The 56,222-nt window shown below is 62.4% G+C and carries 52 protein-coding genes and 4 tRNA genes (2 of these 56 cut by a window edge); 42 read left to right on the top strand and 14 right to left on the bottom strand.

Going from position 1 to position 56,222, the window contains the following annotated elements:
* Positions 1–487 carry the 5' portion of a retropepsin-like aspartic peptidase RloA gene (gene rloA / locus UCMB321_RS08875; RefSeq protein ID WP_040065457.1) on the bottom strand. The gene continues 53 nt to the left of window position 1, outside the view, so the window shows 487 of its 540 coding nt (coding positions 1–487); it begins with the start codon at positions 485–487; the stop codon falls past the left edge of the window.
* A 306-nt stretch (positions 488–793) separates the two neighbouring features.
* Between rloA and UCMB321_RS08870 the strand changes: the two genes are divergently transcribed.
* From UCMB321_RS08870 to prpD, 6 genes are all read left to right on the top strand, one after another.
* Positions 794–1,516: a GntR family transcriptional regulator gene (locus tag UCMB321_RS08870; RefSeq protein WP_040065455.1), complete on the top strand. Its 723-nt coding sequence runs from the start codon at positions 794–796 to the stop codon at positions 1,514–1,516.
* Positions 1,513–2,412 carry a methylisocitrate lyase gene (prpB, locus tag UCMB321_RS08865; protein ID WP_040065454.1) on the top strand — a complete coding sequence of 300 codons (900 nt, stop codon included), beginning with the start codon at positions 1,513–1,515 and terminating at the stop codon, positions 2,410–2,412. The genes UCMB321_RS08870 and prpB overlap by 4 nt, the downstream gene beginning before the upstream one ends.
* Before the next feature lie 56 nt (positions 2,413–2,468).
* On the top strand, positions 2,469–3,596 hold the full coding sequence (gene prpC, locus UCMB321_RS08860) for a bifunctional 2-methylcitrate synthase/citrate synthase (protein ID WP_040065453.1): 1,128 nt from the start codon (positions 2,469–2,471) through the stop codon (positions 3,594–3,596).
* A gap of 141 nt (positions 3,597–3,737) precedes the next feature.
* Positions 3,738–6,332: a Fe/S-dependent 2-methylisocitrate dehydratase AcnD gene (gene acnD / locus UCMB321_RS08855; RefSeq protein WP_040065552.1), complete on the top strand. Its 2,595-nt coding sequence runs from the start codon at positions 3,738–3,740 to the stop codon at positions 6,330–6,332.
* Positions 6,333–6,382: 50 nt separating this feature from the next.
* Positions 6,383–7,567 carry a 2-methylaconitate cis-trans isomerase PrpF gene (gene prpF / locus UCMB321_RS08850; protein WP_040065452.1) on the top strand — a complete coding sequence of 395 codons (1,185 nt, stop codon included), beginning with the start codon at positions 6,383–6,385 and terminating at the stop codon, positions 7,565–7,567.
* Positions 7,568–7,574: 7 nt separating this feature from the next.
* Positions 7,575–9,059 (top strand): 2-methylcitrate dehydratase, encoded by a 1,485-nt coding sequence (prpD, locus tag UCMB321_RS08845; RefSeq protein WP_040065451.1) that lies wholly within the window; start codon positions 7,575–7,577, stop codon positions 9,057–9,059.
* 159 nt (positions 9,060–9,218) lie between these two features.
* On the opposite strand, the gene ppsR is transcribed toward prpD, so the two are convergent.
* A complete protein-coding gene (gene ppsR, locus UCMB321_RS08840) occupies positions 9,219–10,037 on the bottom strand; it encodes a posphoenolpyruvate synthetase regulatory kinase/phosphorylase PpsR (RefSeq protein WP_040065450.1) in 819 nt (272 codons plus the stop codon).
* Positions 10,038–10,213: 176 nt separating this feature from the next.
* On the opposite strand from ppsR, the gene ppsA reads away from it, so the two are divergent.
* The 13 genes from ppsA (at position 10,214) to UCMB321_RS08775 (ending at position 21,985) form a co-directional block, all read left to right on the top strand.
* Positions 10,214–12,589: a phosphoenolpyruvate synthase gene (ppsA, locus tag UCMB321_RS08835; RefSeq protein WP_040065449.1), complete on the top strand. Its 2,376-nt coding sequence runs from the start codon at positions 10,214–10,216 to the stop codon at positions 12,587–12,589.
* Between the two features lie 204 nt (positions 12,590–12,793).
* Positions 12,794–13,783, top strand: coding sequence for an alpha/beta fold hydrolase (locus tag UCMB321_RS08830; RefSeq protein WP_040065448.1), 990 nt, complete (start codon positions 12,794–12,796; stop codon positions 13,781–13,783).
* A 155-nt stretch (positions 13,784–13,938) separates the two neighbouring features.
* Positions 13,939–14,430: a ribonuclease E activity regulator RraA gene (gene rraA, locus UCMB321_RS08825; RefSeq protein WP_040065447.1), complete on the top strand. Its 492-nt coding sequence runs from the start codon at positions 13,939–13,941 to the stop codon at positions 14,428–14,430.
* 25 nt (positions 14,431–14,455) lie between these two features.
* On the top strand, positions 14,456–15,451 hold the full coding sequence (locus tag UCMB321_RS08820; RefSeq protein WP_040065446.1) for a zinc transporter ZntB: 996 nt from the start codon (positions 14,456–14,458) through the stop codon (positions 15,449–15,451).
* 58 nt (positions 15,452–15,509) lie between these two features.
* Complete coding sequence (locus UCMB321_RS08815; RefSeq protein WP_209437147.1) at positions 15,510–15,761, top strand: CrfX protein; 252 nt, start codon at positions 15,510–15,512, stop codon at positions 15,759–15,761.
* Positions 15,762–15,763: 2 nt separating this feature from the next.
* On the top strand, positions 15,764–16,588 hold the full coding sequence (locus UCMB321_RS08810; RefSeq protein ID WP_040065444.1) for a mechanosensitive ion channel family protein: 825 nt from the start codon (positions 15,764–15,766) through the stop codon (positions 16,586–16,588).
* 93 nt (positions 16,589–16,681) lie between these two features.
* On the top strand, positions 16,682–17,272 hold the full coding sequence (gene sigX / locus UCMB321_RS08805) for an RNA polymerase sigma factor SigX (RefSeq protein WP_157015878.1): 591 nt from the start codon (positions 16,682–16,684) through the stop codon (positions 17,270–17,272).
* Positions 17,273–17,379: 107 nt separating this feature from the next.
* Positions 17,380–18,360, top strand: coding sequence for an OmpA family protein (locus tag UCMB321_RS08800; protein ID WP_040065442.1), 981 nt, complete (start codon positions 17,380–17,382; stop codon positions 18,358–18,360).
* A gap of 122 nt (positions 18,361–18,482) precedes the next feature.
* Positions 18,483–19,292 carry a helix-turn-helix domain-containing protein gene (locus tag UCMB321_RS08795; RefSeq protein WP_084614851.1) on the top strand — a complete coding sequence of 270 codons (810 nt, stop codon included), beginning with the start codon at positions 18,483–18,485 and terminating at the stop codon, positions 19,290–19,292.
* 44 nt (positions 19,293–19,336) lie between these two features.
* Complete coding sequence (locus UCMB321_RS08790; RefSeq protein ID WP_052451107.1) at positions 19,337–19,756, top strand: SycD/LcrH family type III secretion system chaperone; 420 nt, start codon at positions 19,337–19,339, stop codon at positions 19,754–19,756.
* Positions 19,757–19,787: 31 nt separating this feature from the next.
* On the top strand, positions 19,788–20,081 hold the full coding sequence (locus UCMB321_RS08785; RefSeq protein ID WP_040065441.1) for an acyl carrier protein: 294 nt from the start codon (positions 19,788–19,790) through the stop codon (positions 20,079–20,081).
* Positions 20,082–20,368: 287 nt separating this feature from the next.
* Positions 20,369–20,875 (top strand): winged helix-turn-helix domain-containing protein, encoded by a 507-nt coding sequence (locus UCMB321_RS29450; RefSeq protein WP_245220754.1) that lies wholly within the window; start codon positions 20,369–20,371, stop codon positions 20,873–20,875.
* 87 nt (positions 20,876–20,962) lie between these two features.
* Positions 20,963–21,985: a quinone-dependent dihydroorotate dehydrogenase gene (locus UCMB321_RS08775; protein ID WP_040065440.1), complete on the top strand. Its 1,023-nt coding sequence runs from the start codon at positions 20,963–20,965 to the stop codon at positions 21,983–21,985.
* A 111-nt stretch (positions 21,986–22,096) separates the two neighbouring features.
* Here the strand turns inward: UCMB321_RS08775 and rmf are convergent, their stop codons facing one another.
* Entirely contained in the window at positions 22,097–22,312 is a 216-nt protein-coding gene (gene rmf / locus UCMB321_RS29915) for a ribosome modulation factor (protein WP_002553055.1), read from the bottom strand.
* A gap of 588 nt (positions 22,313–22,900) precedes the next feature.
* On the opposite strand from rmf, the gene rlmKL reads away from it, so the two are divergent.
* Positions 22,901–25,168, top strand: coding sequence for a bifunctional 23S rRNA (guanine(2069)-N(7))-methyltransferase RlmK/23S rRNA (guanine(2445)-N(2))-methyltransferase RlmL (gene rlmKL / locus UCMB321_RS08770; protein ID WP_040065439.1), 2,268 nt, complete (start codon positions 22,901–22,903; stop codon positions 25,166–25,168).
* Between the two features lie 38 nt (positions 25,169–25,206).
* Here the strand turns inward: rlmKL and dacB are convergent, their stop codons facing one another.
* Positions 25,207–26,661 carry a D-alanyl-D-alanine carboxypeptidase/D-alanyl-D-alanine endopeptidase gene (gene dacB / locus UCMB321_RS08765; RefSeq protein ID WP_040065438.1) on the bottom strand — a complete coding sequence of 485 codons (1,455 nt, stop codon included), beginning with the start codon at positions 26,659–26,661 and terminating at the stop codon, positions 25,207–25,209.
* 231 nt (positions 26,662–26,892) lie between these two features.
* On the opposite strand from dacB, the gene UCMB321_RS08760 reads away from it, so the two are divergent.
* Complete coding sequence (locus tag UCMB321_RS08760; RefSeq protein ID WP_040065437.1) at positions 26,893–27,237, top strand: YggL family protein; 345 nt, start codon at positions 26,893–26,895, stop codon at positions 27,235–27,237.
* A 67-nt stretch (positions 27,238–27,304) separates the two neighbouring features.
* Here the strand turns inward: UCMB321_RS08760 and UCMB321_RS08755 are convergent, their stop codons facing one another.
* Complete coding sequence (locus UCMB321_RS08755; RefSeq protein ID WP_040065436.1) at positions 27,305–28,057, bottom strand: hypothetical protein; 753 nt, start codon at positions 28,055–28,057, stop codon at positions 27,305–27,307.
* 345 nt (positions 28,058–28,402) lie between these two features.
* Between UCMB321_RS08755 and UCMB321_RS08750 the strand changes: the two genes are divergently transcribed.
* From UCMB321_RS08750 to UCMB321_RS08735, 4 genes are all read left to right on the top strand, one after another.
* A tRNA-Glu gene (locus UCMB321_RS08750) sits at positions 28,403–28,478 on the top strand.
* 2 nt (positions 28,479–28,480) lie between these two features.
* Positions 28,481–28,556, top strand: a tRNA-Gly gene (locus UCMB321_RS08745).
* Positions 28,557–28,661: 105 nt separating this feature from the next.
* Positions 28,662–28,737 (top strand) — tRNA-Glu (locus UCMB321_RS08740).
* 3 nt (positions 28,738–28,740) lie between these two features.
* Positions 28,741–28,816, top strand: a tRNA-Gly gene (locus UCMB321_RS08735).
* 65 nt (positions 28,817–28,881) lie between these two features.
* On the opposite strand, the gene UCMB321_RS08730 is transcribed toward UCMB321_RS08735, so the two are convergent.
* The gene (locus UCMB321_RS08730) at positions 28,882–29,520 is read right to left on the bottom strand and encodes a LysE family translocator (protein ID WP_040065435.1); all 639 of its coding nucleotides are present in this window, start codon (positions 29,518–29,520) and stop codon (positions 28,882–28,884) included.
* 31 nt (positions 29,521–29,551) lie between these two features.
* On the bottom strand, positions 29,552–30,178 hold the full coding sequence (locus tag UCMB321_RS08725; RefSeq protein WP_040065433.1) for a serine-tRNA(Ala) deacylase AlaX: 627 nt from the start codon (positions 30,176–30,178) through the stop codon (positions 29,552–29,554).
* Between the two features lie 90 nt (positions 30,179–30,268).
* Between UCMB321_RS08725 and UCMB321_RS08720 the strand changes: the two genes are divergently transcribed.
* On the top strand, positions 30,269–31,204 hold the full coding sequence (locus UCMB321_RS08720; RefSeq protein WP_040065431.1) for a LysR family transcriptional regulator: 936 nt from the start codon (positions 30,269–30,271) through the stop codon (positions 31,202–31,204).
* Between the two features lie 27 nt (positions 31,205–31,231).
* Here UCMB321_RS08720 and UCMB321_RS08715 read toward each other — a convergent pair whose 3' ends face one another.
* Together UCMB321_RS08715 and UCMB321_RS08710 are read right to left on the bottom strand one after the other, a co-directional pair.
* Positions 31,232–31,639: a PA2817 family protein gene (locus UCMB321_RS08715; protein ID WP_040065430.1), complete on the bottom strand. Its 408-nt coding sequence runs from the start codon at positions 31,637–31,639 to the stop codon at positions 31,232–31,234.
* Positions 31,640–31,717: 78 nt separating this feature from the next.
* Positions 31,718–34,165, bottom strand: a complete 2,448-nt coding sequence (locus UCMB321_RS08710; protein WP_040065429.1) for an acyl-CoA dehydrogenase — start codon at positions 34,163–34,165, stop codon at positions 31,718–31,720.
* A 153-nt stretch (positions 34,166–34,318) separates the two neighbouring features.
* Between UCMB321_RS08710 and UCMB321_RS08705 the strand changes: the two genes are divergently transcribed.
* From UCMB321_RS08705 to UCMB321_RS08695, 3 genes are all read left to right on the top strand, one after another.
* Positions 34,319–34,942 carry a glutathione S-transferase family protein gene (locus UCMB321_RS08705; RefSeq protein ID WP_040065428.1) on the top strand — a complete coding sequence of 208 codons (624 nt, stop codon included), beginning with the start codon at positions 34,319–34,321 and terminating at the stop codon, positions 34,940–34,942.
* Between the two features lie 133 nt (positions 34,943–35,075).
* Positions 35,076–36,008 (top strand): ABC transporter ATP-binding protein, encoded by a 933-nt coding sequence (locus UCMB321_RS08700; RefSeq protein ID WP_040065427.1) that lies wholly within the window; start codon positions 35,076–35,078, stop codon positions 36,006–36,008.
* Positions 36,005–36,784 carry an ABC transporter permease gene (locus UCMB321_RS08695; protein WP_040065426.1) on the top strand — a complete coding sequence of 260 codons (780 nt, stop codon included), beginning with the start codon at positions 36,005–36,007 and terminating at the stop codon, positions 36,782–36,784. The genes UCMB321_RS08700 and UCMB321_RS08695 overlap by 4 nt, the downstream gene beginning before the upstream one ends.
* Before the next feature lie 6 nt (positions 36,785–36,790).
* Here the strand turns inward: UCMB321_RS08695 and UCMB321_RS08690 are convergent, their stop codons facing one another.
* A complete protein-coding gene (locus UCMB321_RS08690; RefSeq protein WP_040065425.1) occupies positions 36,791–37,312 on the bottom strand; it encodes a DUF2062 domain-containing protein in 522 nt (173 codons plus the stop codon).
* A gap of 136 nt (positions 37,313–37,448) precedes the next feature.
* Here UCMB321_RS08690 and UCMB321_RS08685 point away from each other — a divergent pair, with 136 nt between their 5' ends.
* From UCMB321_RS08685 to UCMB321_RS08640, 10 genes are all read left to right on the top strand, one after another.
* Positions 37,449–39,665, top strand: a complete 2,217-nt coding sequence (locus tag UCMB321_RS08685; RefSeq protein ID WP_040065424.1) for a DNA internalization-related competence protein ComEC/Rec2 — start codon at positions 37,449–37,451, stop codon at positions 39,663–39,665.
* 116 nt (positions 39,666–39,781) lie between these two features.
* Positions 39,782–40,417: a MotA/TolQ/ExbB proton channel family protein gene (locus tag UCMB321_RS08680; protein ID WP_040065423.1), complete on the top strand. Its 636-nt coding sequence runs from the start codon at positions 39,782–39,784 to the stop codon at positions 40,415–40,417.
* Complete coding sequence (locus tag UCMB321_RS08675) at positions 40,414–40,842, top strand: ExbD/TolR family protein (protein WP_040065422.1); 429 nt, start codon at positions 40,414–40,416, stop codon at positions 40,840–40,842. The genes UCMB321_RS08680 and UCMB321_RS08675 overlap by 4 nt, the downstream gene beginning before the upstream one ends.
* Entirely contained in the window at positions 40,842–41,852 is a 1,011-nt protein-coding gene (gene lpxK, locus UCMB321_RS08670; RefSeq protein WP_040065421.1) for a tetraacyldisaccharide 4'-kinase, read from the top strand. The genes UCMB321_RS08675 and lpxK overlap by 1 nt, the downstream gene beginning before the upstream one ends.
* A gap of 25 nt (positions 41,853–41,877) precedes the next feature.
* Positions 41,878–42,063, top strand: coding sequence for a Trm112 family protein (locus UCMB321_RS08665; protein ID WP_007931663.1), 186 nt, complete (start codon positions 41,878–41,880; stop codon positions 42,061–42,063).
* Positions 42,060–42,824 carry a 3-deoxy-manno-octulosonate cytidylyltransferase gene (gene kdsB, locus UCMB321_RS08660; RefSeq protein WP_040065420.1) on the top strand — a complete coding sequence of 255 codons (765 nt, stop codon included), beginning with the start codon at positions 42,060–42,062 and terminating at the stop codon, positions 42,822–42,824. The genes UCMB321_RS08665 and kdsB overlap by 4 nt, the downstream gene beginning before the upstream one ends.
* Complete coding sequence (locus UCMB321_RS08655; RefSeq protein ID WP_040065419.1) at positions 42,824–43,288, top strand: low molecular weight protein-tyrosine-phosphatase; 465 nt, start codon at positions 42,824–42,826, stop codon at positions 43,286–43,288. Before kdsB ends, UCMB321_RS08655 begins: the two co-directional genes overlap by 1 nt.
* Entirely contained in the window at positions 43,285–44,304 is a 1,020-nt protein-coding gene (gene murB / locus UCMB321_RS08650) for a UDP-N-acetylmuramate dehydrogenase (RefSeq protein ID WP_040065418.1), read from the top strand. Before UCMB321_RS08655 ends, murB begins: the two co-directional genes overlap by 4 nt.
* Before the next feature lie 287 nt (positions 44,305–44,591).
* Positions 44,592–45,578: an XdhC family protein gene (locus UCMB321_RS08645; RefSeq protein WP_040065542.1), complete on the top strand. Its 987-nt coding sequence runs from the start codon at positions 44,592–44,594 to the stop codon at positions 45,576–45,578.
* On the top strand, positions 45,571–46,176 hold the full coding sequence (locus UCMB321_RS08640; protein WP_040065417.1) for a nucleotidyltransferase family protein: 606 nt from the start codon (positions 45,571–45,573) through the stop codon (positions 46,174–46,176). Before UCMB321_RS08645 ends, UCMB321_RS08640 begins: the two co-directional genes overlap by 8 nt.
* Positions 46,177–46,193: 17 nt before the next feature.
* Here the strand turns inward: UCMB321_RS08640 and UCMB321_RS08635 are convergent, their stop codons facing one another.
* From UCMB321_RS08635 to rne, 3 genes are all read right to left on the bottom strand, one after another.
* A complete protein-coding gene (locus UCMB321_RS08635) occupies positions 46,194–46,607 on the bottom strand; it encodes a hypothetical protein (protein ID WP_052451105.1) in 414 nt (137 codons plus the stop codon).
* Positions 46,608–46,611: 4 nt separating this feature from the next.
* Entirely contained in the window at positions 46,612–48,717 is a 2,106-nt protein-coding gene (locus UCMB321_RS08630) for a lysozyme family protein (RefSeq protein ID WP_040065537.1), read from the bottom strand.
* 215 nt (positions 48,718–48,932) lie between these two features.
* Positions 48,933–52,247 (bottom strand): ribonuclease E, encoded by a 3,315-nt coding sequence (rne, locus tag UCMB321_RS08625; RefSeq protein WP_209437146.1) that lies wholly within the window; start codon positions 52,245–52,247, stop codon positions 48,933–48,935.
* Positions 52,248–52,959: 712 nt separating this feature from the next.
* On the opposite strand from rne, the gene rluC reads away from it, so the two are divergent.
* From rluC to UCMB321_RS08610, 3 genes are read left to right on the top strand one after another with little or no spacing between them, the layout of a single operon-like run.
* Positions 52,960–53,916, top strand: a complete 957-nt coding sequence (rluC, locus tag UCMB321_RS08620) for a 23S rRNA pseudouridine(955/2504/2580) synthase RluC (protein ID WP_040065410.1) — start codon at positions 52,960–52,962, stop codon at positions 53,914–53,916.
* Positions 53,906–54,568, top strand: coding sequence for an HAD-IA family hydrolase (locus UCMB321_RS08615; protein WP_040065408.1), 663 nt, complete (start codon positions 53,906–53,908; stop codon positions 54,566–54,568). The genes rluC and UCMB321_RS08615 overlap by 11 nt, the downstream gene beginning before the upstream one ends.
* Before the next feature lie 20 nt (positions 54,569–54,588).
* Positions 54,589–55,578, top strand: coding sequence for a S49 family peptidase (locus UCMB321_RS08610; protein ID WP_040065405.1), 990 nt, complete (start codon positions 54,589–54,591; stop codon positions 55,576–55,578).
* A gap of 134 nt (positions 55,579–55,712) precedes the next feature.
* Here UCMB321_RS08610 and UCMB321_RS08605 read toward each other — a convergent pair whose 3' ends face one another.
* Positions 55,713–56,222, bottom strand: the 3' portion of a protein-coding gene (locus UCMB321_RS08605; protein WP_040065404.1) for a Maf family protein. Its footprint extends 69 nt past the window's final position; the window shows 510 of its 579 coding nt (coding positions 70–579); its start codon lies beyond the right edge, outside the window — the gene reads right to left on this strand; its stop codon occupies positions 55,713–55,715.

Genomic DNA, 56,222 nt, shown 5'->3' with positions numbered 1-56,222 from the left:
TGAGGCTGGGGTCGACCAGCGCATCGAAGCGCTTGAGTGCCTCGGAGCCGATCAGCAGCGGGTACTGGAAGCTGCTGCGGTCGGTCAGGTTCACTTCGATGCTGCGTAAAACGCTGCCCATGCAGATCTCCAGGGTGATCACCGGCCGCGCGGTATAGGCGTTGCCCTCGTCCGGGTCATAGTCGCCGGCGCGGCGCTTGATCTTGCTGACGCGGGCCAGGGGCTGTTCGATCGGGTGCGAATGCGCGGTGTCTATCGCCAGGTAGAAGCGCACCCAGCTTTCACCGTTGCGCTTGAAACGGTGGATGTCGCGGGCGCTGAGAGAGGCGGTCTTGGCGCCGGTGTCGAGCTTGGCCGGCACTTGCAGATCGATCCCGGCCAGGTGGGCGTACTCGTTCAGGCCGTACACCGTCTTCTCTGTCGCAAGGCTCATGCCAGGCAGACAAAACAGGCAGAGAAGCAGTAGGGGGAAAGGCTTGAGTCTCATAAATCCTGGCGCGTATCGAGCAATCTTGATTCAAGGGGACTGGCAATATCGCGCAAACATCCTCGTACGTCTGTCGGAAAAATAGGACAGGCCGCGCATCGGCGGATGCGCGCGGCATTCTAGCATGCTGGTTTTATGGCGCCAGCATCGGGCGCCCCCCTTGTCGGATAGGCCGGTGTTGGTTGCCCGAGCCTGGCGACCCACCTTGGGGGTCTTAGACTATTGTCGACAATACCAATTAATTCTTTGACTGATTCGCTCGTATTGGCTAGTTTTGGCGCCATTGATGGATGAGGTGTCGACAATATGCTGCAAGAGCTGGAGCCGCCGGTGACTGCCCAGGACGATTCGGAAACCTTGTCCGAGAACGTCTTCCGGCGTATTCAGGCGGCGATCGTCAAGGGCGAGATCGCCCCTGGCAGCAAGATCTCGGAGCCGGAACTGGCGCGCACCTACGGCATCAGTCGCGGCCCGCTGCGCGAGGCCATTCACCGCCTGGAGGGCCAGCGCCTGCTGGTGCGCATTCCCCATGTCGGTGCCCGGGTGGTGTCCCTCAGCCAAGCCGAATTGATCGAACTCTATGAAATCCGCGAGTCCCTCGAAGGCATGGCCTGTCGCCTGGCGGCCGAGCGCATGACCGTCGAGGAAATCGAGGAATTGCGACAGGTTCTCAATACCCATGAGCGCGACGCGGCGTTCCAGGCCGGAGTCGGCTATTACCAGCAGGAAGGCGATTTCGACTTCCACTATCGGATCATCCAGGGGGCCGGCAACCGCACCCTGACCCAGATGCTCTGCGGTGAGCTGTACCAGTTGGTGCGCATGTACCGCATCCAGTTTTCCGTCACCCCCAACCGGCCACGCCAGGCATTCGCCGAGCACCATCGGATTCTCGACGCCATCGCCGATCGCGATGGCGAGTTGGCCGAACTGTTGATGCGCCGCCATATCGGCGCATCGAAACGCAATATCGCGCGTCATTACCAGGACGCCGCCAAACCGACAGCTACCCAGCGAGGTGAGTCATGAGTCAGGGTTCCAACAAGAGCACGCCCGGTCAGCGTTTTCGCGATGCGGTCGCCAGCGAACATCCCTTGCAAGTGGTCGGCGCGATCAACGCCAACCACGCCTTGCTGGCCAAGCGCGCCGGCTTCAAGGCCATCTACCTGTCCGGTGGCGGCGTTGCGGCCGGCTCCCTCGGGTTGCCGGACCTGGGCATCACCGGCCTGGATGACGTGCTCACCGATGTGCGCCGCATCACCGATGTCTGCGACCTGCCGCTGCTGGTGGATGTCGACACCGGCTTCGGTGCCTCGGCGTTCAACGTGGCGCGCACGGTCAAGTCGATGATCAAGTTCGGCGCGGCGGCGATCCATATCGAGGACCAGGTCGGCGCCAAGCGTTGCGGCCATCGTCCGAACAAGGAAATCGTCACCCAGCAGGAAATGGTCGACCGCATCAAGGCGGCGGTGGATGCCCGCACCGACGACAGCTTCGTGATCATGGCGCGTACCGATGCCCTGGCCGTGGAAGGCCTGGAGTCGGCCTTGGAACGTGCCGCCGCGTGCATCGAGGCCGGTGCCGACATGGTGTTCCCGGAAGCCATCACGGAGCTTGAGATGTACAAGCTGTTCGCCAGCCGGGTGAAGGCGCCGATCCTGGCCAACATCACCGAGTTCGGTTCGACGCCGCTGTACACCACCGAACAGCTGAAGTCCGCCGATGTGTCCCTGGTGCTGTATCCACTGTCGGCGTTCCGTGCCATGAACAAGGCGGCGGAAAACGTCTACACCGCGATTCGCCGTGACGGCACCCAGCAGAACGTGATCGACACCATGCAGACCCGCATGGAGCTTTACGATCGTATCGACTACCACACCTTCGAGCAGAAGCTCGATGCGTTGTTTGCCCAGAAGAAGGGCTGAGGCCTGACTACCCTGAGTTGCCGGGTCCCTAATAAATTCAAGAATTGGAGAGAGCAATGGCTGAAGCAAAAGTACTGAGCGGTGCCGGCCTGCGTGGCCAGGTCGCCGGACAAACCGCCCTGTCCACCGTCGGCCAGGCCGGTGCCGGCCTGACCTACCGTGGCTACGACGTGCGTGAACTGGCCGCCGAGGCGCATTTCGAGGAAGTCGCCTACCTGCTGCTGTACGGCGAGCTGCCCACTGCCACCGAACTGGCGGCCTACATGGGCAAGCTGCGTACCCTGCGTGACCTGCCCCAGGCGCTGAAAGAGGTGCTGGAGCGGATTCCCGCCGACGCCCACCCGATGGACGTGATGCGCACCGGTTGTTCCTTCCTGGGCAATATCGAGCCCGAAGGCGACTTCTCCCGCCAGCATGAAGCCACCGACCGGCTGCTGGCCGCGTTCCCGGCGATCATGTGCTACTGGTATCGCTTCAGCCACGAAGGCAAGCGCATCGACTGCGTGACCGACGAGGCTTCGATCGGCGGCCACTTCCTGCACCTGCTGCACGGCAAGGCGCCGAGCGAGCTGCACCGCAAGGTGATGGATGTGTCGCTGATCCTCTACGCGGAGCACGAGTTCAACGCCTCGACCTTCACCGCGCGGGTCTGTGCCTCGACCCTGTCCGACCTGTTCTCCTGCGTCACCGCCGCCATCGGTTCCCTGCGTGGCCCGCTGCACGGCGGCGCCAACGAGGCGGCGATGGAAATGATCGAGCGTTTCGGCTCGCCGCAGGAGGCCGTCGAAGGCACCCTCGGCATGCTGGCGCGCAAGGACAAGATCATGGGCTTCGGCCATGCGATCTACAAAGACAACGATCCGCGTAACGAAGTGATCAAGGGCTGGTCGAAGAAACTCGCCGATGAAGTCGGTGACACCGTGCTGTTCGCGGTCTCCGAAGCTATCGACAAGACCATGTGGGAGCAGAAGAAGCTGTTCCCCAATGCCGACTTCTACCATGCCTCGGCGTACCACTTCATGGGTATCCCGACCAAGCTGTTCACGCCGATTTTCGTCTGCTCGCGCCTGACCGGCTGGGCCGCGCACGTGTTCGAGCAGCGCGCCCACAACCGCATCATCCGTCCGAGCGCCGAGTACATCGGCGTCGAGCAGCGCAAGTTCGTGCCAATCGAACAACGCTGATCAAGAAGGCGTAAACCGTTTCAAGGGGCTGTGACGGGCCGAATTTGTGGCGAGTGGGCTTGCCCGCTCGCCACAGGTCGCTGTCCGGCTCCGGAGGGTTTGCCGTCTGCTGTTGACCTTACCGTGATCGAGTCCCAGACCATGAATAGCCAATACCGCAAATCGCTGCCCGGCAGCCACCTGGATTTCTTCGACGCCCGTGCGGCGGTCGATGCCATCCAGCCCGGGGCCTACGACGGCCTGCCTTACACCTCCCGGGTCCTCGCCGAGAACCTGGTACGGCGCTGCGACCCGGCGACACTGAGCGATTCCCTGAAGCAACTGATCGAGCGCAAGCGCGACCTGGATTTCCCCTGGTTCCCGGCCCGCGTGGTCTGCCATGACATCCTCGGCCAGACCGCCCTGGTGGACCTGGCCGGCCTGCGCGATGCCATCGCCTCCCAGGGCGGCGACCCGGCCCAGGTCAACCCGGTGGTACCGACCCAACTGATCGTCGACCACTCCCTGGCCGTGGAGTGCGGCGGCTTCGACCCGGACGCCTTCACCAAGAACCGCGCCATCGAAGACCGCCGCAACGAAGACCGCTTCCACTTCATCGACTGGACCAAGAAGGCCTTCAAGAACGTCGACGTGATCCCGCCGGGCAACGGCATCATGCACCAGATCAACCTGGAGAAAATGTCGCCGGTGATCCAGGCGCGTGACGGCGTGGCCTTCCCCGACACCTGCGTCGGCACCGACAGCCACACGCCCCACGTCGATGCGCTGGGGGTGATCGCCATCGGTGTCGGCGGCCTGGAAGCCGAGAGCGTGATGCTCGGCCGGGCGTCCTGGATGCGCCTGCCGGAAATCGTCGGCGTCGAGCTGACCGGCAAGCTGCAAGCGGGCATCACCGCCACCGACATGGTGCTGGCGCTGACCGAGTTCCTGCGCAAGCAGAAAGTGGTCGGGGCGTATCTGGAGTTCTTCGGTGAAGGTGCCTCCGCCCTGACCCTGGGCGATCGCGCGACCATTTCCAACATGGCCCCGGAATACGGCGCCACGGCGGCGATGTTCTACATCGACCAGCAGACCATCGACTACCTGAAACTCACCGGGCGCGAAGACGAGCAGGTCAAGCTGGTGGAAACCTACGCCCGGCACACCGGTCTCTGGGCCGATAGCCTGAAAGGCGCGGACTACGAGCGGGGACTGAGCTTCGACCTGTCCTCGGTGGTGCGCAACATGGCCGGCCCCAGCAATCCCCATGCCCGCGTTGCCACCCGCGACCTGGCGGCCAAGGGCATTGCCGGCCAGTGGATGGAGGTGCCGGGGCAGATGCCCGACGGCGCGGTGATCATCGCCGCCATCACCAGTTGCACCAACACCAGCAACCCACGCAACGTCATCGCCGCCGGCCTGCTGGCACGTAACGCGAACAAGCTGGGCCTGACCCGCAAACCGTGGGTCAAGTCGTCGCTGGCGCCGGGCTCCAAGACCGTGGCGCTGTACCTGGACGAAGCCGGGCTGACCGACGAGCTGGAGCAACTGGGCTTTGGCGTCGTGGCCTTTGCCTGCACCACCTGCAACGGCATGTCCGGTGCGCTGGATCCGGTTATCCAGCAGGAAATCATCGACCGCGACCTCTACGCCACCGCCGTGCTGTCGGGTAACCGCAACTTCGACGGGCGCATCCATCCGTACGCCAAGCAGGCCTTCCTGGCCTCGCCGCCGCTGGTGGTGGCCTACGCGATTGCCGGTACCATCCGTTTCGATATCGAGAAGGACGTGCTCGGCCTGGCCCCCGATGGCAAGGAAATCCGCCTCAAGGACATCTGGCCGAGCGACGAGGAAATCGACGCGGTGGTCAAGGCCTCGGTGAAGCCGGAGCAGTTCCGCAAGGTCTACATTCCGATGTTCGCCGTCCACGAGGACACCGGCCCCAAGGTCACGCCACTGTACGACTGGCGGCCGATGAGTACCTACATCCGTCGTCCGCCGTACTGGGAAGGCGCCCTGGCCGGTGCGCGGCCGCTCAAGGGCATGCGCCCGCTGGCGGTGCTGCCGGACAACATCACCACCGATCACCTGTCGCCGTCGAACGCCATCATGCTCGATAGTGCGGCCGGCGAGTACCTGGCGAAAATGGGCCTGCCGGAGGAGGACTTCAACTCCTACGCGACTCACCGGGGTGACCATCTCACCGCACAACGCGCCACCTTCGCCAACCCGAAACTGTTCAACGAAATGGTCCTGGAAAACGGCAAGGTCAAGCAGGGTTCCCTGGCGCGGGTCGAGCCGGAAGGCCAGGTCATGCGCATGTGGGAAGCCATCGAAACCTACATGGAGCGCAAGCAGCCGCTGATCATCATCGCCGGTGCCGACTACGGCCAGGGCTCGTCCCGTGACTGGGCGGCCAAGGGCGTGCGCCTGGCCGGCGTCGAGGCGATTGCCGCCGAAGGCTTCGAGCGTATCCACCGCACCAACCTGGTGGGCATGGGCGTGTTGCCGCTGGAGTTCAAGCCGGGGACCGATCGCAAGACCCTCGGCATCGACGGCACCGAGACCTTCGACGTGATCGGCGAGCGTACGCCGCGGGCGACCCTGACCCTGGTGATCCAGCGCCAGAACGGCGAGCGGGTCGACGTCCCGGTGACCTGCCGCCTGGATACCGCCGAAGAAGTCTCGATCTATGAGGCCGGTGGTGTCTTGCAACGCTTTGCCCAGGACTTCCTTCAATCGGCCACGGCTGGCTAGACGACGTGCCGGGGCGGCTGTCCGCCCCGGCCCTGACAGGACACGATTTCATGGCTCATGCAGCGCAAATCAGGATTCCCGCCACCTACATGCGTGGCGGCACCAGCAAAGGGGTGTTCTTCAACCTCAGCGCCCTGCCCGAAGCGGCACAACTGCCCGGCGCGGCGCGGGACGCGTTGTTGTTACGGGTGATCGGCAGCCCCGATCCCTATGAAAAGCAGATCGACGGCATGGGCGGGGCGACCTCCAGCACCAGCAAGACGGTGATCCTGTCCAAGAGCATCAAGGCCGATCACGATGTCGATTACCTGTTCGGCCAGGTCTCCATCGACAAGCCGTTTATCGACTGGAGCGGCAACTGCGGCAACCTGTCGGCGGCGGTCGGTTCGTTCGCCATCAGTGCCGGTCTGGTGGCTGCCGAGCGGATTCCGCGCAATGGTGTGGCGGTGGTACGGATCTGGCAGGTGAATATCGGCAAGACCATCATCGCCCATGTGCCGATCACCGAGGGCCAGGTGCAGGAAACCGGTGACTTCGAACTCGACGGCGTGACCTTTCCGGCGGCTGAAGTGCAGCTTGAGTTTATGGACCCGGCGGCCGAGGAAGAGGGGGCGGGCGGTTCGATGTTCCCCACCGGCAACCTGGTGGACGACCTGGAAGTGCCGGGAGTGGGCACCTTCAAGGCGACGATGATCAATGCCGGGATTCCGACAATCTTCGTCAACGCGGCGGATATCGGCTATACCGGTACCGAGTTGCAAGGCGATATCAACGGCGACCCCAAGGCCCTGGCGATGTTCGAGACGATCCGTGCCTACGGGGCGGTGCGCATGGGCCTGATCCAGCGCATCGACGAGGCGGCCACGCGCCAGCACACGCCGAAGGTGGCGTTCGTCGCGAAGCCCGCCAGCTACACCGCGTCGAGCGGCAAGCCGGTGGCGGCGGCCGATCTGGACCTGCTGGTGCGGGCATTGTCCATGGGCAAGCTGCACCACGCGATGATGGGCACCGCGGCGGTGGCCATCGGTACGGCGGCGGCGATTCCCGGTACGCTGGTGAATCTGGCGGCCGGTGGCGGCGCGCGCAGCGCGGTGCGTTTCGGGCACCCGTCGGGCACCTTGCGGGTGGGCGCGCAGGCCACCCAGGTCGATGGCGAATGGACCGTGGTCAAGGCCATCATGAGCCGCAGTGCGCGCGTCCTGATGGAAGGTTGGGTGCGCGTGCCAGGGGAGTGAAGCGAAGATGAGCGCCAATGTCGATCTGAACGAGCGCCCTGATTACGATCAGGTCCTGCAGGACATCGCCGATTATGTACTCGATTACCGGATCGAGTCGGCGGAAGCGCTGGACACCGCGCGCAATTGTCTGATCGACACCCTCGGCTGCGGCCTGTTGGCGCTACGCTTTCCCGAGTGCACCAAGCACCTGGGGCCGCTGGTCGAGGGCACCGTGGTGCCCTTTGGCGCCCGGGTGCCGGGAACGAGCTTTCGCCTCGATCCGGTCAAGGCCGCCTGGGACATCGGCTGTATCGTCCGCTGGCTCGATTACAACGACACCTGGCTGGCGGCCGAATGGGGCCATCCTTCGGATAACCTCGGTGGGATTCTCGCGGTCGCCGATCATCTGTCGCAGAAGCGCGTCGCCAACGCTGAAGCACCGCTGACCGTGCGTACCGTGCTGGATGCCATGATCATGGCTCACGAGATCCAGGGCGTGCTCGCGTTGGAGAACTCCTTCAATCGGGTCGGCCTCGACCATGTGCTGCTGGTGAAAGTCGCCTCCACCGCGGTCACCGCCAAACTGATGGGTGCCAGCCGTGAACAGCTGCTGGCGGCGCTGTCCCATGCGTTTGTCGACGGCCAGGCCCTGCGCACCTATCGCCACGCGCCGAATGCCGGTTCGCGTAAGTCCTGGGCGGCGGGCGATGCGACCAGTCGTGGCGTTCGCCTGGCGGATATCGCCCTGCGCGGGGAAATGGGCATTCCGGGGGTGTTGAGCGCGCCGCAATGGGGCTTCTACGACGTGCTGTTCAGCCACACCAACAAGGACCTGGCACTCAAGCCCGAAGACCAGCGCGCCTTCAGCCTTTCCCAGCCGTACGGCAGCTACGTCATGGAGAACGTGCTGTTCAAGATCAGTTTTCCGGCCGAATTCCATGCCCAGACCGCGTGTGAGGCGGCGGTGATGCTGCACCCACAAGTCAGCAACCGCCTGGATGAGATCGACAAGATCGTGATTACGACTCACGAGTCGGCGATTCGCATCATTTCCAAGGTCGGCAAGCTGGCCAACCCCGCCGACCGCGACCATTGCCTGCAGTACATGACGGCGGTGCCGCTGGCCTTCGGCAACCTGGTGGCCGAGCACTATGAAGATGATTTCCACGCAGCCCATCCGATCATCGATGTGTTGCGCGAGAAGATGGTGATCGTCGAAGAGCCGCGTTACAGCCGGGAATACCTGGAGGCCGACAAGCGTTCGATCGCCAATGCCGTGCAGGTGTTCTTCAAGGACGGCAGCAGTACCGCGCAGGTGGCGGTCGAATACCCGATCGGCCATCGCCGCCGCCGGGCCGAGGGCATTCCGTTGCTGGAGGACAAGTTCAAGGCCAATCTGGCGACGCGCTTCACTGCCCAGCGCAGTGCCGAGATCCTGGCCCTGTGCAAGGACCAGGCGCGGCTGGAAGCGACGCCGGTGCAGCGCTTCATGGATCTGTTCGTAATCTAGGCGGGGCGGGTCATTCCCGCGCAGGAACGGTCGGAACGCCACCCTTGTGGGAGCCGGCTTGCTGCGGGCGGCGTTCCGACGATGAGGCCCGTGAGCCTTGCATCGCCTGATCGGCCGCTATCGCCAGCAAGCCGGCTCCCACAGTGACCGCGCTCGGCGTTACTTGAAACGCCGCTCCACGCCTTTCTCCACGAGGATCTTCGCGGAAATCTCTTCCACCGAGAAATGCGTGGAATTGATATGGGCGATGTTCTCCCGGCGGAACAGGTTTTCCACCTCGCGCACTTCGAACTCGCATTGGGCATAGCTGGAATAGCGGCTGTTGGGCTTGCGCTCGTTGCGGATCGCGGTCAGTCGGTCCGGGTCGATGGTCAGGCCGAACAGCTTGTGCCGGTGGGCACGCAGGGCCGACGGCAGTTGCAGGCGCTCCATGTCGTCCTCGGTCAGCGGGTAGTTGGCCGCGCGGATACCGAATTGCATCGCCATGTACAGGCAGGTCGGGGTCTTGCCGCAGCGCGACACGCCCACCAGGATCAGGTCGGCCTGGTCGTAATAGTGGGTACGGGCGCCGTCGTCGTTGTCCAGGGCGAAGTTCACCGCCTCGATGCGCTCCATGTAGTTGGAGTTGCCGCCGATGGAGTGGGACTTGCCCACCGAGTAGGACGAGTGCTCGCTCAGTTCCTGTTCCAGCGGGGCGAGGAAGGTGGAAAAGATGTCGATCATGAAACCATTGGAGGTCGCGAGGATCTCACGAATATCCTGGTTGACGATGGTATCGAAGATGATCGGGCGAAATCCGTCCTGTTCGGCGGCGATATTGATTTGTTGCACCATGGCCCGCGCCTTGTCCACGCTGTCGATGTAGGGACGGATGAATTTGGCGAAGGTAATGTTTTCGAACTGCGCCAGCAGGCTTTGACCCAGGGTTTCGGCGGTGATACCGGTACCATCGGAGATAAAGAAAGCAGATCGTTTCATTTGCGCCTTGGGCCTTAAGCTGGTGACGATTCTTGGATATGATAGGCGCGGTTTGCACGCCAGGAACGGCTGGCATTCTCACTTATTTTCCAGGTCCAGGCCACCGAGCGGATCAACCTGCCCATAGAGCAGCCCCGCTCCTGAGCTTTTCCAACACAGTTAGTGGAGAGATCACCTTGGTAGAGTACGTAGTTTCCCTCGATAAGCTCGGCGTCCATGATGTGGAGCACGTAGGGGGCAAGAACGCATCCCTGGGCGAGATGATCAGTAACCTCGCGGGTGCCGGTGTATCGGTCCCCGGCGGCTTTGCCACTACGGCTCAGGCGTATCGTGATTTTCTTGAGCTCAGTGGCCTGAACGACCAGATCCATGCGGCGCTGGACGCGCTGGATGTGGATGACGTCAACGCCCTGGCCCGAACCGGCGCTCAGATCCGCCAGTGGATCATGGAGGCCGAGTTCCCCGAGAAGCTCAACAGCGAGATCCGCGCGGCCTTCGCCACGCTGTCGGCGGGCAACCCGGACATGGCCGTGGCCGTGCGTTCCTCGGCCACCGCCGAAGACCTGCCGGACGCCTCCTTCGCCGGCCAGCAGGAAACCTTCCTGAACATCCGCGGCGTGGAAAACGTCATCCGCGCGGCCAAGGAAGTCTTCGCCTCGCTGTTCAACGACCGTGCCATTTCCTACCGCGTGCACCAGGGCTTCGATCACAAGCTGGTGGCCCTGTCCGCCGGTGTCCAGCGCATGGTGCGTTCGGAAACCGGTACCGCCGGCGTGATGTTCACCCTCGACACCGAGTCGGGCTTCCGTGACGTGGTATTCATCACCGGCGCCTACGGCCTGGGTGAAACCGTCGTACAGGGTGCGGTGAACCCGGACGAGTTCTACGTGCACAAGGGCACGCTGCAAGCCGGTCGCCCCGCCATCCTGCGCCGCAACCTGGGCAGCAAGGCGATCAAGATGATCTACGGCGACGAGGCCAAGGCCGGTCGTTCGGTCAAGACCGTCGACGTCGACAAGGCCGACCGCGCGCGCTTCTGCCTCAGCGATGCCGAAGTCAGTGAACTGGCCAAGCAGGCGATGATCATCGAGAAGCACTACCAGTGCCCGATGGACATCGAGTGGGCCAAGGACGGTGACGACGGCAAGCTGTACATCGTCCAGGCTCGTCCGGAAACCGTGAAGAGCCGCACCCAGGCCAATGTCATGGAGCGCTACCTGCTCAAGGAAACCGGCACCGTGCTGGTGGAAGGGCGTGCCATCGGCCAGCGTATCGGCGCCGGCAAGGTGCGGATCATCCGCGACGTGTCCGAGATGGACAAGGTCCAGGCCGGTGACGTGCTGGTCTCCGACATGACCGACCCGGACTGGGAACCGGTGATGAAGCGCGCCAGCGCCATCGTCACCAACCGTGGCGGGCGGACCTGCCACGCGGCGATCATCGCCCGTGAGCTGGGGATCCCGGCGGTGGTCGGTTGCGGCAACGCCACCCAGCTGCTGAAGGACGGCCAGGGCGTCACCGTTTCCTGCGCCGAAGGCGACACCGGCTACATCTTCGAAGGCGAGCTGGGCTTCGACGTGAAGCAGAACTCCGTCGATGCCATGCCTGAGCTGCCGTTCAAGATCATGATGAACGTCGGCAACCCGGACCGTGCCTTCGACTTCGCCCAGTTGCCGAACGCCGGTGTGGGCCTGGCCCGCCTGGAGTTCATCATCAACCGCATGATCGGCGTGCACCCCAAGGCGCTGCTGAACTACGCGGGCCTGCCGCCCGAGCTCAAGGACAGCGTCGACAAGCGCATCGCCGGTTACGACGATCCGGTCGGCTTCTATGTCGAGAAGCTGGTGGAAGGCATCAGCACCCTGGCGGCGGCCTTCTGGCCGAAAAAGGTCATCGTGCGCCTGTCGGACTTCAAGTCCAACGAATACGCCAACCTGATCGGCGGTAAGCTCTACGAGCCGGAAGAAGAAAACCCGATGCTGGGTTTCCGTGGCGCCTCGCGCTACATCAGCGAGTCTTTCCGTGACTGCTTCGAACTCGAATGCCGCGCCCTCAAGCGCGTGCGCAACGACATGGGCCTGACCAACGTCGAAATCATGGTGCCTTTCGTCCGTACCCTGGGCGAAGCCAGCCAGGTGGTCGACCTGCTCGCCGCCAACGGCCTGGCCCGTGGCGAGAATGGCCTGCGCGTGATCATGATGTGCGAGTTGCCGTCCAACGCGATCCTGGCCGACGAGTTCCTCGAGTACTTCGACGGTTTCTCCATCGGTTCCAACGACCTGACCCAGCTGACCCTGGGCCTGGACCGCGACTCCGGGATCATCGCGCACCTGTTCGACGAGCGTAACCCGGCGGTGAAGAAGCTGTTGTCCAACGCCATCCAGGCTTGCAACAAGGCCGGCAAGTACATCGGCATCTGCGGCCAGGGGCCTTCCGACCACCCGGACCTGGCGCTCTGGCTGATGGAGCAGGGCATTGAAAGCGTGTCGCTGAACCCGGATTCCGTGCTGGAAACCTGGTTCTTCCTGGCCGAGGGGCAGGCGCCGGCCTGACGGGGCGCCGCCGGCTCTCTTCTGTGGGAGCCGGCTTGTCGGCACGCCGCACCGCGGCGATAGCGTCCTTGAGGACGGTAAAAGCATTGCTGGCAAGCCCGTTTCCTACAGACTTATGTCGTAAATAGAATCTGTGTCCTATGTTGTAAAATCCAATTTGCAGGGCGAGTCCACATGGGTCGCCCTTTTTTGTTCAAGAGCCTTATGCAAAGCAGCAGCAATCTTTTTCCGGTGGCGTTGATCAGCGCCGAGCGTCGCGGCGATCTGTGTGAAGACGTCTACCGTTTGAAGCCGGGCAACAGCCCCGACGGTACGGTCGAACTGGCGGTCACCCGCCTGGGCCTCGCCGATGAGCCGCAGGCGCGGGGTGTGCCGGTGGTCCTGTTGCATGGCAGCTTTTCCAACCGGCGTTTCTGGTATTCCGCCAAAGGCATCGGCCTGGGTGCCTATCTGACGCGACTCGGGTTCGATGTGTGGATTCCGGAAATGCGCGGTCACGGGCTGTCGGCGCGTAACCAGGACTATCGGCGCAATCGCGTGGCTGATTACGCCCGTTATGACCTGCCGGCCATCGCCGCGTTCGTGCGTGAGCAGAGCGGGCAGGTTCCCCACTGGATCGGTCATTCCCTGGGGGGCATCACCCTGGCGGCGGCCCTGGGCGGTCAGTACCTGGGCGCGCCGGCGGTCGCCTCGGCGGCGTTTTTCGGTTGCCAGGTCAGTCGCACCTACTGGCCCCTGAAAATTCCGCCGGTGGAGTGGGGCGGTCGCTTGCTGCTCAGGCGCTTTGCCCATTTGTCCGGTTCGCGTCTCAAGCGCGGCCCGGAGGACGAGCCCATCGGCCTGGCCCTGGAAGGCCTGCGCTGGTATGGCCTGTTCGGGCGTTTCCGGGATGCCGAGCGGGACTGGTGGGGTGGCCTGGCGGAAGTCGAGGTGCCGGTGCTGGCGGTGAGTGCGGTGGGTGATCATCAGGACCCGACCTGGGCCTGTCGCAAGCTGTTCGAGCAGATCGGATCGTTGCACAAGCACTTTCTCTGCCTGGGGCGGGAACAGGGTTTCAGCTCGGATTTCGGTCATGTCGAGATGCTGGTCAGCAAGCCGGCGCAGGCTGAAGTCTGGCCGCGGGTGGCCGATTGGCTGCGGGATCAGCAGGCCTTCCTGCTCCGTGAGTCAGCCGTCGTTCAGGAAACGGCCTGACAAGGGCATTCCGCTAATGGGTGGTAAAAGGCTAAGATATGACGCATTGAGCGTTTTGGGTCATTGTCTAAACATTCGACCGGGGGCAAGCGTTTCATCTTGTAGCGCGACCTGCGAAGTCTGGCATTCTCGATTCCATCTACAGGAGTTTACTCATGGATCATTACATCACCCCCGACCTGTGCGACGCCTATCCGGAGTTGGTGCAGGTGCTTGAGCCGATGTTCAGCAACTTCGGTGGCCGCGACTCCTTCGGTGGCGAGATCGTGACCATCAAGTGCTTCGAGGACAACTCCCTGGTCAAGGACCAGGTTGAGCTCAATGGCCGGGGCAAGGTGCTGGTGGTCGATGGCGGTGGTTCCCTGCGCCGTGCCCTGCTGGGCGATATGCTGGCCGAGAAGGCGGCGAAAAACGGCTGGGAAGGGTTGGTGATCTACGGTTGCATCCGTGATGTCGACGTGATCGCCCAGACCGACCTGGGGGTGCAGGCCTTGGCCAGTCATCCGATGAAAACCGACAAGCGCGGCATTGGCGATCTCAATATTCCGGTCACCTTTGCCGGTGTGACCTTTCGCCCGGGCGAGTATATCTACGCGGACAACAACGGTGTGATCGTTGCGCCGAGCCCGCTGAAGATGCCTGAGTAAATTTTTGCAACACAATGGGGTAAGGATGTTCGCGGAAGAAAACGCGCAGTGGGGGCTGGTCCATGCCCTGGTGCTGGATGGTAAGGGCGGTGCACGCGCGATTGCTCGCACGGACTTGGATGATCTGCAATTGCGGCCAGAGGAAAGCCTCTGGCTGCACTGGGATCGCAGCCACCCGCAGACCCATGCCTGGTTGCGCACATCCAGTGGCTTGAGCGAATTCAACTGCGATCTGCTGCTGGAAGAAAATACCCGGCCACGCCTGCTGCCCTTGCCTGATAGCGAGCTGCTGCTGTTTCTGCGCGGGGTCAATCTCAACCCCGGTGCCGAGCCCGAAGACATGGTCTCGGTGCGGGTCTTTGCCGCGCACCAGCGGGTGATTTCCCTGCGTTTGCGACCGTTGCGCGCGACCGATGAGCTGCTGGTGCAGCTGGAGCAGGGCAAGGGGCCGAAAAACGCCGCCGAACTGATTCTCTACATCGGGCAGTACCTCACCTTGAAGGTGCAGGACCTGGTCAGTGACCTCTCGGAAGTGGTCGATGACGAGGAAGAAAAGATAGATGCCGACGAACGGTATAATCCCGAGCACGGCGCCATTGTGCAGATACGTCGTCGAGCGGCCGGGCTGAAACGTTTCCTTGCGCCGCAGCGGGACATCTTCGGTCAATTGAGCCGGATCAAGCTGCCGTGGTTCGCCGATGAAGATGCCGGTTACTGGAACGAATTGAACAACAGCCTGACCCGTTACCTGGAAGAGCTCGAATTGACCCGCGAGCGCGTGGGGCTTGTGCTTGAGGCCGAGGAGCGGCGCCTGAACGTGCGCATGAACAAGACCATGTACCGCTTCGGGATCGTCACCGGGATCTTCCTGCCGATGAGTTTCCTGACCGGCCTGCTGGGGATCAACGTCGGCGGTATTCCGTTGTCCGGCAACCCCTACGGTTTTGTCATCGCCTGTCTGCTGATCGTCGCCGTTGCCATCGGACAATGGTGGCTTTTCCGCCGTTTGCGCTGGGTGTGAAACATGTTTGATGTGACCTGCAAAAAAATGATCGCGTCTTTCACAGATATACCGAGAGGTGCGTATGCACGATCCGTTCGAACAATCTCTGCGTGACATGCTCAAGGCCTCGCCGTCCACCCGTGACGACGACGCTTGCCTGGGGCGGGTCCTGAAAACCGCCAACCGGCAGGTCGGCGCCGGTGATCTCTTCACGCTGCTGGGCCATTGGCTGCAGGCGCTGATGATCGCCTTGAACAACGGATCGGCCCATGTTGCGCCGGTCTCCCGTCGTACCCCTATTGCTCGCTCCGCGGATAAGGCTGACTGAATATGGAACTTGACCTCTGGACCCAGAGTCTCGTCACGGCAATGACTGCCTTGTGGACCAAAGTCGCGAACTTCATCCCCAACCTGTTCGGGGCGCTGGTGGTGGTACTGCTGGGGTTCGTGGTGGCCAAGCTGCTGGACACCCTGTTGTCCAAGCTGCTGGCCAAGCTGGGGCTGGATCGCCTGATGGGCGGTACCGGATTGACCAAGCTGTTGAGCCGTGCCGGCCTCCAGGTGCCGATTTCGACGCTGGTGGGCAAGATCGTCTACTGGTTCATTTTGCTGATTTTCCTGGTTTCTGCTGCGGAATCCCTTGGACTTGAGCGAGTTTCAGCTACGCTCGACATGCTGGCCCTGTATTTGCCGAAGGTGTTCGGCGCGGCCCTGGTGTTGCTGGTGGGGGTTTTGCTGGCCCAGGTGGTCAGCGGGCTGGTGCGCGGCGCGGCCGAAGGGGTCGGTCTGGATTACGCTTCGGGTCTGGGCCGGATCGCCCAGGGCCTGGTGATTATTATCAGTATTTCGGTGGCGATCAGTCAGCTGGAGGTCAAGACCGACCTGCTGAACCATGTGATCGTCATCGTGCTTATTACCGTTGGTCTGGCGGTTGCGCTGGCCATGGGGCTGGGCAGTCGGGAAATCGCCGGGCAGATTCTTGCGGGAATCTATGTGCGTGAGTTGTATCAGGTTGGGCAACAAGTGCGAGTGGGAGAGGTCGAAGGACAGATCGAAGAGATCGGCACGGTCAAGACGACATTGCTGACCGATGAGGGTGAGCTAGTCTCTCTCTCCAATCGGATCCTGCTGGAGCAGCATGTCAGCAGCCGCTAACCCGGCAAACCCTGCTAATCTATGCCGCCGCAAAATAGCCCGCAGCCGTTTGGGCTGCGGCGGACATTGACCTGACTGTCGGCCCGACTCGTTTTGAATAAAGCCCAATCGCTCTCCATGCGCTACGACCCCCGCGAACTCACCGATGAGGAGTTGGTGGCGCGCGCGCATACCGAGCTGTTCCATGTGACCCGCGCCTATGAAGAGTTGATGCGGCGCTATCAACGAACCTTGTTCAGCGTTTGTTCAAGGTATTTGGGGAACGAACGCGACGCGGATGATGTCTGTCAGGAAGTGATGTTGAAGGTGCTGTATGGCCTCAAGAACTTTGAGGGTAAATCGAAGTTCAAGACATGGCTATATAGCATCACGTACAACGAGTGCATTACGCAGTATCGCAAAGAGCGCAGGAAGCGGCGCTTGATGGATGCCTTGAGTCTCGACCCCCTTGAGGAGGCGTCTGAAGAGAAGACGCCGAAGCCCGAGGAGAAGGGTGGACTAGATCGATGGTTAGTGCATGTGAACCCAATTGACCGGGAAATTCTGGTGCTACGTTTTGTCGCAGAGCTGGAGTTTCAGGAGATTGCCGACATCATGCACATGGGCTTGAGCGCCACGAAAATGCGCTATAAGCGGGCCCTTGACAAATTGCGTGAGAAATTTGCGGGTATCGCTGAAACTTAGTTCAGCGCAAATGTCTCTTACGTGTAGGCAAGTTCTGCTACACTTGCCGCCGAGTTGTCCCCCGGTTTGCGGGACTGCTATACAATCACCAGATGGGGATTTAACGGATGAAACTGAAAAACACCTTGGGCTTGGCCATTGGTTCTCTCATTGCCGCTACTTCGTTCGGCGCACTGGCACAAGGTCAAGGCGCGGTCGAAGGTGAAGCGTTCTGGGGCAAAACCTGGAACCACAGCGTCGATTCCTACCAGAACGGTCGCACACCTGGCGTCTCGATCGGCTACTTCCTGACCGACGACGTTTCGGTGAACCTGACCTACCGTAAGGACGAGTACACCCGTTCGGACGCCGACACTGGCAACCAGCGTATCCGCGGTGACCACTTCGGTCTGAAGTCCCAGTACCACTTCGGTCAAGTCGGCGACATGTTCCGTCCGTATGTTGAAGGTGGCGTGTCCCACGGCAGCATGAGCAACGTCGTTGCTGACGGTCACACTGGCCGTGACGGTTCGACCTACCTGACCACCGGTGCCGGTGTGAAGATGTACATCACCGACAACCTGTACGCTCGTGCCGGCGGTGAAGCCGACTACAAGCTGGACAACGGTCGTTGGGACTACCAGGCTCTGATCGGCCTGGGCGTGAACTTCGGTGGCAGCGGTGGCAAGGTAGCTCCGGCTCCAGCGCCTGCTCCAGAGCCGGCTCCAGCTCCAGTGGCTGAATCCGCTCCAGCTCCAGAAGTTGTTAAAGTCCAGCTGGACGTGAAGTTCGACTTCAACAAGGCTGTGGTCAAGCCTAACAGCTACGGCGACGTGAAGAGCCTGGCTGACTTCATGAAGCAGTACCCAAAAACCACTACCCAGGTTTCGGGTCACACTGACAACGTCGGTCCTGACGCTTACAACCAGAAGCTGTCCCAGAAGCGTGCTGACGCTGTGAAACAAGTTCTGGTCAAAGACGGCGTTCGTGCTGACCGCATCACCTCGGTTGGCTACGGCAAAACCCGTCCAGTGGCTGACAACGCCACTGAAGCTGGCCGCGCGATGAACCGTCGTGTAGAAGCTTCCGTAGAAGCCCAAGCTCAGTAATTAGCTTGCGGTAAGAAAAAGCCCGGCTTAGGCCGGGCTTTTTTTCGCCTGCGATTTGAGCTTGGCGCGGCCACCGACCTGCACTTTTGCGCTTTCGGATGTCCGTTCATCAGATTTTCATCATGATTGGCTGGCGCGGCCCGGCCATCATCGCACTGCTCAATAAGAACGAGACGGGGCGCAGCGTGCAGATCGATGAACTATCCGCGACCAGGTGTCCGGAATGGCTATGTGGCGAACAGGTGGTGCAGGTACAGGCGGGGGAGGCCGGTGTGTGCCTGGCCCATGAAGAGGCGAACGTGTCCTGGTGCCTGCCGGCGCGCTGGCAGGGCTTGCTGGTGGCGCGGGGCATGCTGCGGGTCATTGACGGTGGTTTGCTCGCCGAGCGCCCCGTGGAGGCCAGCCTGGTCAAGCTGCAGGTGTTTATCGACCAGGGCATGAGCTTCGAGCGGGCGCGATCCGCCGCCGCGCCCTGGGCGGCCTTGTCCCTGGCCTCGGGGATATCGGCAAGCCGGACCCTGCTGGAGTCCTGGTATATCGAGTGCGCCTTGCGCGGTGATCCCGCCTATCAACGCTTTGCCGAAGTCTTGCGGCAAAGTCCGGACTACTGGCTGGTGCGTTTTCTCCTGGAGCAAGGCACCGCCAGCGAGAAACTGATCGGCCTGGCCAAGCGTTATGGCGTGTCGGTCTCGCACTTTCGACGTTTGTGCCATCAGGCCCTGGGTTGTGCGGCCAAGCCCGAGTTGCGCGACTGGCGGACGGCCAAGGCCCTGCTGAGCATGATTGGCAGCGAGTGTTCGTTGACCGATGTGGCGCTGGAGTTCGGTTATGCCTCTTCGTCGCACTTTTCCAAGGAGGTGCGTGAATTGCTGGGGGTGGCGCCCAGTCGCCTCTGCGATATCCAGGCCTCCATGGGCTCGATGGTCTCGTGACAGTCAAGACGTCAGCCACTGGCGTGTTCCTCGGGAGTGTGGCGATGAGTGGCCCGAAAGAGGCGCTCAAGGAGATGAGCGAAAGCGGCAACGAACAGGTGCAGGGACTCTATGCCCACGCCTGCCGGTTCCAGGAGCAAGGACGCCTGGAGGAGGCGGAAAAACTCTTCCGTTTCCTGTGTATTTACGACTTTTACAACAGCCATTACTGGATGGGACTGGCGGCGGTCTATCAGGTCTCGGGGCGCTATCGCAAGGCCATCGAGCTCTATGCGGTGGCGTTTGCCCAGGACCGGGACGACTACCGGCCGATGTTCTATACCGGCGAGTGCCAGCTGGCGCTCGGGGCGCACGCCAAGGCCAGGGACTGTTTTGAATATGTGCTCGAGCAGGCGGCTCACGGCGAGCTGCCCCGGCGCTCGCGGGCCTATCTCGAGGATTTGAGCGCGGGTGCCATTCAGTGATGGCCGGGCAGGGGATTCGGAAAATGAAAAGATGAGTTACCTGGATCCGGGAGGGTGTGACTATTTTATCGAGCAGCAGGTGATGGTGTTGCTGGCCGAGCATTTTTCAGTGTCGCGCAGAAAGATCCGCTTCGAGTCGAGAATGCTGGAAGACCTGGGTATCGACGAGGCGGATCTTGCCGAGCTGGTGGGGCGGTTCAATGCGGCGTTCGGTATCGAGCTGTCGGTCGCTGAGGCTGTTCGCTGGCGTACCGTGGCGGATATGTGCCGCTGTGTAGGAAACGCCCGTGGAGCGCGCGGGGAGCGGCGAAATCTCCTGCTTTGAGGCGCAGTGTGCGTGGGCGAATTGCGCTAAGGCCTGTAGGTTTTATCGAGTCTTAAGCCTTGCTGAATATTCCTTTTTTATGCGGGAAATGTCCTACCGACATGGCTCTGTGTGAATTCCTATAGTCGTTGCGTTCCTCGTGAGTAAGCCCTTTTCCCGGGTTTATTTTTGAATGGTCGTACATCTCTATAGAGGATTGCGTCGAGGTTATGGACAGCGCCACTGGAAAGGCTCCGAGACATGCCTTCGTCTTTGGTCAATGGATATTGCAAAGCGATGGAAACCTGGTGACCCGCGGCCGGGACATTCATCTGCCGCCCAAGGAGTTGCAGGTGCTGCGCCTGTTGCTGGGCTCAGCTGGAAGGCTGGTGACCAAGGATCATTTGCTCGACAGTGTCTGGCCAGGCATGGACGCTGCCGAGGAGTCGCTGACACGCTGTATCTATGTGCTGCGCAAATTGCTGGAGGAGAGCAAGAGTTACATTGTCACTGTCTACGGAAGGGGCTATCGCTTCACTGCGCCGGTCGTGCCATTGGTGCCCGGCCTGATTGAGCCGGCGGAGCAGATGGCCGCCTGTGCCGAGCCCTGGGATGCGTTGCAGTTGGCCGATACCTGGCTGGCGTTGTCGATGTTGGGGTTGTGTGACCGGGGCGCGGGCGTCGAGCAGGCGCGTGCGGCAGTGGCCCGGGTCCTTGAACGGGAGGCCGGCAATCACCAGGCCCTGGCCCGCCTGGCCCTGGTGACCAGCCTGCAGGGCTGCGGCGATGCGACACGCGTGCCGCCTTGCCGGTGATCCGCGGCGGTGCTGCGCCTATGGTTTTTTCCGGGGCCCGGCTATAATCGCCGCCCACTATCGCCGCCATCCGAGTCAAGCCCGCCCATGTATAACCTGGCCCGCCAGCTGTTGTTCAAGTTTTCTCCGGAAGTCTCCCACGACCTGTCTCTGGATCTGATCGGCGCGGGCGGCCGCCTGGGGCTCAACGGCCTGTTGTGCAAAGCCCCGGCGTCGAGCCCGGTGACGGTCATGGGGCTGGACTTTCCCAACCCGGTGGGCCTGGCCGCGGGCCTGGACAAGAACGGCGCGGCCATCGACGGCTTTGCCCAGCTGGGCTTCGGCTTCGTCGAAATCGGTACGGTGACGCCACGGCCGCAGCCGGGCAATCCGAAACCACGGATCTTCCGCCTGCCGCAAGCCGAGGCGATCATCAATCGCATGGGCTTCAACAACCTGGGCGTGGACAACCTGGTGTCCCGGGTCCGCGCCGCTCGCTACACCGGCATCCTGGGCATCAATATCGGCAAGAACTTCGACACGCCGGTGGAGCGTGCCGTCGATGACTACCTGATCTGCCTGGACAAGGTCTATGCCCATGCCAGCTATGTGACGGTCAACGTCAGTTCGCCGAACACCCCGGGCCTGCGCAGCCTGCAATTTGGCGATTCGCTCAAGCAACTGCTCGAGGCCCTGCGCGCACGTCAGGCGCAGTTGGCGCAGCAGCATGGCAAGTACGTACCACTGGCCATCAAGATCGCCCCGGACATGACCGACGAAGAGACCGTGCTGGTGGCCCAGGCGCTGCTGGAGTCGGGCATGGATGCGGTGATCGCCACCAACACCACCCTGAGCCGTGTCGGCGTCGAGGGCCTGGCCCATGGCGACGAGGCCGGCGGCCTGTCCGGCGCGCCGGTGCGCGAGAAGAGCACCCATACCGTCAAGGTACTGGCCGCCGAACTGGCCGGGCGTTTGCCGATCATCGCCGCCGGCGGTATCACCGAGGGCCAGCACGCGGCCGAGAAGATCGCTGCCGGGGCGAGCCTGGTGCAGGTGTATTCGGGGTTCATCTACAAGGGGCCGGCGCTGATTCGCGAGTCGGTGGATGCCATCGCCGCGTTACGCCGCTGAAATAAAAAGGGGCTCCGTCAAGGAGCCCCCTGGGCCGAAGCCCGCCGCCCGGATGGGGCGTGCATGGTAAGTCGTGTGTTGCTCGGATTGTAGTGTCGGAATGTGCCCTGATCAGCCGACAGCGTGAAGTTCGTTGAGTCTGTGGATCCCCGCAGTGCCGGTCATACCGTCCCAGTTGTCGCCGCGTCCTTCTCGCCAGCCGTTGATCCAGGCTTGGCGTACCGACGGTAGAGTAAAGGGGCAAAGCTCGCGGGATTTGCCATGAACGCCGTATTGATATCCGCGTAAAAATGCTCTTTCCAACGGATCACGCTTAAGTCTTCTCATAGGGTGTTGCCCTCACTGGTTGACTGTTATATCTCCCGTCGACCTCTCGTCGAGGCCGGGCAGAATGCATCTGCCATGGTGCTCGCTGCCGGCGTGGCGAGCTCCGCTCCGCTCCGAACACGCCAGGGCGGTTTCGTGGTGCAGAGCGGTGTGTTGACGCCATTGCGACGTCAACCTGTAGTGAGTTCTAACCAATGCACAGGGGCGTGTGAATGATCGTTTTGTCATAAGGACGTAACGATAATGGTGTTAAGGCCATAAGATTGGCTGGCGGTTTGCTCGGTCGCTGGGAGAAAACCCAGCTATGATCAGCCTTTAGATGAATGATGAGGTTCATTCTCTACTGCGATTACTGACCTGTTGTGGTCGGGTATTATTCGACGAAGGGTCACGATGTGACTTTTTGTTACGGACATATTGAGCTGTCCAGGCATCTAAAGTTCTTTTAACCCCCGGGTTGGCGGATTTGCCTGGATGGACAGGCGCAATGGTGCGCCACACGAGCGCTCTTCGAGAAAAGCGCTTGATCGAAACCGAGCGGGCGATGCGTTTGCCCGTTCCCTGATGGCTTGAAGCCTTGGAATTCCCATGTCGGATCGTTACGAACTCTTCCTCACTTGTCCCAAGGGCCTTGAAGGCCTGCTCATTGAGGAAGCCGTCGGGCTTGGCCTTGAGGAGGCGCGCGAGCACACCTCGGCCATTCGCGGCTCGGCCGATATGGAGACCGCTTATCGGCTGTGTCTCTGGTCGCGCTTGGCCAACCGCGTGCTGCTGGTGCTCAAGCGCTTCCCCATGAAGGACGCCGAGGACCTGTACCAGGGCGTGCTGGACGTCGACTGGCAGGATCACATGGTCGCCGACGGGACCCTGGCCGTGGAGTTCAGCGGCCATGGTTCGGGCATCGACAACACCCATTTCGGGGCCTTGAAGGTCAAGGATGCGATTGTCGACAAACTGCGCACCCCGACCGGCGAGCGTCCGTCGATCGACAAGATCAGCCCGGACCTGCGCATTCACCTGCGTCTGGACCGTGGCGAGGCGATCCTCTCCCTTGACCTGTCCGGCCACAGCCTGCACCAGCGCGGCTATCGTCTGCAGCAGGGCGCCGCGCCGCTGAAGGAAAACCTCGCGGCGGCGATCCTGATCCGCGCCGGCTGGCCACGTATTGCCGCCGAGGGCGGGGCCCTGGCCGACCCGATGTGCGGTGTCGGGACCTTCCTGGTGGAGGCGGGGATGATCGCCGCCGACATGGCGCCCAACCTCAACCGTGTGCACTGGGGGTTTGACGCCTGGCTCGGTCATGTACCGGCGCTGTGGAAGAAGCTCCATCAGGAAGCCAGTGCCCGTGCCGAAGCCGGCCTGGCGCGGCCGCCGCTGTGGATTCGCGGCTATGAAGCCGACCCGCGGCTGATCCAGCCCGCGCGCAACAACATCGAGCGGGCGGGCTTGAGCGAATGGATCAAGGTCTACCAGGGCGAAGTGGCCACCTTCGAGCCGCGCCCGGACCAGAACCAGAAAGGCCTGGTGATCTGCAACCCACCCTACGGCGAACGCCTGGGTGATGAAGCCAGCCTGCTCTACCTCTACCAGAACCTCGGCGAGCGCCTGCGCCAGTCCTGCCTGAACTGGGAGGCGGCGGTGTTCACCGGTGCCCCGGACCTGGGCAAGCGCATGGGCATTCGCAGCCACAAACAGTACTCGTTCTGGAACGGTGCCTTGCCGTGCAAGCTGCTGTTGATCAAGGTGCTGCCGGATCAGTTCGTCACCGGCGAGCGGCGGACACCGGAACAGCGCCAGCTCGAGCGCGAACAGGCCGAGGCCCAGGCGCAGGCGGTGGCCGAGGCGCCGAAATTCAACAAGAACGGTAATCCGATCAAGCCGGCGCCGATTCCCGCACCGGTGGTCGAGCAGGCACGCCTGAGCGAAGGCGGGCAGATGTTCGCCAACCGTCTGCAGAAAAACCTCAAACAGTTGGGCAAGTGGGCCCGGCGCGAAGGGGTCGACTGCTATCGGGTGTATGACGCCGACATGCCGGAGTACTCGCTGGCCATCGACCTCTACCACGACTGGGTGCACGTGCAGGAGTACGCCGCGCCCAAGTCGGTCGATCCGGAAAAGGCCCAGGCCCGGTTGTTCGATGCCCTGGCGGCGATTCCCCAGGCATTGAACGTCGACAAGAGCCGCGTGATCATCAAGCGCCGCGAGCGCCAGAGCGGTACCAAGCAATACGAGCGCCAGAGCGCCCAGGGGCAGTTCACCGAGGTCAGCGAAGGCGGCGTGAAGTTGTTGGTCAACCTGACCGATTACCTCGATACCGGTCTGTTTCTCGACCACCGGCCTATGCGTCTGCGGATCCAGAAAGAGGCGGCCGGCAAGCGCTTCCTCAACCTGTTCTGCTACACCGCGACCGCCAGCGTGCATGCGGCCAAGGGCGGTGCGCGCACCACCACCAGCGTCGATCTGTCGAAGACCTACCTGGATTGGGCGCGGCGCAACCTGTCGCTCAATGGTTTTTCCGACAAGAACCGCCTGGAGCAGGGCGATGTGATGGCCTGGCTGGAGACCTGTCGCGACGAGTTCGACCTGATCTTCATCGATCCGCCGACCTTCTCCAACTCCAAGCGCATGGAGGGGGTGTTCGACGTCCAGCGTGACCACGTGCAGTTGCTGGACCTGGCCGTGGCCCGCCTGGCACCTGGCGGCGTGCTGTATTTCTCCAACAACTTCCGCAAGTTCCAGCTCGATGAGCACCTGGCGACACGCTATGCGGTGGAGGAAATCAGCGCCCAGACCCTGGACCCGGATTTTGCCCGCAACAGCAAGATCCACCGCGCCTGGAAAATCAGCGCCCGCTGATCAGCAAGGATCCGGGGCCCTGATTTCCAGGGCCCTGGTCATTCGTCCGAGCCGGCCACACTGGGTTGGCGATACAAGTCCAGCAAGACCTGATCCAGCACCGACGAGGCGCCCCATGGCTTGGGGTCGTTGAGGATCGCCACCACCGCCCAGGTCGTGCCGTTGTCGTCGCGGCTGAAGCCGGCGATGGCGCGCACGGTGTTCAGGGTTCCGGTCTTGATATGCGCTTCACCGCGCATGGCCGTCTGCTTCAGGCGTTTGCGCATGGTCCCGTCGGTGCCGACAATCGGCAGCGAACTGATGAACTCCGCGGCATAGGGGCTCTTCCAGGCCGATTGCAGCATGCTCGCCATTTCCCGTGCGCTGACCCGCTCGTCGCGGGACAGGCCGGAGCCGTTTTCCATCACCAGGTGCGGCGCGATGATGCCTTTTTTCGCCAACCATTGGCGGACCACCCGTTGCGCCGCCTTGGCGTCATCGCCGTCGGCATCGTTGCGATACTGCGCGCCCAGGCTCAGGAACAGCTGCTGGGCCATGGTGTTGTTACTGTATTTGTTGATGTCGCGGATGATTTCCGTCAGGTCCGGCGAGAAGGCCCGGGCCAGCAGTCGGGCGCTCTTGGGTACCACGTCGGAACGATCCTTGCCATGGATACTGCCGCCCAGCTCTTGCCAGATGGCGCGCACGGCACCGGCGGCGTAGGTCGGGTGGTCGAGCAGCGACAGGTAGGTCTGGGAACTGCAGCCTTCGGCCAGTTGGCCGCTGACGGTGACCACGGTCGAGCCATCGTCCTGGGCCACCGGGTTGTAGCGCACGTCGCCGGCGCACTGCTTGGCATTGACCACCTTGACCTGGTTGTCGATACGGATACTGGCAATCGGCGGCTCCACCGAGACCAGCACCTTGCCCGAGTCGTTGCGTGCGACGAAGCGCAGGGCCTTGAGGTTGACCATCAGCGCATCGGGCTTGACCAGGAACGGCTTGTTCTCGTCGTTGCCGTCGTCGTTGAACTCCGGCAACTGCGGCTGGACGAAGAAGCTGCGGTCCAGGACCAGGTCGCCGGTCACCTGGGTCACGCCGTTGGCCCGCAGGTCACGCATCAGCAGCCAGAGCTTCTCCATGTTCAGCTTCGGGTCGCCGCCGCCCTTGAGGTAGAGGTTGCCTTGCAGGACACCGTTGCTCAGGGTGCCGTCGGTGTAGAACTCGGTCTTCCACTGGTGGTTGGGGCCGAGCATTTCCAGGGCGGCGTAGGTAGTGATCAGTTTCATGGTCGAGGCCGGGTTCACCGACGCATCGCCATTGACGATGGTGGGCGTGCCGGGGCCGTCGAGCGGCAGCATCACCACGGACAGGGCATCGTTTTGCAGCTTGCTGGCCCTGAGGGCCTGCTGGACTTTGGGCGAGAGGCTGTTGTTGACGGGCGCTGCATGGGCGGGGAGGGCCAGGGGAAGAAAGAGGCTGGCGAGCAGCAGCGGACGCAAAGATTTGATCATGGGAAGTAAACCCTACCGTCGAGGGGAAAATACGAGGGGCATGTGGACAAAAATCCCTCAATGGTCGTGAAAGTGTCGGCATTATGCCCCAAGGCCGGAGGACTTGGGCCTTGGGCCGAGCCGGTATCGCCGATTTTTTTCCGCGGATCGACGAGGTGTCGCCACAGAGCCGGGCAATTGCAGCCTTAAACTGATAAAGTGCCGCCCGTTATTACTTTTGAGGATTGTTTCATGGCGACCAACCGTTCCCAGCGTCTGCGCAAAAAACTGTGCGTCGATGAATTTCAGGAGTTGGGTTTCGAGCTGAACCTGGATTTCAAAGAAGACCTGAGTGAAGAGGCTATCGACGCTTTCCTCGACGCATTCCTGAAAGAAGCGATGGAAGCCAACGGCCTGGGCTATGTCGGCGGCGACGACTACGGTCTGGTCTGCCTGCAGAAGCGTGGCTCGGTCAGCGCTGAGCAACGCGCCAGCGTTGAAACCTGGCTCAAGGCACGCAACGAACTGACCTCCGTTGAAGTCAGCCCGCTGATCGACGTCTGGTACCCGGAAAAGCCGATCAATCCGGTCGCCTGATTTCCCGGTAAGCGCATAAAAAAACGGACAAGCCTGGCTTGTCCGTTTTTTTATGTCTGCGATTCGCTCAATCGTAGACGGCTTTCTTCTTCCAGTCGGCCTCGACTTCCTTCAGGCCCTGGGTCAGTTCGTTGACATCTTCCTCGGTCGGCTCGATGTTGGTGAGCACCATGGAGTTGGCGCGGGCCAGCAGCTTCTCCATGAAGATCAGCTGTTCGCTGTACATCGCCGGCTCCGGTTGCTTGCGCAGGTATTGCACCCCACGTTCGAAGGCCAGGCGCGCCTGCCCCGGTTGTTCCTGTTGCAGGGCATGCTGGCCGAGGTTGTTGAAGAATTCGACATGCAGCAACACCAGGATATGCCGCACTTCACGGATCCAGTGCTTGGCCTCGCCGGCGGGAAGGAAACCGTCCTGGGCTGCACGGGTGATCTGGTTGTGCAGGGCTTCCAGCAGGAAGCGCACATCCTTGGCCTTGGCTTCGGTCTGGATCGGGCCGGGCGGGTTGTTGACCGGGATCGACTCCCCCTGGGCGACCAGGCCCGTCAGCTCGGCGACTCGGGTCTTGAGCTTGGGGTTGGACTTTTCCATGTTCGACAGCCGCTGGGTCACGTTGAGTTCCAGGCGTGCCAGCAGCAGCTTGAGCGCCGGAGTCATGAACTGACCGGGGAAGGTCTCGGTGATTTCACCGCAGCGGCGCAGGCGGTCATTGAGTTCGACCTTGAGTCGGGCCTTCTCCAGCTTCCTGTTCTCCGCCATATGATTGAGGAAGCCGATGGCGATCAGAAGAAAGATCCCGGCTGCGACCAGCAGGGCGATCATGAGTGGTGTCACCGTTAAGACCTCTTCAAGGTGTAATGCTAACGAGTGTAGTGGCTTGGCGTTCCCGCCGATAGCGTTGAGCGACGCGTTGCAGGGCGTCAGGGATAGAGCACATCGCCACTATGTTCCCGAGGTGAACTATAGCCTCTTGTCGAGCGCCAGAATATAGGCGCCAAGGGGCAGACGCGAGAACACCTCCGAAAGGCCCGGAAAGGGGGGCGAAGTCATTGATTTAAATAAATTTATCCTTGGGGGTTGACGACCCTTCGATCCATCCATAGAATGCGCGCCACTTGCAGCGTAAAGCACACAGCGAAGCGCGGCAGGGAGTGAATGTTGTAGTGTGTCCCCTTCGTCTAGTGGCCTAGGACACCGCCCTTTCACGGCGGTAACAGGGGTTCGAGTCCCCTAGGGGACGCCAATGCGGGAATAGCTCAGTTGGTAGAGCACGACCTTGCCAAGGTCGGGGTCGCGAGTTCGAGTCTCGTTTCCCGCTCCAATTTTAAACAGCACTGCTTTCGGGCGGGGCTGAGTGAAACCAGAACCGACATCTTCGGATGCGGGTTTGGGCACTGGAATACACACCATGTGTTTCAGTTAGCGTGTCCCCTTCGTCTAGTGGCCTAGGACACCGCCCTTTCACGGCGGTAACAGGGGTTCGAGTCCCCTAGGGGACGCCATTTGCGGGAATAGCTCAGTTGGTAGAGCACGACCTTGCCAAGGTCGGGGTCGCGAGTTCGAGTCTCGTTTCCCGCTCCATATTTAACGAAAACGCCGCTCAGTGATGAGCGGCGTTTTTGTTTGTGCGCGATTTGTTGCGCCTCTTATAAAGAAAGCATCAATCGCCCGGCAAACAGGATCAGCACCACGCCCATGGTGCGTTCGAACCAGTGGCCCGCCTGCAGAAACGCCTGGCGGACCCGCTCACTGGAAAACAGCAGGCTGACCAGGATGAACCACAGTGCATTCACGCTGCACATCCACAGGCCATAGAGCGCCTGGATCTTCAGTGGGGTCGAGGCGTTGACCACCGTGGTGAAGATCGCCAGGAAGAACAGGGTGGCCTTGGGGTTGGTGGCGTTGGTCAGGAAGCCGACCATAAAGGCCTTGGTCAGGCTCTGCTGCGGGAGTTCGTCGGCGGCTTGGCCGAAATCAGCGCGTGCTGCCTGGGCCTTGCTGCGCAGCAGGTTGATGCCCAGGTAGAGGATGTAGCCGCCGCCGATCACCTTGGCGACGTTCAGCAGCCAGGGCGCGCTGTGCATCAGCGCGCCGACGCCGAGCAGGGTATAGAGCACGTGCACCGAGATCCCGGCGCCGATGCCGAGGGCGGTGATCACGCCGATCAGCCGGCCGAAGCGTACGCTCTGGCGGATGGTCACGGCGAAATCCGGGCCGGGGGCTATCACGGCGAGAAAGTGAATTGCCGCCAGGGCGAGGAATTCGTTCAGGTAGTGGGTGTACATAGGTGTTCCTGGGTGTTTGCGCTGGAGGGGATCAGTTCACGCGGTAGCTGACGGCGAGGGTGCCTTTCTTTTCGGTGATGGACAGGATTTCGACCTGGCCGATTTCACTCAGCGAACGGACATGGGTGCCGCCGCAGGAGTAGGCTGCCAGTTCACCGAAACTCACCTCCCGTTGCTCGCCCGTCACGTGCAGGTGGCGCGGCTTATCCGCCTTGATCCACTCTTCCAGGGCCTGCCGGATGGTGCTTGCCTCCATGGCTTTGGGCTGCTCACCACGGCTGAACGAGACACGGCTTTCCCCTGGCCAGTGATGGGCCTTGACCGGTTTCCAGCCCTGGCTCTCGCCGTAGTGGCCGATCAGATGGCCGGCAGAGTGCAAGCGCGCATGCAGCGAGCGACGCTCGGCATCGACCCGGGCCCAGGCTGATCCCTTGGGTAGCGCGCGATCGACATGGTGCGCGATACCTTCGGCGGTTTGCAGAACACGCAGCACTCGGCTCTCGCCGATCCAGCCGGTGTCGAAGGGTTGGCCGCCACCCTGGGGGTGAAAGGGAGTAGCGTTGAGGGTCACGACGAAGCCCTCTTCATGGGCTGTGCAGGCAAGCACTTCGACCTCGCAGGTCAGTTCGTCGCTGTTGAAAAAAAGGCGCTGGGTCATGGTTCGGATCTCCATCAGGCTGTCGGTTGCCAGTATAAAAAGGCCTTAGGCGTGTGATAATCCGATCAAATCTCAATGGACCTGTGCGTCATGAGCATAAATCCTCCCCTGGCCTTGCTGAGCGAAATGGCGATTTTCGTCAAGGTGGTCGAGACCGGCAGCTTCTCGGAAGCCGCGCGCCAGCTCGGTTCATCGCCTTCGGCGGTGAGCCGGTCGATTTCCCGCTTGGAAAAGGCCCTGGCGACCCGGTTGCTGCAGCGCACCACGCGTAAATTGCGCCTGAGCGACAGCGGCGAGGAGACCTTCAAGCGTTGCCGGGAGATGGTCAACGCGGCCCGTTCGGTGATGGAGATCAGCGGTCAGTACACCCATGAGGCCCAGGGGTTGGTGCGGGTGAGCGTGCCGAAGGCGGTGGGGCGTTTTGTGGTGCATCCGCATATGCCGGAATTTCTCCGGCGTTATCCGCAGGTGGATGTGCAGATGATTCTCGAAGACCGACCCGTGGACCTGATCGAGGACAATGTCGACCTGATCCTGCGCATTACCGACCATCCGCCGGTCGGGCTGGTGGGGCGCCAGTTGATGCCCATCGAGCATCTGCTTTGCGCGACGCCGCAGTACCTGGCCGAGCACGGCACGCCGCAGCATCCCCATGACCTGCTGGAGCACAGTTGCATCTATGTGGGGGACACGCCCAACGACGCGCGCTGGAAGTTCAGGCAGGGCGGCAAGTCGGTGACCGTCGGGGTGCGCGGGCGCTATGCGGCCAATCACACGGGGGTGCGGCTGGATGCGGTGCTACAGCATATCGGCATTGGCAGCCTGCCGTATTTCACGGCGCGGCAGGCCCTGGAGCAGGGTTTGATCGTCCAGGTGTTGCCGACCTGGACGTTCCTGGCTTCCTATCATGGCGGCCTTTGGCTGCTGTATACGCCGACGCCCTACCTGTCGCCGAAGCTGCGGGTGTTCATCGACTACCTGGTGGAGCGTCTGGCCCGGGAGCCGACGTTGCGCAAGGCGCTGTAGGCACCTAGCCTGATGGAGCGGCTTGGATCAGTGCTTGCTGTCCTGGGCCGAGAGCGCCAGCAACTGCTTTTCCTGGTTCCAGTCGAACGGCTCGTCGTTCTGTTCGGCTTCATAGCGGCGTTCTTCCAGCGCCTGGTACAGGTCCAGTTCCTCATCCGGCATGTAATGCAGGCAGTCGCCGCCAAAGAACCACAGCAGGTCGCGTGGCACCAGGTGGGCAATTTGCGGATAACGCTGGATTACCTGGCACAGCAGGTCTTGTCCCAGGTACTGGCTTTCGATCGGATCGACCGGCAGTTGCGCGCGCAGTTCATCGAAACGCTCCAGGAACAGCGCGTGGCTTTCTTCGGGTACCTGCTCGGCTTCGCCGACGGCGACCAGAATACCGCGCAGGTGGTCGAGCAGGACCAGGTGATCGGCAACGATGTTGGACATGACAGAGGTCCTCAAGGGTAAAACGGGCGCGAGAGTATAAGACTCCCGGCGCCCGTTGTCGTGTCAGGCGTCTGGTCCCTAGCGAACCTTGCCCTTGCCGAGACGCAGTGCTTCCTTGCCGAAATCATCCACGTCGATGACCTTGCGCCGCGCCGCTTCCGCCTGGCGCAGGGTTTCGGCTTCGGCCGGTTGCAGTACGCCGGCCTCCAGGGCTGCGTCGATCGCCGACTCCTCGGCACGTGGCTTGACCTGGCCGCTCTTCAGCGCGATGTGCAACTTTTTCTGCAGCTCGTGGCTGGCACCCAGCAGGTCGCAGGCCTGTTGCAGGGCACCGACCGGATCGCTCGCCGATTGCGGGCGGTAGCAACCTTCGAGCACGGCTTCCAGCGCCGGATCGCCCTTGGCCCGACCCAGCACGGCGGCGACTTCGGCATCCAGTGCGTCGCCAGGGCCGGTATGCCGGCGACCGAACGGAAACACCAGCACCCGCAGCAGGCCACCGAGCACGCGGTTCGGGAAGTTCTTCAGCAGCTCGTCCAGGGCCCGTTCCGAGTGCCCGAGGCTCTCCTCCATGGCCCAGGTGAACAGCGGTTGCAGATACTCCGGGGAATCCAGGTCGTGGTAGCGCTTGAGCGCCGCCGACGCCAGGTACAGGTGGCTGAGCACATCCCCCAGGCGTGCCGACAGCCGTTCGCGGCGCTTCAGCTCGCCGCCCAGCAGCATCATGCAGAGGTCCGCCAGCAGGGCGAAAGCCGCCGCCTGACGGTTCAGCGCGCGGAAATAGCCCTGGCTCAGGTGGTTGCCCGGCGCCGCCTCGAAGTGCCCGAGCCCGAGGTTCAGGACCAGGCTGCTGGCGGCATTGCCGATGGCAAAACCGATGTGATCGAGCAACAGCTGGTCGAATTCCAGCAGCGCCTGGTCATGATCCTCGCGTGCGGCCAGGGCCATTTCCTTGAGGACGAAGGGGTGGCAGCGAATCGCGCCCTGGCCGAAGATCATCAGGTTGCGCGACAGGATGTTCGCGCCCTCCACCGTAATGAAGATCGGCGCGCCCTGCCAGTTGCGTCCCAGGTAGTTGTTCGGGCCCATGATGATGCCCTTGCCGCCGTGCACGTCCATGGCGTGGCCGATGCACTCGCGACCGCGCTCGGTCAGGTGGTATTTGAGAATCGCCGAGAGCACCGAGGGTTTCTCGCCCAGGTCCACGGCATTGGCCGTGAGCATCCGCGCGCTGTCCATCAGCCAGGCGTTGCCGCCGATACGGGCCAGGGCTTGCTGGATACCCTCGAAGGCGGCCAGCGGTACGTTGAACTGTTCGCGGACCTGGCTGTACTGGCCGGTCACCAGGCTGGTGAACTTGGCCGCCCCCGTGCCCACCGCCGGCAGCGAGATCGAGCGGCCCACCGACAGGCAGTTCATCAGCATCATCCAGCCCTTACCGAGCATGTCCTGGCCGCCGATCAGGAACGACAGCGGGATGAACACGTCCTTGCCCGAGTTCGGGCCGTTCATGAAGGCCGCGCCCAGGGGCAGGTGACGCCGGCCGATCTCGACCCCCGGGGTGTCGGTGGGAATCAGCGCGAGGCTGATGCCCAGGTCTTCTTCCTCGCCCAGCAGATGGTCCGGGTCATGGGCCTTGAAGGCCAGCCCCAGCAGGGTCGCCACCGGGCCCAGGGTGATGTAGCGTTTTTCCCAGTTCAGGCGCAGGCCGAGGACTTCCTCGCCTTGCCATTGGCCCTTGCAGACGACCCCGGTGTCCGGCATGGCGCCGGCGTCCGAGCCGGCCAGGGGGCCGGTCAGGGCAAAGCACGGAATATCGTCGCCGCGGGCCAGGCGCGGCAGGTAATGATTGCGTTGCTCCTCGGTACCGTAATGCAGCAGCAGTTCCGCAGGGCCCAGGGAGTTGGGCACCATCACGGTGGAGGCGAGGTCGCCGCTGCGGGTCGCCAGTTTCATCGCCACCTGGGAGTGGGCATAGGCGGAAAAACCCTTGCCGCCGAACGCCTTGGGAATGATCAGGGCAAAGAAACCGTGCTGCTTGATATGCGCCCAGGCTTCGGCCGGCAGGTCCATGTCCTGGCCGATCCGCCAGTCGCTGACCATGGCGCAGAGTTCCTCGGTCGGACCGTCGATGAAGGCCTGTTCTTCCTCGGTCAGCTGGGCCTTGGGATAGGCCAGCAGCTTGTTCCAGTCCGGACGGCCGCTGAACAGCTCGCCGTCCCACCAGACGGTACCGGCATCGATGGCCTCGCGCTCGGTCTCGGACATCGGCGGCAGGACCTTGCGGAACCAGGTGAGCAGCGGGGCGCTGAACAGCCTGCGGCGCAGGTCGGGCAGCAACAGCGCGGCGGCGGCGATCGCCAGCAACAGCCACAGCGCCAGCATCAGTGCGCCGTGCGCATGGCCGAGCCTGCCCATTGCGACAAGGTAGATGGCCACCATGCCGAGTACGGGGAGCGGGGCGATTCGGCGATGGGCCAGCCAGGCGCTGCCGATCACCAGTACCAGTATCCACAACCACAGCATATTCAATCCTCCGTGAAGACCGAGCTAAAGCTTAGTCGCTATCGGGTAAACCGGGCGCGCGGGCTGTGTATCCAAATCTGTAGGTCTGCAAGGATTTTAGCCTCGGCCGTTCGGGCGTAGACTGCGTCGGCATTTATCCATAGAGAGGCTGTCATGCTGAAGATCTGGGGTAGGAAGAATTCGTCGAACGTCAGAAAAGCCTTGTGGTGTGCCGAGGAGCTTGGCTTGCCCTACGAGTCAGTGAATGCCGGCGGCGCGTTCGGCGTAGTCGATACGCCTGAATATCGCGCGAAAAACCCGAACAAGCGGGTGCCGATGATCGAGGACGGCGATTTCGTACTCTGGGAATCGAATGCCATCGTGCGTTACCTGACCGCCAAGCATGCACCCGGGTCCCACTGGTATCCCGCGGATCCACAGGCGCGAGCCAGGGCGGACAAGTGGATGGACTGGACCACATCGTCCTTCGCCACACCGTTTCGCGATGTTTTCTGGGGCGTATTGCGCACGCCGGCCGAGCAACAGGATTGGGTCGTGATCAATGCCTCCCTGAAAGCCTGCGCCGACTTGCTGCTGATGGTCGATGCGGCGCTGGCCGAGGCGCCCTACCTGTCGGGCGATGAGATCGGCATGGGCGACATCCCCCTGGGCTGCTTCATTTATGCCTGGTTCGAAATGCCCATCGAACGTCCGGCGATGCCCCATTTGAGTGCCTGGTACGAGCGCCTGAAACAGCGTCCGGCCTACCAGCGAGCGGTCATGACCGCGTTGACTTAATAGCCACTATTAACGCCGGTTGCTGTACTTGTGCGGCGGGGCCAAGCAACATGACGCTGGCTCGCCGCCGTTGCATTCAAACCGGCGTGCCCTTATTTAGCTCTTTCTTCCCTTCTTGGTGCATGAATCCGATATGAGTTCCGCTCTGTCCATCCGGCAGCTAACCAAAACCTACGGCAACGGTTTCCAGGCCCTGAGTGGTATCGATCTGGATGTCGCCGAAGGTGATTTCTTCGCCTTGCTCGGCCCTAACGGCGCCGGCAAATCCACCACCATCGGCATTCTCTCGACCCTGGTGAACAAGACCAGCGGCAGCGTGAAGGTCTTCGGTCACGATCTGGATCGCCAGCCGGCCTTGCTCAAACGCTCCATCGGCGTGGTGCCGCAGGAGTTCAACTTCAACCAGTTCGAGAAGACCTTCGATATCGTCGTGACCCAGGCCGGGTACTACGGCATTCCGGCGAAAATCGCCAAGGAACGCGCCGAGCAGTACCTGACCCAGCTGGGCCTGTGGGACAAGCGCGACGTGCCGTCGCGGTCGTTGTCCGGCGGCATGAAGCGACGCCTGATGATCGCCCGGGCGCTGGTGCATGAGCCGCGCCTGCTGATCCTCGACGAACCGACCGCGGGGGTGGACATCGAGCTGCGTCGTTCGATGTGGACCTTCCTCACCGAGCTGAACCAGAAAGGCATCACCATCATCCTCACCACCCACTATCTGGAAGAGGCTGAGCAGCTGTGCCGCAATATCGGCATCATCGATCACGGCACCATCGTCGAAAACACCAGCATGCGTCAGTTGCTCAGCCAACTGCATGTGGAGACCTTCCTCCTGGACCTGAAGAGCGACCTGCACCACGCGCCGCAGTTGATCGGCTATCCGAGCAAGCTGCTGGACAGCCGCACGCTTGAAGTACAGGTCGACAAGGCGGTGGGGATCACGGCGCTGTTCGGCCAATTGGCCACGCAGCAGATCGAAGTCCTGAGCCTGCGCAACAAAACCAATCGCCTGGAGGAGCTGTTCGTGTCCCTGGTGGAAAAAAACCTGTCGAAGGTGGCGGTATGAGTTCGGAACTGCAACCCAACCTGGTCGCCCTCAACACCATCGTCTACCGCGAAGTCCGGCGTTTTACCCGGATCTGGCCACAGACCCTGCTACCGCCGGCCATCACCATGGTCCTGTACTTCGTGATCTTCGGTAACCTGATCGGCCGGCAGATCGGCGCCATGGGTGGCTTCACCTACATGGAGTACATCGTGCCGGGCCTGATCATGATGTCGGTGATCACCAACTCCTACGGCAACGTGGTGTCGAGCTTCTTCGGCAGCAAGTTCCAGCGCTCGATCGAAGAGTTGATGGTTTCGCCGGTCTCGCCCCATACCATCCTGGTCGGCTACACCCTCGGCGGTGTGCTGCGCGGCCTGATGGTGGGGATCATCGTGACCCTGCTCTCGCTGTTCTTCACCCAGTTGCAGGTCCATCACCTGGGCGTGACCCTGCTGGTGGTGATCCTGACGGCGACGATCTTCTCGCTGCTGGGGTTCATCAATGCGGTATTTGCACGTAACTTCGACGATATCTCGATTATCCCGACCTTTGTGCTGACCCCGCTGACCTACCTCGGTGGCGTGTTCTACTCGATTACCCTGCTGCCGCCGTTCTGGCAGAGCGTTTCGCTGGCCAACCCGGTGCTGCACATGGTCAATGCCTTCCGCTACGGTATTCTCGGGGTCTCGGACATCCGCATCAGCGTGGCCATCACCTTCATGATCGTGGCGACGGCGGTGCTGTACGTCGGCTGCGCGCGCCTGCTGGTCAGCGGCCGCGGCATGCGCCAGTAAGGTGTTTCATGGATGACGGCGCCGTGCCTGGCGCCGTTTCCATTGCCTGGCCACCCACCAGCGCCAGTAGCTCATGGTCAGGTAATAACCCAGGGCGCCCAGCGCCACTCCCAGCACCAGCGAACCCAGCAGCAACGGTTGCCAGAGCGTCGACAGCTGCGCGCTGATCCACGCCCAGGTCAGCTCGTCCGGCAGGCTGCGGGGCGGTACGTGCAGCAGCCAGGCCCCAAGCTGGTAGGCACAATAGAAAATCGGCGGAATCGTCAGCGGATTGGTCAGCCACACCAGGCTGACGGCAATCGGCATATTGCCGCGCACCAGAATCGCCAGGAAAGCCGCCAGCAGCATCTGCAGGGGCATCGGCATCAAGGCCGCGAACAAGCCCACTGCCATGGCCCGCGCCACCGAGTGGCGATTGAGGTGCCAGAGGTTCGGATCGTGGAGCAGGGGACCGAAAAAGCGTAAGTGTTTGTGTTCCCTGATGCGGGTCGGGTCCGGCATGTAGCGTTTGAATAAGTGACGCGGCATAAGGCTTCTCGGGTGATTCGGGCGGGCAGTATGCCCGGATTCTAAGGGCAGCCGATTCAGACTTTGTGACAATAAATAAAGCACCGTCCGCGTAACCCGGCTATCCAGAGAGCTGAACGGGTTCAAGGATGACTTTATGCGCACAGGGATGTTGGCGCTGGCGGCGGGGCTTCTGGCCTTGCGTTTCCTGCCACAACTGCCGTCCGGCGGGCTGTTGGTGCTGCTGTCGGTGATCGGCTTGATGCTGTTGCCGTTTCGCACCTATCCGCTGGCGTTGTTTCTGTTCGGCTTCAGTTGGGCCTGTTTTCAGGCGCAACGGGCGCTGGACGATCGGCTGGCGCCGGTGCTGGACGGCCAGACGCTGTGGGTTGAAGGCCGGGTGGTCGGTTTGCCGCAACGTGACGAGCAGGGGGTGCGTTTCGAACTGGAGGGCGCGACTTCGCGCCGGGCGCGGTTGCCGGTGCGCTTGCGGCTGTCCTGGTTCGGCGGGCCGGATCTGCGCAGCGGCGAGCGCTGGCGCCTGGCGGTCCAGCTCAGGCGCGGGCAGGGTTTGCTCAATCCCGCCGGTTTCGATTACCAGGCCTGGCTGCTCGCCCGGGGTATCGGCGGCGTCGGCTCGATCAAGGACGGGCAGTTGCTGGCGTCGGCCAGCGGCGGTTGGCGCGATACGATCCGGCGACGCTTGCTGCAAGTCGATGCCCAAGGGCAATCGGCTACCTTGGTGGCGCTGGTGCTCGGTGACGGCTCGGGGCTGTCGGCGCAGACCTGGCGGGTGCTGCAGGACACCGGCACCCTGCATCTGCTGGTGATATCCGGCCAGCATATCGGGCTGTTCGCGGGGCTGGTCTACGCTCTGATCGCCGGGTTGGCGCGTTATGGCCTGTGGCCGGGCCGCTGGCCCTGGCTGCCCTGGGCGTGTGGCCTGGCCTTTGCGGCGGCGCTGGGGTACGCGCTGCTGGCCGGTTTCGGCGTACCGGTGCGCCGGGCCTGCGTGATGCTCGCCATGGTGCTGCTGTGGCGTTGGCGTTATCGCCACCTGGGGGCGGTCGTGGCGCTGTTGGCGGCCGTGAACCTGGTGTTGCTGTTCGACCCGTTGGTGAGCCTGCAGGCGGGATTCTGGTTGTCCTTTGCCGCGGTGGCGGTGCTGATCTTCACGTTCAGTGGGCGACTGGGTGCCTGGAGCCTCTGGCAGAGCTGGACCCGTGCGCAATGGGTGATTGCCCTCGGATTGTTTCCGGCGCTGCTGTTGCTGGGCCTGCCCGTCAGTCTCAGTGCGCCGCTGGCCAACTGGATCGCCGTACCCTGGATCAGCCTGCTGGTATTGCCCTTGGCCTTGCTGGGAACCTTCCTGTTGCCGTTGCCCTGGCTGGGGGAGGGGCTGCTGTGGTTGGCCGGCGGCCTGCTGGGCGGGTTGTTTCAATGGCTCGGATGGCTGGCGGCGCAAGTGCCGGCCTGGGTCCCGGCGGTCGTTCCTTTATGGGCCTGGGCACTGAGTGGCCTGGGTATCCTGCTGCTGTTGCTGCCTGCCGGCATGCCCCTGCGACCCTTGGGCTGGCCGCTGGCGGCGCTGGCGCTGTTTGCGCCCTCGGCGCAGGTGGCCCAGGGCGAAGCCGAGGTCTGGCAGCTGGATGTCGGCCAGGGCCTGGCGATCCTCGTCCGCACCCGCCAGCACAGCCTGTTGTACGACGCCGGGCCGCGGGTCGGTGAGTTCGACCAGGGCGAACGGGTGGTGCTGCCGTCGTTGCGCAAGCTGGGTGTGCGCCGACTCGACAGGCTGCTGCTCAGCCATGCCGATGCCGATCACGCCGGCGGGGCCCTGGCCGTGCGGCGCGGCTTGCCGGTGAGCGAGGTGCTCGGCGGCGATGTCGAGGGTTTGTCCCCGGCGTTGCAGGCCCGTCCCTGTGTCAGCGGCCAGCGCTGGGAGTGGGATGGCGTGCGCTTTACCCTGTGGCGCTGGCCCCAGGCCCGGGACAGCAATCAATCCTCCTGCGTCTTGCAGATCGAGGCCAATGGCGAGCGTCTGCTGCTGACCGGCGATATCGATGTCGAGGCCGAGCGGGCCTTTCTCGACAGTCCGCTGGCGGTTGCCAGCGACTGGCTGCAGTCACCCCATCACGGCAGCCGCAGTTCGTCGTCACTGGTTTTCCTGCAACGCCTGGCCCCGCGTGGCGTGCTGATTTCCCGTGGACGGGGCAACGCTTTCGGTCATCCCCACCCGCAAGTCATGGCACGTTACAAAGCCCTGGACATGGCGATCTACGACAGTGCGGAGCAGGGCGCGCTGCACCTGCTGCTGGGGCGTTTCGACGAACCGCGGTCCCTGCAGGCCGAGCGGCGTTTCTGGCGGCAATAGCCCGCAGCCCTTCAATAACCCCGGGTTATTAAAGTACCCGGGCATGCGACATCACGATCTTCGGCCAGCCCAACCCCTATGTTAGAGTGGCGCACTTTTTCGAGGGGACTGTCACTGTGTGGGAATTGGTCAAGTCCGGCGGCTGGATGATGCTGCCGATCATTTTGAGCTCCATCGCCGCAACGGGCATCGTCGCCGAGCGCCTGTGGACGCTGCGGGCCAGCCGCGTGACCCCGGAGCATCTGCTCGGGCAGGTCTGGCGCTGGATCAAGGACAAGCAACTGGACAAGGAAAAACTCAAGCAACTGCGCGCCGATTCGCCCCTGGGCGAGATCCTCGCCGCGGGCCTGGCGAACTCCAAGCATGGTCGCGAGATCATGAAAGAGTGCATTCAGGAAGCTGCCGCCCGGGTCATCCACGAACTGGAGCGCTACCTCAGCGCCCTCGGCACCATTGCCGCCATGGCGCCCCTGCTCGGGCTGCTGGGTACGGTGCTGGGCATGATCGATATCTTCAGCTCGTTCATGGGCACGGGCATGACCACTAATGCCGCCGTGCTCGCCGGGGGGATTTCCAAGGCGCTGGTCACCACGGCTTCGGGCCTGATGGTCGGGATTCCGGCGGTGTTCTTCCATCGCTTCCTGTTGCGCCGGGTCGATGAGCTGGTGATGGGCATGGAGCAGGAAGCGATCAAGCTGGTCGAGGTGGTGCAGGGCGATCGCGACGTCGACATGCCAGAGGGCAAAGCGTGAAGTTCCGCCGCAAACCCCTGGAGCCCGTGGATATCAACGTGACGTCGTTGATCGACGTGGTGTTCGTCCTGCTGCTGTTTTTCGTCACCACCACCACCTTTACCCGCCAGACCGAGCTGCGGGTCGACCTGCCGCAGGCGGTCAGCGGCTCGCCGGCCGAAGACCATATTCCCAAGGAGCTGGATATCGCCATCAGCGCCGATGGCGTCTACACGGTGAACAACCAGCGCCTGCCGGCCAATGACCTGGCCAGCCTGATGGACGCGCTGCAGAAAGAGTCCGGCGGCGATACCAGCCTGCCGCTGTCGATCAGCGCCGATGGCAAGACCTTTCACCAGGCGGTGATCACGGCGATGGATGCGGCCGGCAAGCTGGGCTTCAGCCATCTGCGCATGACCACTGTCGAAGCGGCGCCGGCACCCTGATGAGTTTTTCCAAGCGTCTGCTTGCCGCCTGGTACGACGGTCATCCGGCGTTGATCCTGCTGCGTCCGCTGGAGTGGCTGTATCGCCGGGTGGTCGATGGCAAGCGCGCGCGTTTCGTCGCGGGCGAAGGATCGATCTACCAGCCGTCGGTGCCGTTGATCGTGGTGGGCAATATCACCGTCGGCGGCACCGGCAAGACCCCCCTGATTCTCTGGCTGATCGAGCATTGCCGACGCCGCGGCCTACGGGTCGGCGTGGTCAGTCGCGGTTATGGCGCCAAGCCGCCGCAGTTGCCCTGGCGGGTACAGGCCGACCAGGCGGCGGCGCTCGCCGGCGACGAACCGCTGCTGATCGTCCGGCGCAGCGGGGTAGCGATGATGATCGACCCGGATCGCGGTCGTGCGGTCAGGGCCTTGCTGGCGACGGAAAAACTCGACCTGATCCTCTCCGACGACGGTCTGCAGCATTACCGCCTGGCCCGCGACCTGGAACTGGTGCTGATTGATGCCGCCCGCGGCCTGGGCAATGGCCGCTGCCTGCCCGCCGGTCCTCTGCGCGAGCCGGTCGAGCGTCTGCAAAGCGTCGATGGAGTGCTCTACAACGGCGCCAGCGAGGACCGTGACAACGGTTTCGCCTTTCGCCTGCAGCCGACAGCGCTGATCAACCTGCTGAGCGGTGAGCGCAAGCCCGTCGATCATTTCCCGCCCGGACAGGCCATGCACGCGGTCGCCGGCATCGGCAACCCGCAACGTTTCTTCAATACCCTTGAAACGCTACACTGGCAGCCTGTGCCCCATGCTTTTGCCGACCATGCCGAGTACAGCGCCCGGGCCTTGAGTTTCGAACCGGCGCTGCCGCTGGTGATGACCGAAAAGGATGCGGTGAAATGCCGGGCCTTCGCGGCACCCGACTGGTGGTACCTGGCGGTGGATGCGTTGCCGTCCGAGGCCTTCACGGCCTGGTTCGACACCCAGCTGCTGCGCCTGTTGCCCGACCGTCTCTTGCCCTAAACCCGTTTTTATCCAGGGAACCTTCATGGACACCAAACTGCTCGACATCCTCGCCTGCCCGATCTGCAAGGGTCCCCTCAAGCTCAGCGCCGACAAGACCGAGCTGATCAGCAAGGGCGCGGGCCTGGCCTATCCGATCCGCGACGGCATCCCGGTGATGCTGGAAAGCGAAGCCCGTACCCTGAGCACCGACGAGCGCCTGGACAAATGACCACCCCGTTCGTCGTTGTCATCCCGGCGCGTTTCGCCTCCACCCGCCTGCCGGCCAAGCCGCTGCAACTGATCGCCGGCAAGCCGATGATCCAGCACACCTGGGAACAGGCGCGCAAAAGCAGCGCCCAGCGGGTGGTGGTGGCCACCGATGATGCGCGTATCGTCGAGGCCTGCCGGGCCTTCGGTGCCGAAGTGCTGCTGACCCGCGAAGACCACGAGTCCGGCACCGATCGGCTGGCCGAGGTCGCCACCCTGCTGGGGTTGGCGGCCGATGCCATCGTCGTCAACGTCCAGGGCGATGAGCCGCTGATTCCGCCAGTGGTGATCGACCAGGTCGCGGCCAACCTGGCGGCCCACGGCGAAGCGCGCATGGCGACCCTGGCTGAGCCGATCCATGACCTCGAAGCGCTGTTCAACCCGAATGTGGTCAAGGTGACCAGTGATATCAACGGCCTGGCCCTGACCTTCAGCCGCGCGACCCTGCCCTGGGCGCGGGATGACTTTGCCGTCAGTCGCGAGCAACTGCCGCAAGGCGTGCCTTTCCGTCGGCATATCGGCATCTACGCCTATCGCGCGGGTTTCCTGCATGACTTCGTCAGCTGGGGGCCGTGCTGGCTGGAAACCACCGAACGCCTGGAGCAACTGCGGGCCTTGTGGCACGGCGTACGGATCCACGTCGCCGATGCCCTGGAGGCGCCACCCACCGGCGTCGACACGGCTGAAGACCTCGATCGCGTTCGTCGGTTGCTGGAGGCCTGATGCGGGTTCTGTTTGTCTGCCTGGGCAATATCTGTCGTTCGCCCACGGCTGAAGGTGTCTTGCGGCACAAATTGCGTGAGGCCGGATTGGCCGAACAGATCGAGGTGGCTTCCGCCGGCACCGGCCCCTGGCATGTCGGCAAGCCGCCGGACAGTCGCAGCCAGCGGGCGGCGCGGATGCGCGGCTACGACCTGTCGGCCCAGCGCGCCCGGCAGGTCGCCGCGGCGGATTTCAACCGCTACGACCTGATCCTGGCCATGGACCAGAGCAACCTGCGCAATCTCAAGTTGCTGCAGCCGGCCCAGGGCAAGGCCGAACTGGACCTGTTCCTGCGCCGTTATGACGGCGCGGTGGAGGAAGTGCCGGATCCGTACTACGACGAAGAACACGGTTTCGAGCAGGTGCTGGACCTGATCGAACAGGCCTGCGATCGGCTGGTGATCGAACTCAAGGGGCGTCTATGACCCTGCAACTGCAAGCCGGGGTGTCCCTCAAGCCCTATAACAGCTTTGGCGTCGATGTTCGCGCACAGTGGTTCGCCGAGGCCCATGACGATGACGATGTCCGCGAGGCCCTGGCTTATGTGGCAGAGCATCGACTGCCGTTGCTGGTGATCGGCGGTGGCAGCAACCTGCTGCTGACGGCGGATATCCAGGCGCTGGTGCTGCGCATGGCCACCCGGGGAATTCGGCTGCTGCACGATGACGGCGTCAATGTGGTGATCGAAGCCGAGGCCGGTGAGCCCTGGCATCCCTTTGTGCTGTCGACCCTGGCCCAGGGTTGGAGTGGCCTGGAAAACCTCAGCCTGATTCCCGGCACCGTGGGTGCGGCACCGATGCAGAACATCGGCGCCTACGGGGTCGAGATCAAGGATGTGTTCGCCGGCCTGACCGCCCTGGATCGCGAGACCGGCGAGTTGCGCGAGTTTTCCCTGCAGGAGTGCCAGTTCGGCTATCGCGACAGCCTGTTCAAGCATGCCGCCGGGCGCTGGGTGATCCTGCGTGTACGTTTTGCCCTGAGTCGGGCCGAGCACCTGCACCTGGGTTACGGCCCGGTGGCCCAACGCCTGGCCGAGCAGGGCATCAGCCAGCCGACCGCCGGCGATGTCAGTCGGGCGATCTGCAGTATCCGCAACGAGAAGTTGCCCGATCCGGCCGTGCTGGGCAATGCCGGGAGTTTCTTCAAGAACCCGTTGGTGCCGGCTGCCCAGGCGGCCGAATTGAAGCAGGTTCACCCCGGACTGGTGAGTTATCCACAGCCTGACGGCCAGGTGAAGCTGGCGGCGGGCTGGCTGATCGAAGCGGCGGGCTGGAAAGGTTTTCGCGAAGAGGATGCGGGTGTACACCGTTTACAGTCGCTGGTGCTGGTCAATTACGGTACTGCGAGCGGCCAGCAGTTGCTGGCTCTGGCGCGTCGCATCCAGGCTGACATCCTGCAACGATTCTCCGTTGCTCTGGAAATGGAGCCGAACCTCTACTGAAGCTATGCTGAAGACGGGTTCCCCCTGAAAGCCCTGTATATGTAGCGTGTACAGGGCTTTTTTTATCGATACGGCTTTCCCTGGGCCGATTTACGCTGTAAATACTGACTTCAATAACGTGTTGATGAAGTGTTTACTTCATAAAAAGTCTGATCAGCCTGGGTTCATCTGCTGTGCCGTGCGTGCGGCTGTCGTTGGCAGAGGCCTCGACCCCATGACCTCGAACTATGCGGGCGTGCTTATGATTACCTTGAAACTCAATGGTCAAGACGTCAGGTGAAAGCGTGATGGACAGCGTGGATCTGAATGTCCTGCGCAGTGTCCTGCAATGGCGCCGCGCGGGACAGCGGGTGGTGCTGTACAGCGTGGTCCAGACCTGGGGCAGCGCGCCGCGCCAGCCGGGGGCGATGCTGGCCTTGCGGGAGGACGGCGTGGTGATCGGTTCGGTGTCCGGTGGTTGTATCGAGGATGACCTGATCCAGCGTCTGCAGGATGGACGCTTGTCGGCGACCGGGCCGGCGGTGCAGTTGATCACCTATGGGGTGACGCGGGACGAGGCGGCGCGTTTCGGCCTGCCCTGTGGTGGCACGTTGCGCCTGACCGAGGAATGGGTGGGCGATCCGGCGTGGGTCGCCGAGCTGCTGCGGCGCTGCGAAGACCATGAGATCGTGGCTCGTGAGCTGGACCTGCACAGCGGGGCGGTGACGCTGCATTCGGCGAGCAGGCAGGACGTTCTGACATTCGACGAGCGGACCTTGCGGGCGATCTATGGGCCGCGCTGGCGCTTGTTGTTGATCGGTGCCGGGCAGTTGTCGCGCTATGTGGCGGAGGTGGCCCGCTTGCTGGATTTCGAAGTACTGATCTGTGATCCGCGCGCGGAGTTTGTCCAGGGCTGGGAAGCGCAGCACGGGCGTTTTGTGCCGGGCATGCCGGATGAAGCGGTGCTCGGCATCGAAACCGACGAGCGTACGGCGATTGTCGCCCTGACCCACGATCCGCGCCTGGATGACATGGCGCTGCTTACGGCGCTGAATTCCCGGGCGTTTTATGTCGGGGCGCTGGGTTCACAGGTCAATAGTCGCAAGCGCAGGGATAATCTGGCGCTGCTGGGCTTGAGCCGCGAGGCTATCGGACGTCTGCATGGGCCTATCGGGCTGCATATCGGCAGCCATACACCGGCGGAGATCGCCTTGTCCTTGATGGCGGAAATCGTGGCGATCAAGAACGGCGTCGAATTGCGGCAGAAAAAAACGGAGTTGGCGAGCAGTGAGTGAGGCGATCGCGGCCATTGTCCTGGCGGCGGGGCAGGGCAGTCGCTATCGGCAAGTGGCGGGTGCCGATCAGGACAAGTTGCTGGCACCGTGCGTTGGGCGTGATGGGGTCGAGCGGGCGGTGCTGGAGCATGTGCTGCTGAGTTTACCGCAGGGGCCTGGAGCCCGATTGCTGGTGACGACGGCGGATCGGGTCGAGGTGATTGGCCTGGCGCAGGCGTATGGCTGTGGGGTATTGCTGATCGAGTCGACGGGCATGGGCGACAGCCTCGCCGCCGTCGTGACGGCGACGACCGATCAGGCGGGATGGTTGGTGCTGCTGGGGGATATGCCGTTTATCCTGCCGGAGACGGTGGCGCGGGTGATGGAGGGGATTGAAGACGACGGTATCTGCGTGCCGGTTTTTCAGGGCGAGTATGGGCACCCGGTGGGATTCGGGCGCTTGTTTGGGCCGGCCTTGATGGGGTTGTCGGGGGATCGCGGGGCCAAGCCGTTGTTTGCGGGAGGCAACGTGCGAGAGCTGTCTGTTGAAGATCATGGTGTGCTTTGGGATGTTGATAGGCCAGAGTGTTTGATATTTCGCGGAAAATTTTCCAGCTGATTGATGTCGGATTTATTTTAATCGTACTCATAGGTAGGTTCGGAGCAGGTGAGCCCTCCTATTTTGGGGCCTTTGATTGGGATCAGGCAGTCGTATCTCTCGCGTGCAGCGGGCAATAGAGGGAATACAAGCAGGCTGCTACTGATTCCCTTGTCCGAGAAAGTTATTTCTTCAAAGTCGGAATAAGAAACCTGATTTGTGAAAGCTTTACCATTTATGGAACAGAACTTTTTTCTGGATAAAATGGTCCATTTTTTGTCCGGGTCTAACACTTCTATAGTCAGGCAGGGATCGTCATGAGTTTTAATATATCGGGCTACCACTTCACCGATTCTTCTCGATTTTGCCTCGTATATGGTGTTGTAGTTTGCTTTTTCGCTGGTTGCGTAGGTGTTGGTGGAAATGAGTAGCAGGGCGATTATTTTTTTCATTTTTCTACCTGAATTTATTTATGTGGTTTATACGTCTGTTGAACCGGTCGCTGGGCACGTTTGGCCAGTTTGATGGGGCGCTGATAACTGAATACAGTTTGTTGATGTCATTGTTTGTGATATGCCGTTGTAGCAGAGCCCTGGATCTGTTGTCGTAATCACCTCGATATTTTAAGTCGATGATCAGGTCTTTGATTGCGTTATGGGTTGAACTCCAGTTCAATGTGCCATATTTGTCGGTTGTGCCAGGGTTTCCCGAGATTCGAAGGACTTCGCTTTCCATGAATTCATAGACCGGTTTGAATAGTTCATGCTGCTGCTTTCTTGAAATAGAAAAGCTCTTGATCTCCGCCCTGGCAGCCTTGAGATAATTTCTCGCCGCCTGCCCATGAAGCCCTTTGGCCCCAATCAACCAGCTATACAACGGCTCAGGAATATTGGCCGCTGCTAGATCGGCTTCGGCATTCTTGTTCTGTCCCAGGTCATACCCACGACCGATGGTTATACCTGAAGCACCACCCGGCCAATGCACCTTGCGACTGAAGTAGATATGCAGCGGATGTGCCGGATCCTCAATATCATTACCCTCCACATCAAACGTCAGTTGCCCTCGCTCCACCTTGAGCCACTTGAGGTCGTTTTCATCTTCTATGGCGACGAAGTTCGCCAACAACCCGATGGGATGAAAATGCCAGGCTTTCCCGTCCGGGCTGATCCCATGTTTCCCCGCCAACTCCGCCCACCAGGACAGTTTCCGAATACGCTTTTTCTCCTCCAGCCAACTTTCATTGGGCTCGTTTTCGCTATGCCGCAGCAGGGGATCCAGCTCATTCCATTTGGCGGGATTCCATAACCACTCGCTTTCGTAATGGACGATCAACTGCGAAATGGCTTGAGCATGATGGGGATTGTCCAGCGCGCTGCGAATTCGCTCGGGCGTCAGCAGCGGGCTGACCGCGATGGAGTCGGCGCTGCCCTGGAGGATCTGGCGCAATCGGGTCTTGATCGGGCCGTTGTTCGCCTTGTGCACCAGCAAGTCGTAGTCGGCCTGTTGCGCCTTGCTGAGCAGCTCCTGCGCCTGGAAATGGCAGGCCAGTTGTTCGCTATGGCAGCTCGTCTCGCGCAGGCAGTCGAAGCCCACCCAATCCCAGGGACTGTAGTGGTCGAAGAACAACGCGCTCTCGCCCAGCCAGCCGCTGACACGCTGGCCGCTGGCATCGGCCATGCGATTCTTGAGGTGCCACCAGTTCTGGGTGTAGGGCTTCAGGCCAGGAGGGGCAAAGGTGTCGCGGATCCGGTGATCGGACGGCAGATTGTCCAGGACCACCCGCGGCAGGATCAGTCCCGGAAGCGTACGCAGGCTGCGCATCGCCATCTTCGGTGGATTGACGGCATTGATCTGTGGTGTGTGAGGCGCCAGCGCACTGGCGACTGCGCTGATTCTTGCCAGCGCTCTTTCGCTGTCGGGAAGGCGAGCGGCATAGGCACGGCTTTTCTCGATAAAGGCCGGAACATCGTCACAACTGAAGACTTCCAGATGCAGCAGGCCAGCGCCATCCGCATGATGGGGTGTACTGAAGGTGCCAGGATGGCCGATCAATTCCCCGGCCTGGATGGCAAAGGGGGAGGCGAGAAGGATGACTCGACCCTTGGTTTCAGGTTCTCCACTCCAGAATCCGGGCCTGGCTCTGTCGGGTTCGTGCTGGTAATGCTCCCAACTGAGCAAATGCATGTACAGGCTGTAGAACGTCAGCGACGGCGGCGGCTCGCCAGGCAGGCTCAGGCAATGCTTGACCAGTACGAACCCCGTCGAATAGTCAGCCGGTTCGCCGTTGGCCTTGAGGGAGGAGGGGTAGGTCTGATCGATACGGTAGGCAATGACCTCGCCGTCGGCGATGCAGCGCACGGTCTCCTGGTTGAGGAGTGCCGCCGTGTGCTTGTCGAAATGCACACCACCATGCCAGAGGCCGCTTTGTCCCTGCGGATAGGTGCCGCCCGTGGCTTTTGCCAGGGCGTCGTAGCAGCCTTGCGGGTCAGTGACTTCCCGGCTGCGGGCGCCGGCAGTCTTGAAAGGAAAGCACCAGGCCAGTGTCTTGTTTGCGTCCGTCATGAACATCGCCCTCTCACCCATCCCTGAGAGGCTTGACTGTGCACCGACGAAAAACTGAAGTCAGTCAGCGGACTTCAACCTGCAATGTAAGGCCTTTCCTTTCTATATGACGGCTTGAGCCTCAAATGGGCGGGACTTGTCAGGCAACCGGAATCACGGACAAAAAAAGCCCCGCCTGCATCGCTGCAGGCGGGGCTTTTCAACAGCCGTCGGAATCAGACGAGGGGTTTAGGCTCGTGGGCTTTTTCCGGGGCTTTGGGGCTGTGTTCAACCACTTCTTCGACGGACTGCAGGTTTTCGTCGAGGGTGGTCGGTGCAACCGTCTCGCTCTCAGCGTGCACAGGGGCTACCGGAGCGGCTTCTGGTGCAGGAGCCGGCTCGACAGCGACCACGGCCTCTACTGCCGGGGCAGCAGCGGCGCGTTCGGCGGCTTCCTGGGCCAGACGCTCTGCTTCACGCTTGCGACGACGCACTTCACGCGGATCGTTCGGCGCGCGACCGCTGCTGGTCAGGGCGCTGGCTGGCGCCGCCTCGACCACCGGTGCAGCCGCCTCGACCACAACCGGAGCAGGCTCTGGCTGTGCAACCACGGCCGGCTCTGCAGCCACCACGGGTTCAGTCACCGGGGCCTGTGCAGCGACTGCTGGCTCGGACCATTGGAACGTGGCCTGGACTTCCTGGGCAGGCTCTGCTGCTTGCGCAACCGGAGCTTCAACAACCACGGCTTCGGCGACAGCGGCCTGGGCAACCGGCTCTTCAACGGCAGGCACTGCGACAGCCGGGGTTTCGATGGCCGGTTCAGGCGCCACGAATACCGGCGGTTCAGCGACAACAGCCGGTTCGACGGCGGCTTCGACCACAGGCTCGGCGGCGTGCACCGGAGCGACTTCCACTTCCGGTGCCACTGGGGCTACTACCGGGGTGGTGGCTTCAACGACCGGCGCTTCGACCGCAGGGGCTTCCTGGGTTGCGGCAGTAGCCAGTTCGGCCTGGCGATGCGCCTGGGCCTCGGCTGGAGCACTGATCACGCTGCCGGCGACGGCGGCGGTCACGGCCACGCCGGCAGCCAGTTCGGCAGCCGTGGCGGGTTCGTGGTGTTCTTCGCTGCCTTCTTCCGAGCCTTCGATCACATTGCCGTTGGCGTCACGCTGACGTTCGCGACGGTTGCTGCGACGACGCTGGCCACGGGAGCGGCGACGTGGACGATCGCCACCTTCGGCGTGGTCCTGGCCGTCGTCCTGCAGTTGCTCTTCGCCCTGCAACACTTCTTCTTCAGCGGCGGCTGCGGCCTGTTCGGCACGCGGCTGGCGTTCTTCACGCGGTGGACGTGGCTGGCGCTCTTCACGTGGCGCACGGGCCGGACGCTCTTCCGCGACCACGGCAGCCGCCGTTGCAGCCGCGGCAACGGCCGGTGCGGCATCCAGTGGTTCACGCAGTTCGCGCACGCGTTCCTCACGCTCGCCACGTGGCTTGCGATCTTCACGCGGGGCACGCGGAGCACGTTCTTCACGAGGGGCACGCGGAGCGCGTTCCTCACGGGCTACGGCCGGTGCTTCGTCACGGGCTTCGCGCAGTTCACGCGGCGCACGCTCTTCACGCGGTGCACGTTCTTCCCGTGGGGCGCGTTCTTCACGAGGCTCGCGCGGTGCACGTTCTTCACGTGGCGCACGCTCTTCACGCGGCTTGCGCTCTTCATCGCGGCGACCGTTACGGTTGCGGCTCTGCTGGCGACCGCTGCGACGCTCTTCGTTGCGCGCCGGGCGCTCGGCCGCCGGTTTTTCAACCACGGCCGGGGCAACCGGTTCTTCCTTGCTGGCGAACAGGCTGACCAGGGACTTCACCAGGCCCTTGAACAGGCTTGGCTCGGCCGCGACAGGCGCGGGGGCGGCCACGGGAGCCGCCACCACTTCGGTCGGAACCGGGGCGTTGGCGCGGGCCGGAGCGGTCTTGACCGCCGCTTCCTGGCGAACCAGGGTGCGGGTGGCCGCAGCCGGCTGGGCGTCTTCGACTTCGGCGGCGGCCGCGGCGATTTCGTAGCTGGACTGGGCGCTGTGGGCTTCCGGGCTGTCGTCGCGCAGGCGTTGCACTTCGAAGTGCGGCGTCTCCAGGTGATCGTTCGGCAGGATCACGATGCGCGCACGGGTGCGCAGTTCGATCTTGGTGATCGAGTTGCGCTTCTCGTTGAGCAGGAAGGCAGCGACCGGGATCGGCACCTGGGCGCGGACTTCGGCGGTGCGGTCCTTCAGGGCTTCTTCTTCGATCAGGCGCAGGATCGCCAGGGACAGCGATTCGACGTCACGGATGATGCCGGTGCCGTTGCAGCGCGGGCAGACGATGCCGCTGCTTTCGCCCAGGGACGGACGCAGGCGCTGGCGGGACATTTCCAGCAGGCCGAAGCGCGAGATACGGCCCACTTGGACGCGGGCACGGTCGGCTTCCAGGCATTCACGGACTTTTTCTTCCACGGCGCGCTGGTTCTTGGCCGGGGTCATGTCGATGAAGTCGATGACGATCAGGCCGCCGATGTCGCGCAGACGCAACTGGCGGGCGATTTCTTCAGCGGCTTCCAGGTTGGTCTGCAGCGCGGTTTCTTCGATGTCGCTGCCTTTGGTGGCGCGGGCCGAGTTGATGTCGATGGACACCAGGGCTTCGGTCGGATCGATCACGATGGAGCCGCCGGAAGGCAGTTCGACGACGCGCTGGAAGGCGGTTTCGATCTGGCTTTCGATCTGGAAGCGGTTGAACAGCGGCACGCTGTCTTCGTACAGCTTGATCTTGCTGGCGTACTGCGGCATCACCTGGCGGATGAAGGTCAGGGCTTCGTCCTGGGCTTCAACGCTGTCGATCAGCACTTCGCCGATGTCCTGGCGCAGGTAGTCGCGGATCGCGCGGATGATCACGTTGCTTTCCTGGTAGATCAGGAAAGGCGCGGAACGGTCCAGGGAGGCTTCCTTGATCGCGGTCCAGAGTTGCAGCAGGTAGTCGAGGTCCCACTGCATTTCTTCGCTGCTGCGGCCAAGGCCGGCAGTGCGCACGATCAGGCCCATGTCGGCCGGGGCGACCAGGCCATTGAGGGCCTCGCGCAGTTCGTTGCGCTCTTCGCCTTCGATGCGCCGGGAAATACCGCCGGCACGCGGGTTGTTCGGCATCAGCACCAGGTAACGGCCAGCCAGGCTGATGAAGGTGGTCAGGGCGGCGCCCTTGTTGCCACGTTCTTCTTTCTCGACCTGGACGATGACTTCCTGGCCTTCGCTCAGGACGTCCTTGATGTTGACACGGCCTTCGGGGGCCTTCTTGAAGTATTCGCGGGAGATTTCTTTCAGCGGCAGGAAGCCGTGGCGCTCGGAGCCGAAATCGACAAAGGCAGCCTCAAGGCTTGGCTCGATGCGAGTAATCCGGCCTTTATAGATGTTGGCCTTCTTCTGCTCGCGGGCACCGGACTCGATGTCCAGGTCGTAGAGGCGCTGGCCGTCTACCAGGGCAACACGCAACTCTTCGGGTTGAGTTGCGTTAATCAGCATTCTTTTCATGTAGTACCGTCGGTTTCCGGGCTGCCGGAAACGGCGTTCGGCACACACGACTTCTCACGGTCGGTGTCAGGTGCGTCAGGAGTGGTTGGCCATTCCTGTGTCGGCCGAGGTTCGTCCAGAGGGGGCGAAGTCGCGACTCACGCGTCCTGCTCGAAGGGTGACAAACGACACCTTCGCAAGCAAAAGCTCTGTCAGGAGGAGGAATCAACCGCGGGTGTGGACGATATGAAGCGTCTTGATCAAGCCTAATGCTACACAGTCCGACGGTTGTGCATCTCCACCCTACACGTATCCTTGATAATTCGGGTGCGGCCGCGCGCAGAATCCGCAGCGGGTTGGCATTTACCGTGTTCTCCGAAAGGGAAAAGCACGCTCATGGCTAATTAGGCGTTGTTTCCGAAGCCTTCGCCCAGGTGTGACTCGTGACCGACTGCACTTTGTGAACTGGCCGTTAATACCGGCTCGGGAAACGAGTGTTGACTCAGTTTTCCGGCGCGCTTCAGGCCTCATGTCACCTGCGCTCGTTACGGTCGCGAACCTTTCCTCGAACGGCGAAAGCCCCGTAGGACGGCCTCGCATCCTGATGAATTGCGTTGGTCAGGGCCGGCGGTTGGCCGTTGGTCCTCTGTCCAGCCGCTTTTGGCGGCGTTCGCGACTATAGCAGCAATGATTAAGTGCTTCAATTCCATAAAAAATTGTTATCATCGCCGACATGACGACGACTACCCCCCCGACTCCAGGCGTACAACTGCTTGAGGTCTCGCCGGAATATGCCGGCCAGCGCATTGACAATTTCCTTCTCGCCCGGCTCAAGGGTGTGCCCAAGACCTTGATTTACCGCATTTTGCGCAAAGGCGAAGTGCGGGTGAACAAGGGGCGCATCAAGCCCGAGTACAAACTGCAGGCCGGTGATGTCGTGCGGGTTCCGCCCGTGCGCGTCCCCGAGCGCGACGAGCCGGTGCCCCTGGCCCAGGGCCTGTTGCAGCGCCTGGAGGACTCGATTGTCTTCGAGGACAAGGCGTTGATCGTGATCAACAAGCCGGCCGGCATCGCCGTGCACGGCGGCAGCGGCCTGAACTTCGGCGTGATCGAGGCCTTCCGGCAGTTGCGTCCGGACGCCAAGGAGCTGGAGCTGGTCCATCGCCTGGACCGCGACACCTCCGGCCTGCTGATGATCGCCAAGAAGCGCAGCATGTTGCGCCATCTGCACGAAGCGCTGCGCGGCGATGGCGTCGACAAGCGCTACATGGCCCTGGTGCGCGGCAACTGGGCTACCTCCGTCAAGCAGGTGCGTGCGCCCTTGCTCAAGAGCAACCTGCGTTCCGGCGAGCGCATGGTCGAGGTCAACGAAGAGGGCAAGGAGGCGCTCACGGTATTCAAGGTGCTACGCCGTTTCGGTGATTTCGCGACGATGGTCGAGGCCAAGCCGGTGACCGGTCGTACCCACCAGATTCGCGTACACACCCTGCACGCCGGGCATTGCATTGCCGGTGACAGCAAGTATGGCGATGATGACTTCACCAAGGAGATTCGTGACCTGGGCGGCAAGCGTCTGTTTCTGCACGCCTACATGCTGACCGTGCCGCTGCCGGATGGTGGCGAGTTGAAGTTGCAGGCGCCGGTGGATGAAATGTGGGCCAAGACGGTGGAGCGACTGAGTGCGGTCTGAATACAAGCTGCTGATTTTCGATTGGGACGGCACCCTGGCCGACTCCATTGGTCGGATTGTCGAGGCGATGGGGGTGGCTGCCGCTCGTTCGGGGTTCGCCCAGCGCGATGAAAAGGCGGTCAAGGGCATTATCGGTCTCGGCTTGCCGGAAGCGATTCGCACCTTGTACCCGACGATCACCGACGATGAGCTGATTGTCTTTCGTCAGCACTATGCCGACAGCTATATTGCCCTCGAGGCGGTGCCTTCGCCGCTGTTTCCGGGCGTGGTGCAGTCCCTGGAGGCGTTTCGTGCCGCGGGCTATCAACTGGCGGTAGCGACCGGCAAGGCCCGTCGCGGGCTCGACCGGGTGTTGAAGGCCCATGGCTGGCTGGATTATTTCGATATCACCCGCGCCGCCGATGAAACCGCCAGCAAGCCGCACCCGTTGATGCTGGAACAGATTCTCGCCCATTGCGCTGTCCCGGCTTCCCAGGCCTTGATGGTCGGGGACTCGGCGTTCGATTTGCAAATGGCGCGCAATGCTGGCATGGATTCAGTGGCGGTGGGCTATGGTGCCTTGTCGCTGGATGAGTTGCGGGCGTTCGAGCCGCGCTTGGCGATTGACAGTTTTCCACAGTTGCATGCCTGGCTCGATGGCCGGGTCAATTGAATTCGTTGGGGTGAGTACGCATGTCTGATGAATGGAGCGCGCCGCCAAAGGCGAATGCCGAGCCGGGCGACGACAAGAGCTGGAAGCTGCTGGAAAAGACCTTGCTGGCCGGTGTGCAGGAGCAGCGCCGTTCGCGGCGTTGGGGGATTTTCTTCAAGCTGTTGACCTTTTTGTATCTGTTTGGCGCGCTGGTGATGCTCTCGCCGCTGATCGGCAAGGAAAAGAGCGCCGGTCATGGTGCCCGCTATACCGCGCTGATCGAGGTGCGCGGGGTGATTGCGGACAAGGAGTCGGCCAGTGCCGACAATATTGTCGGCAGTCTGCGCAGTGCCTTCGAGGATCCGAAGGTCAAGGCGATCATCATGCGGATCAACAGCCCGGGCGGCAGTCCGGTGCAGTCGGGTTATGTGTATGACGAGATTCGTCGCCTGCGTGGCCTGCATCCGGATACCAAGGTGTATGCGGTGATTTCCGATCTGGGTGCTTCCGGTGCCTACTACATCGCCAGCGCGGCGGACGAGATCTATGCCGACAAGGCCAGCCTGGTGGGGTCCATTGGTGTGACGGCGGCCGGCTACGGTTTCGTCGGCACCATGGACAAGCTGGGGGTGGAGCGTCGCGCCTACTCCTCGGGGGAACACAAGGCGTTTCTTGATCCGTTCCAGCCGCAGAAGGCCGATGAGACCCTGTTCTGGCAGGGGGTGCTGGATACCACTCATAACCAGTTCATCGCCAGCGTGAAGAAGGGGCGTGGTGATCGCCTGAAGGACAAGGAACATCCCGAGTTGTTCTCGGGATTGGTCTGGTCCGGCGAGCAGGCGTTGCCGCTGGGGCTGGTGGACGGCCTGGGCAGTGCCAGTTCGGTGGCGCGGGATGTGATCGGCGAGAAGGAGCTGGTGGACTTTACCGTTCAGGAGTCGCCTTTCGATCGTTTCTCGAAAAAGCTCGGTGCCAGTGTCGCGGAGCAGTTGGCAATGTGGATGGGCTTCCAGGGGCCGACCTTGCGCTGATGCTTGTGCAGCAATAAAAAAACCGGTCGCGAATGACCGGTTTTTTTATTGGAGAAACGCGTAGTACCGGTACCTTGTAGGAGCAAGCTTGCTCGCGATCAGCCGGCAGGCTGAGGGTTCTGCGATGGAAAACATTACGGAATCTGCATGCCCTCGGCCAGCAACATATCCACCAGGCGAATCAACGGCAGCCCGATCAGGCTGGTGGCGTCCGGCCCCTCCGTGCCCTGGAACAGGCTGACCCCGAGGCCCTCGGCCTTGAAGCTGCCGGCGCAGTCGTAGGGTTGCTCGGCATGCAGGTAGCGTTCGATACGGGCGACATCCAGATGGCGCATCTGCACGGTGAAGGGGATGCAGTCCACCTGGCAGGTCCCGGTCCGGCTGTTGAGCAGGGCCAGTCCGGTCAGGAAGCTCACGCGGGCGCCACTGGCGGCCAGCAGTTGTTCGCGGGCCTTCTCGAAGCCGTGGGGCTTGCCGAGTATCCGGTCGCCGAGTACCGCGACCTGGTCCGAGCCGATGATCAGGTGCGCCGGATGGCTGGCGGCCAGTGCCCGGGCCTTTTCCTCGGCCAGGCGTTTGACCAGCTCGATGGCCGCTTCGCCCGGGCGTTGGCTTTCGTCGATAGCCGGCGCGGCACAGGTGAA

The organism is Pseudomonas batumici, assembly GCF_000820515.1.
Lineage (GTDB): Bacteria > Pseudomonadota > Gammaproteobacteria > Pseudomonadales > Pseudomonadaceae > Aquipseudomonas > Aquipseudomonas batumici.
The sequence above is the reverse complement of the archived record's forward strand: the minus strand, read 5'-3'. Positions and strand labels throughout refer to the sequence as shown.

What these genes read in the sequence shown, in the direction of transcription:
- UCMB321_RS08630 (WP_040065537.1), bottom strand. Translation starts at nt 48,717, where the DNA reads ATGACGGACGCAAACAAGACACTGGCCTGGTGCTTTCCTTTCAAGACT.
- UCMB321_RS08775 (WP_040065440.1), top strand. Translation starts at nt 20,963, where the DNA reads ATGTATAACCTGGCCCGCCAGCTGTTGTTCAAGTTTTCTCCGGAAGTC.
- rlmKL (WP_040065439.1), top strand. Translation starts at nt 22,901, where the DNA reads ATGTCGGATCGTTACGAACTCTTCCTCACTTGTCCCAAGGGCCTTGAA.
- UCMB321_RS08665 (WP_007931663.1), top strand. Translation starts at nt 41,878, where the DNA reads ATGGACACCAAACTGCTCGACATCCTCGCCTGCCCGATCTGCAAGGGT.
- kdsB (WP_040065420.1), top strand. Translation starts at nt 42,060, where the DNA reads ATGACCACCCCGTTCGTCGTTGTCATCCCGGCGCGTTTCGCCTCCACC.
- UCMB321_RS08700 (WP_040065427.1), top strand. Translation starts at nt 35,076, where the DNA reads ATGAGTTCCGCTCTGTCCATCCGGCAGCTAACCAAAACCTACGGCAAC.
- lpxK (WP_040065421.1), top strand. Translation starts at nt 40,842, where the DNA reads ATGAGTTTTTCCAAGCGTCTGCTTGCCGCCTGGTACGACGGTCATCCG.
- UCMB321_RS08800 (WP_040065442.1), top strand. Translation starts at nt 17,380, where the DNA reads ATGAAACTGAAAAACACCTTGGGCTTGGCCATTGGTTCTCTCATTGCC.
- UCMB321_RS08610 (WP_040065405.1), top strand. Translation starts at nt 54,589, where the DNA reads ATGTCTGATGAATGGAGCGCGCCGCCAAAGGCGAATGCCGAGCCGGGC.
- UCMB321_RS08810 (WP_040065444.1), top strand. Translation starts at nt 15,764, where the DNA reads ATGGAACTTGACCTCTGGACCCAGAGTCTCGTCACGGCAATGACTGCC.
- UCMB321_RS08870 (WP_040065455.1), top strand. Translation starts at nt 794, where the DNA reads ATGCTGCAAGAGCTGGAGCCGCCGGTGACTGCCCAGGACGATTCGGAA.
- prpD (WP_040065451.1), top strand. Translation starts at nt 7,575, where the DNA reads ATGAGCGCCAATGTCGATCTGAACGAGCGCCCTGATTACGATCAGGTC.
- UCMB321_RS08785 (WP_040065441.1), top strand. Translation starts at nt 19,788, where the DNA reads ATGAGTTACCTGGATCCGGGAGGGTGTGACTATTTTATCGAGCAGCAG.
- prpB (WP_040065454.1), top strand. Translation starts at nt 1,513, where the DNA reads ATGAGTCAGGGTTCCAACAAGAGCACGCCCGGTCAGCGTTTTCGCGAT.
- UCMB321_RS08690 (WP_040065425.1), bottom strand. Translation starts at nt 37,312, where the DNA reads ATGCCGCGTCACTTATTCAAACGCTACATGCCGGACCCGACCCGCATC.
- rmf (WP_002553055.1), bottom strand. Translation starts at nt 22,312, where the DNA reads ATGAGAAGACTTAAGCGTGATCCGTTGGAAAGAGCATTTTTACGCGGA.
- UCMB321_RS08820 (WP_040065446.1), top strand. Translation starts at nt 14,456, where the DNA reads ATGTTCGCGGAAGAAAACGCGCAGTGGGGGCTGGTCCATGCCCTGGTG.
- UCMB321_RS08795 (WP_084614851.1), top strand. Translation starts at nt 18,483, where the DNA reads ATGATTGGCTGGCGCGGCCCGGCCATCATCGCACTGCTCAATAAGAAC.
- rluC (WP_040065410.1), top strand. Translation starts at nt 52,960, where the DNA reads ATGACGACGACTACCCCCCCGACTCCAGGCGTACAACTGCTTGAGGTC.
- rraA (WP_040065447.1), top strand. Translation starts at nt 13,939, where the DNA reads ATGGATCATTACATCACCCCCGACCTGTGCGACGCCTATCCGGAGTTG.
- acnD (WP_040065552.1), top strand. Translation starts at nt 3,738, where the DNA reads ATGAATAGCCAATACCGCAAATCGCTGCCCGGCAGCCACCTGGATTTC.
- prpC (WP_040065453.1), top strand. Translation starts at nt 2,469, where the DNA reads ATGGCTGAAGCAAAAGTACTGAGCGGTGCCGGCCTGCGTGGCCAGGTC.
- UCMB321_RS08655 (WP_040065419.1), top strand. Translation starts at nt 42,824, where the DNA reads ATGCGGGTTCTGTTTGTCTGCCTGGGCAATATCTGTCGTTCGCCCACG.
- UCMB321_RS08725 (WP_040065433.1), bottom strand. Translation starts at nt 30,178, where the DNA reads ATGACCCAGCGCCTTTTTTTCAACAGCGACGAACTGACCTGCGAGGTC.
- UCMB321_RS08715 (WP_040065430.1), bottom strand. Translation starts at nt 31,639, where the DNA reads ATGTCCAACATCGTTGCCGATCACCTGGTCCTGCTCGACCACCTGCGC.
- UCMB321_RS08710 (WP_040065429.1), bottom strand. Translation starts at nt 34,165, where the DNA reads ATGCTGTGGTTGTGGATACTGGTACTGGTGATCGGCAGCGCCTGGCTG.
- UCMB321_RS08790 (WP_052451107.1), top strand. Translation starts at nt 19,337, where the DNA reads ATGAGTGGCCCGAAAGAGGCGCTCAAGGAGATGAGCGAAAGCGGCAAC.
- ppsR (WP_040065450.1), bottom strand. Translation starts at nt 10,037, where the DNA reads ATGAAACGATCTGCTTTCTTTATCTCCGATGGTACCGGTATCACCGCC.
- UCMB321_RS08830 (WP_040065448.1), top strand. Translation starts at nt 12,794, where the DNA reads ATGCAAAGCAGCAGCAATCTTTTTCCGGTGGCGTTGATCAGCGCCGAG.
- UCMB321_RS08730 (WP_040065435.1), bottom strand. Translation starts at nt 29,520, where the DNA reads ATGTACACCCACTACCTGAACGAATTCCTCGCCCTGGCGGCAATTCAC.
- UCMB321_RS08695 (WP_040065426.1), top strand. Translation starts at nt 36,005, where the DNA reads ATGAGTTCGGAACTGCAACCCAACCTGGTCGCCCTCAACACCATCGTC.
- dacB (WP_040065438.1), bottom strand. Translation starts at nt 26,661, where the DNA reads ATGATCAAATCTTTGCGTCCGCTGCTGCTCGCCAGCCTCTTTCTTCCC.
- UCMB321_RS08760 (WP_040065437.1), top strand. Translation starts at nt 26,893, where the DNA reads ATGGCGACCAACCGTTCCCAGCGTCTGCGCAAAAAACTGTGCGTCGAT.
- UCMB321_RS08705 (WP_040065428.1), top strand. Translation starts at nt 34,319, where the DNA reads ATGCTGAAGATCTGGGGTAGGAAGAATTCGTCGAACGTCAGAAAAGCC.
- UCMB321_RS08685 (WP_040065424.1), top strand. Translation starts at nt 37,449, where the DNA reads ATGCGCACAGGGATGTTGGCGCTGGCGGCGGGGCTTCTGGCCTTGCGT.
- UCMB321_RS08635 (WP_052451105.1), bottom strand. Translation starts at nt 46,607, where the DNA reads ATGAAAAAAATAATCGCCCTGCTACTCATTTCCACCAACACCTACGCA.
- prpF (WP_040065452.1), top strand. Translation starts at nt 6,383, where the DNA reads ATGGCTCATGCAGCGCAAATCAGGATTCCCGCCACCTACATGCGTGGC.
- murB (WP_040065418.1), top strand. Translation starts at nt 43,285, where the DNA reads ATGACCCTGCAACTGCAAGCCGGGGTGTCCCTCAAGCCCTATAACAGC.
- UCMB321_RS08720 (WP_040065431.1), top strand. Translation starts at nt 30,269, where the DNA reads ATGAGCATAAATCCTCCCCTGGCCTTGCTGAGCGAAATGGCGATTTTC.
- UCMB321_RS08645 (WP_040065542.1), top strand. Translation starts at nt 44,592, where the DNA reads ATGGACAGCGTGGATCTGAATGTCCTGCGCAGTGTCCTGCAATGGCGC.
- rne (WP_209437146.1), bottom strand. Translation starts at nt 52,247, where the DNA reads ATGAAAAGAATGCTGATTAACGCAACTCAACCCGAAGAGTTGCGTGTT.
- UCMB321_RS08755 (WP_040065436.1), bottom strand. Translation starts at nt 28,057, where the DNA reads ATGATCGCCCTGCTGGTCGCAGCCGGGATCTTTCTTCTGATCGCCATC.